This window comes from Variovorax sp. VRV01, assembly GCF_014852545.1.
GTDB classification, from domain to species: Bacteria; Pseudomonadota; Gammaproteobacteria; order Burkholderiales; family Burkholderiaceae_C; genus Variovorax; species Variovorax beijingensis_A.
Map to the genome: position 1 here is coordinate 1 of NZ_JACVBS010000030.1, position 56,767 is coordinate 56,767.

General features: G+C 67.3%; 53 protein-coding genes. 26 read left to right on the forward strand and 27 right to left on the reverse strand.

The genetic code is table 11. From position 1 onward, the window contains the following. A partial coding sequence (locus IB278_RS31460) for an acyl-CoA dehydrogenase C-terminal domain-containing protein (RefSeq protein WP_192328031.1) occupies positions 1-276 on the forward strand: 276 nt, incomplete at its 5' end. Between the two features lie 119 nt (positions 277-395). On the opposite strand, the gene IB278_RS31465 is transcribed toward IB278_RS31460, so the two are convergent. After that, entirely contained in the window at positions 396-1,088 is a 693-nt protein-coding gene (locus tag IB278_RS31465) for a GntR family transcriptional regulator (RefSeq protein WP_192328033.1), read from the reverse strand. A gap of 83 nt (positions 1,089-1,171) precedes the next feature. Between IB278_RS31465 and araD the strand changes: the two genes are divergently transcribed. The 3 genes from araD to IB278_RS31480 are packed head-to-tail and all read left to right on the forward strand — an operon-like array spanning position 1,172 to position 4,669. Next, the gene (gene araD / locus IB278_RS31470; protein WP_192328036.1) at positions 1,172-2,899 is read left to right on the forward strand and encodes an L-arabinonate dehydratase; all 1,728 of its coding nucleotides are present in this window, start codon (positions 1,172-1,174) and stop codon (positions 2,897-2,899) included. 20 nt (positions 2,900-2,919) lie between these two features. Next, the gene (locus IB278_RS31475) at positions 2,920-3,630 is read left to right on the forward strand and encodes a ribonuclease activity regulator RraA (protein WP_145743894.1); all 711 of its coding nucleotides are present in this window, start codon (positions 2,920-2,922) and stop codon (positions 3,628-3,630) included. Positions 3,631-3,673: 43 nt separating this feature from the next. Continuing rightward, entirely contained in the window at positions 3,674-4,669 is a 996-nt protein-coding gene (locus IB278_RS31480; protein WP_145743896.1) for a Bug family tripartite tricarboxylate transporter substrate binding protein, read from the forward strand. 30 nt (positions 4,670-4,699) lie between these two features. Here the strand turns inward: IB278_RS31480 and IB278_RS31485 are convergent, their stop codons facing one another. Next, a complete protein-coding gene (locus IB278_RS31485; protein ID WP_192328039.1) occupies positions 4,700-5,608 on the reverse strand; it encodes a LysR family transcriptional regulator in 909 nt (302 codons plus the stop codon). Positions 5,609-5,777: 169 nt separating this feature from the next. Here IB278_RS31485 and IB278_RS31490 point away from each other — a divergent pair, with 169 nt between their 5' ends. From IB278_RS31490 to IB278_RS31515, 6 genes are read left to right on the forward strand one after another with little or no spacing between them, the layout of a single operon-like run. Then, positions 5,778-6,431 (forward strand): hydrolase, encoded by a 654-nt coding sequence (locus IB278_RS31490; protein ID WP_145743900.1) that lies wholly within the window; start codon positions 5,778-5,780, stop codon positions 6,429-6,431. A 29-nt stretch (positions 6,432-6,460) separates the two neighbouring features. Continuing rightward, positions 6,461-6,748, forward strand: a complete 288-nt coding sequence (locus tag IB278_RS31495; protein WP_145743902.1) for a DUF1427 family protein — start codon at positions 6,461-6,463, stop codon at positions 6,746-6,748. Then, the gene (locus tag IB278_RS31500; RefSeq protein ID WP_192328042.1) at positions 6,741-8,642 is read left to right on the forward strand and encodes an amidohydrolase; all 1,902 of its coding nucleotides are present in this window, start codon (positions 6,741-6,743) and stop codon (positions 8,640-8,642) included. The genes IB278_RS31495 and IB278_RS31500 overlap by 8 nt, the downstream gene beginning before the upstream one ends. 8 nt (positions 8,643-8,650) lie before the next feature. After that, the gene (locus IB278_RS31505; protein ID WP_145744543.1) at positions 8,651-9,046 is read left to right on the forward strand and encodes a DoxX family protein; all 396 of its coding nucleotides are present in this window, start codon (positions 8,651-8,653) and stop codon (positions 9,044-9,046) included. Next, the gene (locus IB278_RS31510; protein WP_192328045.1) at positions 9,039-10,640 is read left to right on the forward strand and encodes an MFS transporter; all 1,602 of its coding nucleotides are present in this window, start codon (positions 9,039-9,041) and stop codon (positions 10,638-10,640) included. Before IB278_RS31505 ends, IB278_RS31510 begins: the two co-directional genes overlap by 8 nt. A gap of 37 nt (positions 10,641-10,677) precedes the next feature. Beyond that, positions 10,678-11,499: an alpha/beta fold hydrolase gene (locus IB278_RS31515; RefSeq protein WP_192328048.1), complete on the forward strand. Its 822-nt coding sequence runs from the start codon at positions 10,678-10,680 to the stop codon at positions 11,497-11,499. A 13-nt stretch (positions 11,500-11,512) separates the two neighbouring features. On the opposite strand, the gene IB278_RS31520 is transcribed toward IB278_RS31515, so the two are convergent. The 3 genes from IB278_RS31520 to IB278_RS31530 all read right to left on the reverse strand — a co-directional run bounded on the left by IB278_RS31520 (position 11,513) and on the right by IB278_RS31530 (position 15,266). Further along, entirely contained in the window at positions 11,513-13,018 is a 1,506-nt protein-coding gene (locus tag IB278_RS31520; protein WP_192328049.1) for a PPC domain-containing protein, read from the reverse strand. 345 nt (positions 13,019-13,363) lie between these two features. Next, the gene (locus tag IB278_RS31525) at positions 13,364-14,464 is read right to left on the reverse strand and encodes an ABC transporter ATP-binding protein (RefSeq protein ID WP_192328052.1); all 1,101 of its coding nucleotides are present in this window, start codon (positions 14,462-14,464) and stop codon (positions 13,364-13,366) included. Positions 14,465-14,501: 37 nt separating this feature from the next. Beyond that, entirely contained in the window at positions 14,502-15,266 is a 765-nt protein-coding gene (locus IB278_RS31530; RefSeq protein WP_145743912.1) for a FadR/GntR family transcriptional regulator, read from the reverse strand. Positions 15,267-15,430: 164 nt separating this feature from the next. Here IB278_RS31530 and IB278_RS31535 point away from each other — a divergent pair, with 164 nt between their 5' ends. The 8 genes from IB278_RS31535 to IB278_RS31570 all read left to right on the forward strand — a co-directional run bounded on the left by IB278_RS31535 (position 15,431) and on the right by IB278_RS31570 (position 23,894). After that, positions 15,431-16,798 carry an ABC transporter substrate-binding protein gene (locus tag IB278_RS31535; protein ID WP_192328055.1) on the forward strand — a complete coding sequence of 456 codons (1,368 nt, stop codon included), beginning with the start codon at positions 15,431-15,433 and terminating at the stop codon, positions 16,796-16,798. Positions 16,799-16,826: 28 nt separating this feature from the next. Then, positions 16,827-17,729 (forward strand): carbohydrate ABC transporter permease, encoded by a 903-nt coding sequence (locus IB278_RS31540; RefSeq protein WP_192328058.1) that lies wholly within the window; start codon positions 16,827-16,829, stop codon positions 17,727-17,729. Further along, entirely contained in the window at positions 17,726-18,562 is an 837-nt protein-coding gene (locus tag IB278_RS31545) for a carbohydrate ABC transporter permease (protein WP_192328060.1), read from the forward strand. Before IB278_RS31540 ends, IB278_RS31545 begins: the two co-directional genes overlap by 4 nt. 4 nt (positions 18,563-18,566) lie before the next feature. After that, a complete protein-coding gene (locus IB278_RS31550) occupies positions 18,567-19,370 on the forward strand; it encodes a shikimate dehydrogenase family protein (protein WP_192328062.1) in 804 nt (267 codons plus the stop codon). A 24-nt stretch (positions 19,371-19,394) separates the two neighbouring features. Further along, positions 19,395-20,378 (forward strand): Bug family tripartite tricarboxylate transporter substrate binding protein, encoded by a 984-nt coding sequence (locus IB278_RS31555; RefSeq protein WP_192328064.1) that lies wholly within the window; start codon positions 19,395-19,397, stop codon positions 20,376-20,378. Between the two features lie 20 nt (positions 20,379-20,398). Then, a complete protein-coding gene (locus IB278_RS31560) occupies positions 20,399-21,211 on the forward strand; it encodes an aldolase/citrate lyase family protein (RefSeq protein WP_192328066.1) in 813 nt (270 codons plus the stop codon). 26 nt (positions 21,212-21,237) lie between these two features. Continuing rightward, positions 21,238-23,001 carry an IlvD/Edd family dehydratase gene (locus IB278_RS31565; protein ID WP_192328068.1) on the forward strand — a complete coding sequence of 588 codons (1,764 nt, stop codon included), beginning with the start codon at positions 21,238-21,240 and terminating at the stop codon, positions 22,999-23,001. A 113-nt stretch (positions 23,002-23,114) separates the two neighbouring features. Then, positions 23,115-23,894, forward strand: coding sequence for a TSUP family transporter (locus tag IB278_RS31570; RefSeq protein ID WP_192328070.1), 780 nt, complete (start codon positions 23,115-23,117; stop codon positions 23,892-23,894). Positions 23,895-23,903: 9 nt separating this feature from the next. Here IB278_RS31570 and IB278_RS31575 read toward each other — a convergent pair whose 3' ends face one another. The 8 genes from IB278_RS31575 to IB278_RS31610 are packed head-to-tail and all read right to left on the reverse strand — an operon-like array spanning position 23,904 to position 31,715. Beyond that, complete coding sequence (locus IB278_RS31575) at positions 23,904-24,953, reverse strand: tagatose 1,6-diphosphate aldolase (protein ID WP_192328072.1); 1,050 nt, start codon at positions 24,951-24,953, stop codon at positions 23,904-23,906. An 8-nt stretch (positions 24,954-24,961) separates the two neighbouring features. Then, the gene (locus tag IB278_RS31580; RefSeq protein ID WP_307697818.1) at positions 24,962-25,879 is read right to left on the reverse strand and encodes a PfkB family carbohydrate kinase; all 918 of its coding nucleotides are present in this window, start codon (positions 25,877-25,879) and stop codon (positions 24,962-24,964) included. A gap of 10 nt (positions 25,880-25,889) precedes the next feature. Further along, positions 25,890-26,954, reverse strand: a complete 1,065-nt coding sequence (locus IB278_RS31585) for an ABC transporter ATP-binding protein (RefSeq protein WP_192328076.1) — start codon at positions 26,952-26,954, stop codon at positions 25,890-25,892. 12 nt (positions 26,955-26,966) lie between these two features. Continuing rightward, positions 26,967-27,941 carry an alcohol dehydrogenase catalytic domain-containing protein gene (locus IB278_RS31590; protein ID WP_145743934.1) on the reverse strand — a complete coding sequence of 325 codons (975 nt, stop codon included), beginning with the start codon at positions 27,939-27,941 and terminating at the stop codon, positions 26,967-26,969. Positions 27,942-27,951: 10 nt separating this feature from the next. Then, the gene (locus IB278_RS31595) at positions 27,952-28,764 is read right to left on the reverse strand and encodes a carbohydrate ABC transporter permease (protein ID WP_145743935.1); all 813 of its coding nucleotides are present in this window, start codon (positions 28,762-28,764) and stop codon (positions 27,952-27,954) included. Between the two features lie 13 nt (positions 28,765-28,777). Further along, the gene (locus IB278_RS31600) at positions 28,778-29,647 is read right to left on the reverse strand and encodes a carbohydrate ABC transporter permease (protein WP_192328079.1); all 870 of its coding nucleotides are present in this window, start codon (positions 29,645-29,647) and stop codon (positions 28,778-28,780) included. A gap of 4 nt (positions 29,648-29,651) precedes the next feature. Next, positions 29,652-30,383, reverse strand: coding sequence for an SDR family NAD(P)-dependent oxidoreductase (locus tag IB278_RS31605; RefSeq protein ID WP_145743939.1), 732 nt, complete (start codon positions 30,381-30,383; stop codon positions 29,652-29,654). A 3-nt stretch (positions 30,384-30,386) separates the two neighbouring features. Further along, complete coding sequence (locus IB278_RS31610) at positions 30,387-31,715, reverse strand: ABC transporter substrate-binding protein (RefSeq protein WP_145743941.1); 1,329 nt, start codon at positions 31,713-31,715, stop codon at positions 30,387-30,389. 194 nt (positions 31,716-31,909) lie between these two features. Here IB278_RS31610 and IB278_RS31615 point away from each other — a divergent pair, with 194 nt between their 5' ends. Beyond that, positions 31,910-32,953 carry a LacI family DNA-binding transcriptional regulator gene (locus IB278_RS31615; RefSeq protein ID WP_192328082.1) on the forward strand — a complete coding sequence of 348 codons (1,044 nt, stop codon included), beginning with the start codon at positions 31,910-31,912 and terminating at the stop codon, positions 32,951-32,953. Positions 32,954-32,988: 35 nt separating this feature from the next. On the opposite strand, the gene IB278_RS31620 is transcribed toward IB278_RS31615, so the two are convergent. From IB278_RS31620 to IB278_RS31645, 6 genes are all read right to left on the reverse strand, one after another. Further along, the gene (locus IB278_RS31620) at positions 32,989-33,456 is read right to left on the reverse strand and encodes a MarR family winged helix-turn-helix transcriptional regulator (RefSeq protein ID WP_145743946.1); all 468 of its coding nucleotides are present in this window, start codon (positions 33,454-33,456) and stop codon (positions 32,989-32,991) included. 79 nt (positions 33,457-33,535) lie between these two features. Beyond that, positions 33,536-34,501 (reverse strand): PDR/VanB family oxidoreductase, encoded by a 966-nt coding sequence (locus IB278_RS31625; RefSeq protein ID WP_192328085.1) that lies wholly within the window; start codon positions 34,499-34,501, stop codon positions 33,536-33,538. Then, entirely contained in the window at positions 34,498-35,553 is a 1,056-nt protein-coding gene (locus tag IB278_RS31630) for an aromatic ring-hydroxylating oxygenase subunit alpha (RefSeq protein ID WP_145743950.1), read from the reverse strand. The genes IB278_RS31625 and IB278_RS31630 overlap by 4 nt, the downstream gene beginning before the upstream one ends. A 37-nt stretch (positions 35,554-35,590) precedes the next feature. Next, the gene (locus tag IB278_RS31635; RefSeq protein ID WP_192328088.1) at positions 35,591-36,928 is read right to left on the reverse strand and encodes an MFS transporter; all 1,338 of its coding nucleotides are present in this window, start codon (positions 36,926-36,928) and stop codon (positions 35,591-35,593) included. Positions 36,929-37,078: 150 nt separating this feature from the next. Continuing rightward, the gene (locus IB278_RS31640; RefSeq protein ID WP_225613297.1) at positions 37,079-38,584 is read right to left on the reverse strand and encodes a sensor domain-containing diguanylate cyclase; all 1,506 of its coding nucleotides are present in this window, start codon (positions 38,582-38,584) and stop codon (positions 37,079-37,081) included. A gap of 164 nt (positions 38,585-38,748) precedes the next feature. Further along, a complete protein-coding gene (locus IB278_RS31645; RefSeq protein WP_192328091.1) occupies positions 38,749-40,710 on the reverse strand; it encodes a sigma-54-dependent Fis family transcriptional regulator in 1,962 nt (653 codons plus the stop codon). 280 nt (positions 40,711-40,990) lie between these two features. Between IB278_RS31645 and adh the strand changes: the two genes are divergently transcribed. The 7 genes from adh (at position 40,991) to IB278_RS31680 (ending at position 47,306) form a co-directional block, all read left to right on the forward strand. Further along, entirely contained in the window at positions 40,991-42,511 is a 1,521-nt protein-coding gene (adh, locus tag IB278_RS31650) for an aldehyde dehydrogenase (RefSeq protein WP_192328094.1), read from the forward strand. 133 nt (positions 42,512-42,644) lie between these two features. Continuing rightward, positions 42,645-43,085, forward strand: coding sequence for a hypothetical protein (locus IB278_RS31655; RefSeq protein ID WP_192328098.1), 441 nt, complete (start codon positions 42,645-42,647; stop codon positions 43,083-43,085). A 129-nt stretch (positions 43,086-43,214) separates the two neighbouring features. Beyond that, entirely contained in the window at positions 43,215-43,550 is a 336-nt protein-coding gene (locus tag IB278_RS31660; protein ID WP_192328101.1) for a hypothetical protein, read from the forward strand. Beyond that, a complete protein-coding gene (locus tag IB278_RS31665) occupies positions 43,547-44,971 on the forward strand; it encodes a TolC family protein (RefSeq protein ID WP_192328104.1) in 1,425 nt (474 codons plus the stop codon). The genes IB278_RS31660 and IB278_RS31665 overlap by 4 nt, the downstream gene beginning before the upstream one ends. A 36-nt stretch (positions 44,972-45,007) precedes the next feature. Then, positions 45,008-46,423: a multicopper oxidase family protein gene (locus tag IB278_RS31670; RefSeq protein ID WP_192328107.1), complete on the forward strand. Its 1,416-nt coding sequence runs from the start codon at positions 45,008-45,010 to the stop codon at positions 46,421-46,423. Positions 46,424-46,481: 58 nt separating this feature from the next. After that, the gene (locus IB278_RS31675; RefSeq protein WP_192328110.1) at positions 46,482-46,988 is read left to right on the forward strand and encodes a plastocyanin/azurin family copper-binding protein; all 507 of its coding nucleotides are present in this window, start codon (positions 46,482-46,484) and stop codon (positions 46,986-46,988) included. 30 nt (positions 46,989-47,018) lie between these two features. Next, entirely contained in the window at positions 47,019-47,306 is a 288-nt protein-coding gene (locus tag IB278_RS31680) for a copper-binding protein (RefSeq protein WP_192328113.1), read from the forward strand. Between the two features lie 303 nt (positions 47,307-47,609). Here IB278_RS31680 and IB278_RS31685 read toward each other — a convergent pair whose 3' ends face one another. The 8 genes from IB278_RS31685 to IB278_RS31720 all read right to left on the reverse strand — a co-directional run. Next, on the reverse strand, positions 47,610-47,984 hold the full coding sequence (locus tag IB278_RS31685) for a hypothetical protein (RefSeq protein ID WP_192328116.1): 375 nt from the start codon (positions 47,982-47,984) through the stop codon (positions 47,610-47,612). A 32-nt stretch (positions 47,985-48,016) separates the two neighbouring features. After that, on the reverse strand, positions 48,017-48,286 hold the full coding sequence (locus tag IB278_RS31690) for a hypothetical protein (RefSeq protein ID WP_192328119.1): 270 nt from the start codon (positions 48,284-48,286) through the stop codon (positions 48,017-48,019). 54 nt (positions 48,287-48,340) lie between these two features. Next, complete coding sequence (locus IB278_RS31695; protein ID WP_192328135.1) at positions 48,341-48,847, reverse strand: hypothetical protein; 507 nt, start codon at positions 48,845-48,847, stop codon at positions 48,341-48,343. After that, complete coding sequence (locus IB278_RS31700) at positions 48,844-49,812, reverse strand: RHS repeat-associated core domain-containing protein (protein ID WP_318646726.1); 969 nt, start codon at positions 49,810-49,812, stop codon at positions 48,844-48,846. Before IB278_RS31700 ends, IB278_RS31695 begins: the two co-directional genes overlap by 4 nt. A gap of 143 nt (positions 49,813-49,955) precedes the next feature. Then, a complete protein-coding gene (locus IB278_RS31705; RefSeq protein WP_192328122.1) occupies positions 49,956-50,366 on the reverse strand; it encodes a hypothetical protein in 411 nt (136 codons plus the stop codon). 67 nt (positions 50,367-50,433) lie between these two features. After that, positions 50,434-50,880 carry a hypothetical protein gene (locus IB278_RS31710; RefSeq protein WP_192328124.1) on the reverse strand — a complete coding sequence of 149 codons (447 nt, stop codon included), beginning with the start codon at positions 50,878-50,880 and terminating at the stop codon, positions 50,434-50,436. Then, positions 50,852-55,714, reverse strand: a complete 4,863-nt coding sequence (locus IB278_RS31715) for an RHS repeat-associated core domain-containing protein (RefSeq protein ID WP_192328127.1) — start codon at positions 55,712-55,714, stop codon at positions 50,852-50,854. Before IB278_RS31715 ends, IB278_RS31710 begins: the two co-directional genes overlap by 29 nt. 49 nt (positions 55,715-55,763) lie before the next feature. Then, positions 55,764-56,767 (reverse strand): DUF2345 domain-containing protein (locus tag IB278_RS31720; RefSeq protein ID WP_192328129.1); only part of this gene is annotated, 1,004 nt, incomplete at its 5' end.

The following is a 56,767-nucleotide window of genomic DNA, read 5'->3' on the forward strand; positions in this document are numbered from 1 at the left end:
GCGGGCCAGACCAAGGCCTCGCCCAACGCGGTGTTCGCGGGCAGCGTGCCCTACCTGATGCTCGCGGGCAACCTCGTGGCCGGCTGGCAGCTGGCGCGCTCGCTGATCATTGCGCAGGACCTTGCGTCGCACAACGTCGACGTGGACTTCATGCAGGCCAAGATCGCGACCGCGCGCTTCTATGCCGAGCACATCCTCGCCAAGGCGCCCGGGCTGCGCGACAGCATCGTCGATGGCGCGGAAAGCGTGACGGCGCTGGCAGCCGATATGTACTGACGGGAACGATCCGCAGGCGAAGCTCCTGACGCCAAGTATCAGTTCCTCGTTTCTGGTGGATTCCGAATTCAGCCGCACGAGATCGACCGCCGGTGAATCGGAGAGGCTGGCTGGCCGCGCTATTTCCCTGCAATGAAATCCGGATGACGCGCACAGATCTCCGGCAGCGAGCTCAGCGTGCCGGAGAGATGCTCGCGCAGTGCTTTCTGCGCCGCGGCGCCGTCGTGCCTGGCAATGGCGCGCACGATGGCGCGGTGGTCGCGCAGGATCGCCTCGGTCTTGCCGGCCGTGGGCAGGTGCAGGCGGCGCAGTCGGTCCACATGGCCCGAGACGCGGCACACCATGTCCCACAGGCTCGGCACGCCCGCGGCTTCATACATCAGCTGGTGGAACTTTCGGTCGGCGCCGACGAAGTCGCCGTACTGCCGCGCGGCCGCCAGCGTGGCCTGCAGCCCGACCTGGGCCTGCAGCTGGGCCGCCAGTTCGGGCGGCGCCTCTTCGGCCAGCTGATGCACGATCTCGAGTTCGATCGAGCGGCGCAGGAAGTGCGCCTGCCTCGCGGCATCGACGTCGATGCGGCTCACCAGCGTGGCGTGCTGCGGGAACACGTCCACCAGGCCTTCCTCGGCCAGGCGCAGCAGCGCCTCGCGCACCGGCGTCTGGCTCACGCCGAAGCGGTCGGCCAGCTCCTGGCGGACCAGCACCGTGCCGGGCACGAGTTCGAGAGAAAGGATGGCATCGCGCAGCTTTTCGAGCACCTGGGGCGCTGCAAGGCGTGTGCGGTCGAGTCGGATCCGGGGGAGGGCTGTCATTCGTTCGAATTTTCGCTTTGACCAAGTAATATATTAGTGTTTTAATGTAGCGGATCCCACAAAGAATGCCGGTTCCGCCTCCGATGCCACGTTCCTACGACACCCTGCGCAGCGCCCGCTGGTTCGCGCCCGACGACTTCCGCTCCTTCGGCCATCGCTCGCGGGTGATGCAGATGGGCTATGCGCCCGCCGACTGGGTGGGCAAGCCGATCATCGCCATCGTCAACACCTGGAGCGATGCCAACCAGTGCCATTCGCACTTCAAGCAGCGCGTGGACGACGTCAAGCGCGGCATCTTCCAGGCGGGCGGCTTCCCGCTCGAGCTGCCGGCCATCTCGCTGAGCGAAAGCATGGTCAAGCCGACCACCATGCTCTACCGCAACTTCCTTGCGATGGAGACGGAAGAGTTGCTGCGCAGCCATCCGGTGGACGGCGCCGTGCTGATGGGCGGCTGCGACAAGACCACGCCGGGCCTCACGATGGGCGCGCTGAGCATGGGCCTGCCCTTCATCTACCTGCCGGCCGGCCCCATGCTGCGCGGCAACTGGCGCGGGCAGGTGCTGGGCTCGGGCTCGGACGCCTTCAAGTACTGGGACCAGCGCCGCGCCGGCCAGCTGAGCGACCAGGCCTGGCAGGAGATGGAAGCGGGCATCGCGCGCAGCCACGGCACCTGCATGACGATGGGCACCGCGGCCACCATGATGGGCATCGCCGAGGCCGTGGGGTTCACGCTGCCGGGTGCCTCCAGCATTCCCGCGGCCGATGCCAACCATGTGCGCATGAGCGCCGAGTGCGGCCGCCGCATCGTCGAGATGGTGTGGGACGACCTGACGCCCGCGAAGATGCTCACGCGTGCCAACTTCGAGAACGGCATCGCCTGCGCCATGGCCATGGGATGCAGCACCAACGCCATCGTCCACCTGATCGCCATGTCGCGCCGCGCGGGCCATCCGGTCACGCTGGACGACTTCGACGCCGCGAGCCGCCGGGTGCCGGTGGTCGCCAACATCCGGCCGAGCGGCGACACCTACCTGATGGAAGACTTCTTCTATGCGGGCGGCCTGCCCGCGATGCTCGCGCGCATCCGCGGCCACCTGAAGACCGAGGCGCGCACGGTCAACGGCCGCACCCTCGGCCAGAACATCGAGGGCGCCGAGGTGTTCAACGACGACGTGATCCGGCCGCTCGCCAACCCCATCTATGCCGAAGGCGCGCTGGCCGTGCTGCGCGGCAACCTCGCGCCCGATGGCGTGGTGATCAAGCCCAGCGCCTGCGCGGCGCACCTGCTGCAGCACACCGGCCGTGCGCTGGTGTTCGACGACTATCCGTCGCTCAAGAAGGCGGTGGACGATCCCGCGCTCGACGTGACCGGCGACGACATCCTGGTGCTGCGCAACGCCGGCCCGCGCGGCGCCGGCATGCCCGAGTGGGGCATGCTGCCGATCCCGACCAAGCTGCTGAAGCAGGGCGTGAAGGACATGCTGCGCCTGTCGGATGCGCGCATGAGCGGCACCAGCTACGGCGGCTGCCTGCTGCACTGCTCGCCCGAGGCGGCCGTGGGCGGGCCGCTGGCACTGGTACGCACGGGCGACCGCATCACGGTGGACGTGCCCGCACGCACGATCCATCTCGAAGTGAGCGACGAGGAACTGGCCCGCCGCAAGGCGGCCTGGACACCGCCGCCCGCGCGCTATGAACGCGGCTACGGCTGGATGTTCGGCCGCCACATCCTGCAGGCCAACGAGGGCTGCGACTTCGACTTCCTCGAAACCGCGTTCGGCCGCCCCGTGCCCGAGCCGGACATCTTCTGAAGACCTCAACGGAGACCCACTTGAATCCCCAAACCCGCGAGAAGCTGATGAAGGTCAGCACCGCCACCCTGTGCACGGCGCTGTTCAAGCGCGGACTGCGCAACCAGTTCATCCAGGACGTGCATCCGCTCGATGCGAGCCTGCCCAACATGGTCGGCGAGGCCTTCACGCTGCGCTACATGCCGGCGCGCGAAGACCTGAATCCCATCACCGTGTTCAACGACCGCAACCACCCGCAGCGCCAGGCCGTGGAGCAGTGCCCGGTGGGCGCGGTGCTGCTGATGGACAGCCGCAAGGACGCGCGCGCCGCCTCGGCCGGCGGCATCCTGGTGAGCCGGCTCATGAAGCGCGGCGTGGCCGGCGTGGTCACCGACGGCGGCTTCCGCGACAGCCCCGACATCGCCAGGCTCGGCTTTCCGGCCTACCACCAGCGCCCGAGCGCGCCCACCAACCTGACCTTGCACCAAGCCATCGACATCAACGTGCCGATCGGCTGCGGCGACGTGGCCGTGTGGCCTGGCGACGTGGTGGTGGGCGATGCCGAAGGCGTCATCGTGATTCCGGCCGGCATTGCCGACGAGATCGCGGCCGAGGCCACCGAGATGACCGTCTTCGAGGACTTCGTGCAGGAGAAAGTGCTCGAAGGCCGTTCCATCCTCGGCCTTTATCCGCCGACCGAGGAGCAAAGCCGCACCGAGTTCGCCGCCTGGCGCCAGGCCTGCGGGCGCTGACGCCGGTTTTTTCCTCCCCGACAACGACAAGAGAGACAACACCATGCCCTTCATCCAACGCGCCGCGGGCCTTTGGTCCGCCGCGCTCGCATCCGCACTCGCCTTGGCCCCGGCCGCGGTCCTCGCGCAGGCCGAGTGGCCCACGGCCAAGCCCATCACCTACGTCGTGCCCTTCACGGCCGGCGGCTCCACCGACATCGTGGGCCGCATCCTGTCGAACAAGCTGCAGGAGAGCCTTCACCAGTCGGTGGTGGTGGACAACAAGCCGGGGCAGGCCGGCGGCATCGGCGCGGCCTACGTGGCCAAGGCCGCGCCCGATGGCTACACGCTGTTCGGCGGCACCATCAGCACGCACGCCATCAACGCCAGCCTCTACAAGAAGCTGCCCTATGACCCGATGAAGGACTTCGAGCCCGTGTCGCTGGTCGGCCGGCTGCCCAACGTGCTGATCGTCAACAGCCAGCTCGGCGTGAACTCGGTGGCCGAGCTGATCGCGCTGCTCAAGAAGGACGAGTCCAAGCGCACCTTCGCCTCGTCCGGCGCCGGCACCTCGACGCACCTGGCGGGCGAGATGTTCGCCGACATGATCGGCGTCAAGCTCACGCACGTGCCGTACAAGGGTACGCCGCCCGCCATGACCGATGTCGCGTCGGGCCTGGTGCCCTTCATGTTCGACCAGGTGACGGCCGCGCTGCCGCTCGTCAAGAGCGGCCGGCTCAAGCTGCTGGCCGTGACCACCGGCAAGCGCATCGCGCTGGTGCCGGAACTGCCGACCATGATCGAGTCGGGCGTGCCGGGCTTCGAGATGTCGTCATGGCAGGCGGTCTATGCGCCCAAGGGCACCCCCAGGCCCATCGTGCAGCGCCTGAATGCCGAGATCGTCAAGGCGCTGAAGCAGCCCGACGTGCAGGCCAAGCTCTCGGGCCAGCTGGCCATGGAGATTGTCGGCAGCACGCCGGAGGAACTGCGCGACCACATGGCGCGCGAGATCCCGCGCTGGGCCGAGCTGGTGAAGAAGTCGGGCGCGACCGCGGACTGAGTCTCGCAGCGGGCTTGCCGGTGCGGCCGCTCAGGGCGAGCGCGGCAGCAGCGCCGGCACCAGCGTGCGGTTCATCCGCTCCCGCCACCAGCGCAGCGCCTGGCCCTGCGCATTGGTCTTCCATGCGAGCCAGAAGGCCTCGGGCGGGCGCGGCTCTTCGGTCGGCAGTTCCACCAGCGTGCCCCGCCTGAGCTCGTTCACGATGCAGGCGCGCGGCAGGAAGCCATGGCCCAGCCCGGCCACCTGGCAGGCGATCTTCGCGGCCATCGACGGCACGGTGATGCGCGGCTGGCCCGCGAGCAGGCCCACCGTGCGCTCCGACAGCGTGCGCGCGCTGTCGCCCACCACGATGGCGTTGCACTCCAGCAGGTCGCCGCGCTGCACCGGCCGGCCCAGCCGCGTGAGCGGGTGCGTGGGCGCGACGCAGAACGCGAACTCCAGGCTGCCCACGGCGACGGCCTGGTAGCCGCCGCCGGCCGGGCCTTCGCCCGCGGCAATCACGATGTCGGCGCGGCCCTCGCGCAGCGCCTCCCAGCTGCCGGTGAGCGCCTCGCAGCCCACGCGCAGCCGCGTGCCGCAGCGCAGGTCCTCGAAGGCGCGGATGTCGCCGATCAGCGCCTCGGTGGGAATGAGCGAGTCGTGCACCAGCCGCAGCTCCGACTCGTAGCCGGTGGCGATCTGCCGCATGCGCGATTCGAGGTCGCTCGCGGCGCTGAGCAGCCAGCGGCCTTCCTTGAGCATTTCCTCGCCCGCGCCGGTGAGGGTCACACGCGGGCCGTTGCGCTCGAACAGCAGCATGCCCAGCTGCTCCTCCAGCTTGCCCACCGCGTACGAGATGGTGGAGGGCACCTTGTTCAGGCGCGCGGCGGCGGCGGCGAAGGAGCCGTGGCGCGCAATGGCGTCGACGACCTCGATGGCTTCCAGGCTGAGTTTGAGCACGCGGCAATCCTCGAAAAGGCAATGATCGAAAACTTCGATCATTGATGGTGAAAAGTTTCGTCGATGACGGATGAAATGGCCCCGATGATTGAGCCCATGCCAAGGAGATTTCCTCCGAAAGCAATTGTGAATCGAATCGAACATCCACTCAACCCCAAAGGAGCTTCCCATGTCCATCAAAGCCACCCCCACCGCCGGCGCCAAGCTGCTCACCCCCACCGACCACACGCTGGTGATGATCGACTTCCAGTCGCAGATGGCCTTTGCCACGCACTCGATCGATGCCGTGAACCTGCGCAACAACGCCGCGCTGGTGGCGCAGGCCGCGGCCGGCTTCAAGGTCTCGACCATCCTGACCACGGTGGCCGAGAAGAGCTTCTCGGGCCCGATGTTCAGCGAGATCACCGACGCCTTCCCGGGCCAGAAGATGCTCGACCGCACCTCGATGAACACCTGGGAAGACGCGGCCGTGATCGAGCGCGTCAACGAGATCGGCAAGCCGCGCATCGTGCTCGCGGGCCTGTGGACCAGCGTGTGCATCGTCGGCCCGGCGCTGTCGGCGCTCGACCAGGGCTTCGAGGTGTACGTGATCGCCGACGCCTGCGGCGATGTCTCGGCCGAGGCCCACAACCGCGCGATGGAGCGCATGGTGCAGGCCGGCGCGCAGCCGATGACCTCGCTGCAGTACCTGCTCGAACTGCAGCGCGACTGGGCGCGCGGCGACACCTACGAGCTGACCACCGGCATCGCGAAGAAGGTGGGCGGCGCCTACGGCCTGGGCGTGACCTACGCCAAGACCATGTTCGGCGCGCACGAAGGTTGAGCGGGATAGAAGAGAAGGAAGGCCCGGCCATGAAGCCCTATGTCGTTTCCCTTGCGCTCGGCCTTCTGGTCGGCGTGATCTATGCGCTCTTCCAGGTGCGCTCGCCGGCGCCGCCGGTCATCGCGCTGGTGGGATTGCTCGGTATCCTGCTGGGCGAGCAGATTCCGCCGCTGGTGAAGAGCCTGGTCGGGCCGCAGGCCGTGGCCGCGTCCTGGCTGCACCACCAGGTCAAGCCGCATGTGTTCGGCGAGCTGCCGAAATGCCTGCCCACCGCTGCAACCGACGCCGCATCTTCGAAGGAGCCCCGCAATGGCTGACACCGAGACCCCCGACCTGATCCTGCACCGCGGGCTGTTCACCACCCTCGACCGCGCCAATCCCACGGCCGATGCGGTGGCCATCAAGGACGGCCGCTTCACGCACGTGGGCCGGGCCGAGGACATCCTGCCCCTCGCCCGCAGCCACACCCGCGTGATCGACCTGCAGGGCAAGCGCGTGCTGCCGGGCCTGATTGACAACCACCTGCACATCATCCGCGGCGGGCTCAACTTCAACATGGAGCTGCGCTGGGACGGCGTGAGGAGTCTGGCCGACGCCATGGGCATGCTCAAGCGCCAGGTGGCCGTCACGCCGGCGCCGCAATGGGTGCGCGTGGTCGGTGGCTTCACAGAGCACCAGTTCGCCGAGAAGCGCCTGCCGACCATTGCGGAACTCAATGTGGTGGCGCCCGACACGCCGGTGTTCATCCTGCACCTGTACGACCGCGCGCTGCTCAACGGCGCCGCGCTGCGCGCCGTCGGCTACACCAAGGACACGCCCGCGCCGCCCGGCGGCGAGATCGTGCGCGACAGCGCCGGCAATCCCACCGGCCTGCTGCTGGCCAAGCCCAATGCCGCCATCCTCTACGCCACGCTGGCCAAGGGCCCGAAGCTGCCCTTCGACTACCAGCTCAATTCCACGCGCCACTTCATGCGCGAGCTCAACCGCCTGGGCGTGACCGGCGCCATCGACGCGGGCGGCGGCAACCAGAACTATCCCGACGACTACGCCGTGATCCAGAAGCTGGCCGACGACGGCCAGCTCACCATTCGCCTGGCCTACAACCTGTTCACGCAGAAGCCCAAGGCCGAGAAGGAAGACTTCCTCAACTGGACCGCCAACTCGACGTACAAGCAGGGCGACGACTACTTCCGCCACAACGGCGCGGGCGAGATGCTGGTGTTCTCGGCCGCCGACTTCGAGGACTTCCGCCAGCCGCGGCCCGACATGGCGCCCGAGATGGAAGGCGAGCTCGAGGACGTGGTGCGCATCCTCGCGCAGAACCGCTGGCCGTGGCGCATGCACGCCACCTACGACGAAACCATCAGCCGCGCGCTCGACGTGTTCGAGCGCGTCAACCAGGACACGCCGCTCGCGGGCCTGAACTGGTTCTTCGACCATGCCGAGACCATTTCGGAGCAGTCGATGGACCGCATCGCTGCATTGGGCGGCGGCGTGGCGGTGCAGCACCGCATGGCCTACCAGGGCGAGTATTTCGTCGAGCGCTACGGCCACGGCGCGGCCGAGGCCACGCCGCCGGTCAAGCGCATGCTCGAGCGCGGCCTGAAGGTGTCGGCCGGCACCGACGCCACGCGCGTCGCCTCGTACAACCCGTGGGTGTCGCTGTCGTGGCTGGTCACCGGCAAGACGGTGGGCGGCATGCAGCTCTATCCGCAGCGCAACTGCCTCGACCGCGAAGGCGCACTGCGCATGTGGACCGAGAACGTGACCTGGTTCTCCAACGAGGTCGGCAAGAAGGGCCGCATCGAGGCCGGCATGCTCGCTGACCTCGTGGTGCCCGACCGCGACTACTTCGCCTGTGCCGAATCGGAGATCGCCGACACCACCGCGCTGCTCACCATGGTCGGCGGCAAGGTGGTCTACGGCGCCGGCCCCTTCGCCGCGCACGACGAAGGCGCGCCGCCGCCGGCCATGCCGGACTGGTCGCCCGCGCGCACCTTCGGCGGCTATGCCGGCTGGGCCGATGCCGCGGGCAGCGCCGAAGGCGCCCCGATGCAGAAGGTGCTGCGCAACGCCGCCGCGGCCTGCGCCTGCGCCAACAACTGCAACGTGCACGGCCACCGGCATGCGACGGCCTGGAGCAGCAAGCTGCCGATCGCCGACCTCAAGAGCTTCTGGGGCGCGCTGGGCTGCGCCTGCTGGGCGGTGTGATGGCGACGATGCGCTGGACCACCTCAGCCGCGGTGCGCTGGGTCGCCTTGCTGCTGCTGTGCGCGGCCTACCTGCAGGGCGGGCTCAACAAGGCGATGGACTTCCACGCGGCCATCGCCGAGATGAACCATTTCGGCCTCTCGCCCGCGGGGCCGCTGGCCGCGGCGGTGATCGTGCTGGAGCTCGGCGCGGCGGCGCTCATCCTCACGGGCTTTCATCGCTGGCTTGGCGCACTGGCGCTGGCGGGCTTCACCTTGATGGCGACCTTCGTTGCGCTGCGCTTCTGGGAGATGCCGCAGCCGGAGCGCTTCATGGCGGCCAATTCCTTCTTCGAACACCTGGGCCTGGTCGGCGGCTTTCTGCTCGTCGCCTGGCTCGACCTGAAAGAGCATGCCCATGTCTGATTCACCCCAAGGCGCCGCTGTCGCTCCCGCACCGCCCGGCGCCTTCGCGCCCTTGCGCCAGCCGGTCTTTGCCGTGTTGTGGGCGGCCACCGTGCTCGGCAATATCGGCAGCTTCATGCGCGACGTGGCGAGTTCCTGGCTGGTGACCGACCTGTCGGCCAGCCCGACCGCGGTGGCGCTGATCCAGACCGCGGCCACGCTGCCGATTTTCCTGCTTGCGATCCCGGCCGGGGTGCTCTCCGACATCCTCGACCGGCGGCGCTTCCTGATCTTCGTGCAGCTGGTGCTGGCGGCCGTGAGCGGCACGCTGCTGGTGCTCTCGCACACCGGCGCGCTCACGGTCGAGTATCTGGTCGCGCTGACGTTCGTGGGCGGCATCGGCGCCGCGCTCATGGGGCCGACCTGGCAGTCGATCGTGCCCGAGCTGGTGCCGCGCGCCGAGCTCAAGGGCGCGGTGGCGCTGAACTCGCTGGGCATCAACATCGCACGCTCCATCGGGCCGGCCGCGGGCGGCCTGATCCTCGCGAGCTTCGGTGCCGCCGTCACCTACGGCATCGACGTGCTCAGCTACGCATTCGTGATCGCGGCGCTGCTGTGGTGGAAACGTCCGGCGGCCGTCGACAGCGGCCTGTCCGAGAACTTCCTCGGTGCCTTCCGCGCCGGCCTGCGCTACACGCGCGCCAGCCGCGAGCTGCACCGCGTGCTGCTGCGCGCGGCGGTGTTCTTCCTCTTTGCCAGCTCGGTGTGGGCGCTGCTGCCGCTGGTGGCGCGCCAGATGCTCGGCGGCAGCGCGGGCTTCTACGGCATCCTGCTCGGCGCCGTGGGTGCGGGTGCCATCGGCGGCGCGCTCGTGATGCCGCGGCTGCGCGCACGGCTCGACGCCGACGGCATGCTGCTGCTGGCTTCGCTGCTCACCGCCGGCGTGATGGGCAGCCTGGTCTTCGCGCCGCCGCAGTGGCTTGCGGTGCTGTTGCTGCTGGTGCTGGGCCTGGGCTGGATCATCGCGCTCACCACGCTCAATGGCGTGGCGCAATCGATCCTGCCGAACTGGGTGCGCGGACGCGGCCTGGCCGTCTACCTCACGGTGTTCAACGGCGCGATGGCGGCCGGCAGCCTGGGCTGGGGCCTGGTCGCGCAGCAGGTCGGCGTGCCGGCCACGCTGGTGGCGGGTGCAGTGGGCCTGGCCGTGGCCGGGCTGATCTTTCATCGGGTGCGCCTGCCGGCCGGCGAAGCCGACCTGCAGCCCTCGAACCACTGGCCCGAACCGCTGCTCGCCCAGCCCGTGGCGAACGACCGCGGCCCGGTGATGGTGCAGGTGGAATACCGCATCCGCCAGGAGGACCGTCCCGCGTTCCTCGCCGTGATGAAGCGGCTGTCGCTGGAGCGCCGCCGCGACGGCGCCTATGCCTGGGGCCTCACCGAACACACGGGCGACCCCGAGCGCGTGATGGAGTGGTTCCTCGTCGAATCCTGGGCCGAGCACCTGCGCCAGCACCACCGCGTGTCGCATGCCGACGCCGACCTGCAGGGCGAGGCCATGCGCTTTCACATCGGGCCCGGCCGGCCCGAGGTGCATCACTTCCTGTCGCTCTGATTTCCTTCTTCTCTCTTTTCATCCAACTGGAAAAACCATGACCACACTCACATTGCGCGACGGCACCGAGCTCTACTACAAGGACTGGGGCTCGGGCCAGCCCATCCTGTTCAGCCACGGCTGGCCTCTGAGCGCCGACATGTGGGACGCCCAGATGCTGTTCTTCGCCGAACGAGGCTACCGCGCGATCGCCTTCGACCGCCGCGGCTTCGGCCGCTCGAGCCAGCCGTGGACCGGCTACGACTACGACACCTTCGCCGACGACATCGCCGAGCTGGTCGAGACGCTCGACCTGAAGGACGTGATCCTCGTGGGCTTCTCGATGGGCGGCGGCGACGTGACGCGCTACATCGCGCGCAAGGGCAGCGCACGCGTGGCCAGGCTCGCGCTCATCAGCGCCGTGACGCCGCTGTTCATGAAGACGCCCGACCATCCCGTCGGCCCCGAGGCCTCGCTGTTCGCCGGCATCCGTGCCGGCCTGGCCGCCGATCGCCCGCAGTTCCTCGACGACTTCAGCACACTTTTCTATGGCACCAACCGCCCCGGTGCGAAGGTGTCGCAGGGCATCTTCAAGCAGACGCTGCAGATCGCGCTGCAGGCCTCGATCAAGGCCACCATCGACTGCGTGACCGCCTTCTCCGAAACCGACTTCCGTCCCGACATGGCGAAGATCGACGTGCCCACGCTCGTGATCCACGGCGACGACGACCAGGTGGTGCCCCTCGAGGCCACCGGCAAGCTCGCGGCCGAGATGATCAAGGGCAGCCAGCTCAAGGTCTACGCCGGCGCGCCGCATGCCACCTGCACCACGCATAAAGATCAGGTGAACGCGGATCTGCTGGCATTCATCCAGGCCTAGGAGCAGGCGAGCCTCAGTCGTAGCTCGCGGTCAGGCCGACCGACGAGTACGCGCTGCGCCCGTGGATCGCGATGTAGAAGTCACCAGGCAGGGGATTGCTGATCGCGATGGCTTCGTTGCTGCCGTTGACGTAGGGGCGATAGTCCCAGGCCGTCAGCGACGGGAGTGCGCCGAGGCGGATGTACATGTCGCCGTCACCACCGCCGACGGGGCCGGCCATGCTGATGTTCAGTTGTGCGACGCCGGGGGGGACCGTGATCCGGTAGTAGCTCCAGCTGTCGGTGCCGCCGGCCAGGCCTTGGGCGGGCTGGTTGTTCAGGAGTTGCACAAGGGGCGGCCGGGTGTCCATCTTGAAGGAGCGCACCATGACGTCCCATCCGGTCTCGGCAGAGGTGCTGAGCCATGTCACTGCAAAATTTCCCACCGGGTCCATTGCCAGCAGCGGGCTGGCTCCAAATTGCGGTTGCGGCGGGTCGACTCGAAATTCATCGCCAATCGGAGTTCCATCGCTGCGAAATTGCCTGGCCGCCAACGTGGAGCTTTGGGGGCCACCGACCACGCCACTCGATGCAATCCATGAAACGACAAAATCGCCATTCTCTGCAATCCCCGGATTCGGCCCGGGTTCGCCTTCGTGGATGCGTTGGTTGACTCGCACCGATCCGCCGGGGTTGCCATTCGCGTCATAGGGGCGGGCGTAGATGTTCCAGGTGTAGTTGTCATCCTGGGAAGCGCTCCAGGTGATGATGGATTTCCCGCCGGGTTCCATGGCAATACGGCCGCCCGAGCTGTATATCGATCGGATGGCGCTGACGACAAGTGCCGGAGCCAGCGCCACACCTGCGCGGCTGAAGCGCTGGATCATGATGTTGGATTGGTTTGCCGTCGGACCGGGCCTGGTCGCAAATGACAATGCGATGTTCCCTGCATCGTCGGTGGCAATTGAACTGGGGCCGGCGAGTTTGTCCGGGGCATCCGATGCAACGATGATTTCAGGACCGATGGGAATCCCGCCGGTATTGAATCGCCTGATCGCAATCGTCCGAGGCGCCCCTTCCGAGGCCGAGCGCGAGTAGGCTGCAGTGATATTGCCATCCGTATCCATGCTCGCGACCGTGCTCGATGAATCCGGAGTCGTTTGGAAACTGGAAAGCAGATTGCCGTTCCTGTCATAAGCCGTGACTCGTCCTGGGTCGCTTCCGAAGACGAAGTTGCCGGCGCGGTCGACCGAGAAGTTTGCATACGCCGGAGGCGTCTGGATCTGGTGTCTTGTCAGAAAAGGCGTGCCTGACGACCTTATTCTTTGAGCGTATGTGGCATTTGCTGCGGCGTCGAACCAGATCAGAAGTTTTTCTCCGTTTGAACCTGCGGAGAAGTAGATCGGACGCTGATTGCCCGCAGTGGCGGTATTCACCATGACGGGATCCCCGAGCGGCGCGGCCTGTGCCTGAGGAGCAGCGACAAATCCCGACAGACAGCCCAATGACATCAAAAGTCGTCGCAGCAAGGCATGAGGCATGGATTCCTTCTTTCTCCGTTGGCATCAGGGTGCTCCCCTCGATCCGCAGGACCATGATGTCGGGGTCGATGAAGTTGTCAACGTAGAGTTAAGTTGCCATCGGCGCTCCGCGTGTGTCCTTTCGGTAGCGACGGTCGAACGCTGCCGCGACCCGCGCCGTCATCGGGTCGGTGGTCCTCGGTCCGAAGGCAAAGCCGAGCCACTCGAAGCGCTGGCGTGCTGTAGAGCCAGTGGCCTCGCTCGCAGGCGCTGTCGGGCCGCGCCCTCGTTCCGGCCCTTTCCTGCAAGCGGACGCGGAGAACGGAGGACAAGCCGCTTGCCGCGCACCGCGTTCGCCGGAGAACTTCAGGCCGCGAGCAGGCGCTCTTCGGTGCCCACGGCCACGCCGCCGGCATCGAAGAAGTGAAGCGCGCCGGGCGCGATGGCCAGCCGCAGGGTGCCCGAAAGATTCGCGTCCGCCTCCGGTGCCATGAGCACCAGCTCGCCGAGCGACGACCTCAGGTAGCAGTACGCGCGGTCGCCCAGCTGTTCGACCGCCAGCGTCTCGCAGCCCTGCAGTTCGAGCAGCACTTCGCCGGGCGCAGGTTCGCCGATGCGGGCCTGCTCGGCGCGAAAGCCCAGCGTGGCCGGCTGGCCCGGCATGGGGCGCGGTATCTGCACGCGCGTATCGCCGAGCCGCAGCAGCGTGCCGTTCGCATCAGCCTGCGCGCTGTCGATCTTGAAGAAGTTCATGCGCGGCGTGCCGATGAAGCCCGCCACGAACAGGTTGGCGGGCGAGCGGTACAGCGCGAGCGGCGAGCCCACCTGCTCGATGCGGCCCTTGCGCAGCACCACGATCTGGTCGGCCAGCGTCATGGCCTCGGTCTGGTCGTGCGTCACGTAGACGGCGGTGGCCTTCAGCGTGCGCTGCATGCGCGCGATCTCCAAGCGCAGCTTCACGCGCAGCTCGAGGTCGAGGTTCGACAGCGGCTCGTCGTAGAGAAACACCTCGGGCTTGCGGATCATCGCGCGGCCCATCGCCACGCGCTGGCGCTGGCCGCCCGAGAGCTGGCGCGGATAGCGCTCCAGCAGCGGCGTGAGTTCGAGCTTGTGCGCGATCTCGTCCACGCTGCGCTCCTGCTCGGCGGCCGTGGCCTTGGCCATGCGCAAGGGAAAGGCGAGGTTCTGCCGCACCGTCTTGTGCGGATAGAGCGCGTAGTTCTGGAACACCAGCGCGCAGCCGCGCTCGGCGGGCGGAACGTCGTTCACCACGCGGCCGCCGACCCGCACCTGGCCGCCGCTCGGCGTCTCCAGTCCCGCGATCATGCGCAGCAAGGTGGACTTGCCGCAGCCCGAAGGCCCGAGCAGCACCGTGACCTGGCCGTCGGGCATGGTGAGATCGATGCCGGGGATCACCTCGACGTCGCCGAAGCGCTTGCTGATGGATTGGAGCTGGATCTCTGCCATGGTGGTGCTTGCTGGTGAGGGAAGGGTGGGGAGGTCTTCAGGCCGGCGGCGTGGCGCCCGACCTGGCGACTCCGCGCTGGATGTTCGATTCGGTGAGGCCGAGCAGCTCTTCCATGGCCTTGCGCGCCGCGGCCGGCTTGCGGGCCCAGATCTGGTCGAGCACCGCGCGGTGCATCGGCAGGCTCTTGCGCGGCGCGCCCGGCTGGCGCGTCGACAGCTCGAAGGACATGCGCAGCGCCGCCTCGATGGTGGCGCCGAAGGCCACCAGGAACGGATTGCCGGTGGCGCTGAGAATGGCCTGGTGAAAGCTCAGGTCCGGCCCGGCATAGGCCACCGGATCCATGCCGGCGGCGTCCATCAGGCGGTAGGCGCGCTCGATCGCGGCAATGGCGGCGTCGGGCGCCGAAGCGGCCGCGATCTCGCAGGCGGCGGGTTCGACGATGCGCCGCAGCTGCATCAGGTGCTGCGCCATCTGCGCGCGGTCGTGGCCCGACCAGGTCCAGCGCAGCACGTCCTCGTCGAGCATGTTCCATTGCATGCGCGGCAGCACCCGCGTGCCGGCCTTCTGGCGCGACGCGAGCAGGCCCTTGGCCTTCAGCCGGGTCAGCGCCTCGCGCACGGAGGTGCGCGCCACCCCCAGCTGCTCGGCCAGCTCGACCTCGGTCGGCAGCGTCGATTCGTCATCCCATTCGCCGCCGATCACACGCCGCGCGAGCGCCTCCGTCACGGCCAGCGGACCGCGCCGGGCGGGCGTGTCCGTGGCGGCGGGCTTCTTCGACGTTTTGGTTTTATGGTCTGACATATTTATTGGCGGGATGAGCTTATATCTGGGGAAGTCGCAGGGAATCTCGGGTTTTCCATGAGATGTGGAGTCTTATTTGTCTGTCATATTCGCTTTCACAAGCAAGTGGAACATGCCGGCCACCCTCGTTGCGCCGCGTGATTCTGATCGAAAGAGAGACAAGCATGAGCCTCCTGCACTCCCTCGCTGTCGACACGCAGCGCCGCCGGTTGATCAAGGCCGCGGCTGCCACGGCAGTGGCCGGCGCCGGCACTGCGCTGGCGTTTCCCGCCATCGCGCAAGCCAAGCCCTTTGCCGGCCTCAAGCTGCGCGGCGCCGCATACCAGCACGGCTTCTTCAACATCCTGCGCAAGTACATCCCGGAGTTCGAGCAGCAGACGGGCATGACGGTCGACCTGCAGCTGTCGGCCTTCCCGGTCTACAACCAGCAGGCCGACCTGGAGCTGTCTTCGGGCGGCAGCGCCTGGGATTTCTGCAACGTCACCTTCATCCTTGCCGCGCGCTGGGTCGCGGCCGGCCTGCTCGCCAACCTGAGCGATTTCGCGGCCGACCGCAGGCTCACGCCGGCCAGCTGGAACCCGGACGACTTCGTCAAGGGCGCGCAGCTGCCGTACCTCGACAAGGCCGGCAAGGCCTATGGCTTTGCGTGGGAGGGCGGCGCGATGCTCATGGGCATGAGCCGCACCGACCTGATGAAGAAGCGCGGGGTCGAGGCGCCGCAGACCTTCGACGAATTGATGAAGGTCTGCGAGGCGGTGCACGGGCAGGACGGCGTCACGGGCTTCGTGAGCTCCAACCTGCACCACTGGTTCCTGCCGCCGTACATCCACGGCTTCGGCGGCGACCTGTTCGCGAATCCGCCGGCGGACATCAAGCCCACGCTCGACTCGGCCGCCGCGGTGCAGGCCACGGCCTTCTATTCGACGTTATTGTCCAAATACAGCCCGCAGGGCGTGCTCGGCTACACCGAGGACCAGGCGCGCGCCGCGCTGATCGGCGGCCGTTCGAACATCTTCATCCATTCGAGCTCCTGGGTCACCGCGATGCTGAGCTCGCCCGAGAGCAAGGTGAAGGACACCGCGCGCGTCGTGCGCATGCCGGCCGGCCCGAAGGGCGACTTTCCCGCCGCCAACAGCCAGGGCCTCGGCATCCCGAAGAACGCGAAGAACAAGGAAGCGGCCTGGGAGTTCATCAAGTGGGCACTGAGCCCCGAGCTCACCGCGCGCATCGTGAAGGACACCGGGCATCCGTCGATCTGCCGGCGCTCGGTGATCGAAAGCGCCGAGTACAAGCGCATCAACACCATCAACGGCCAGGACATCGGCAAGCTCTATCTCGAAGTGCTCGAGCAGCCCGGCAAGACGCGCAACTACATGGCCTATCGCACGGTCAAGGAATTCCCGCTGGTGGGCGACGTATTGAACAAGGCCGTGGAGCGCGTGGTCTCGGGCCAGGCGCCGGCCGCCGATGCCATGAAGACGGCGCAGGAGGCCGCGCTCGGCAGCCTGCGGCGCGCCGGAGCCAAGGTATGAGCGCAGCGGCAGCGCCAAGGGTGCACCAGTGAGCGCGAGAGGAGCGTCCTACGAGGCGCAGCGCCGCCGCTTCGTGCGCTTGGCGATGGCGCCGAGCCTGCTGTTCCTGCTGCTGGTGGCGGGGCTGCCCACCGTCTTCCTGCTGGTCACGAGCCTCACGCCCGGCGCGCTGGTGAACCCGGGCTCGCTGGGCGACTTCTCGGAGCCGCTGCGCAACTACAGGCTACTGGGCAGCGACGAGCGCTTCGTCGGCTCGCTGGGCGTGCAGGCGCGGCTCTCGGTCTACACGGTCGTGCTGCAGGTGCTGCTGGGCACGGGGCTGGCGCTGCTCGTGCATTCGGGGCAGGAGCGCTGGCAATCGCTGCGCCACCTGTTCGTGATTCCGATGGTGCTGCCGCCGATCGTCGTCGCGGTGATCTGGAAGCTGATCTACACGCCCGACATCAGCCCGATCTACCAGGCCGCGCGCATGCTGGGCGTGACGCTGCCGGCGCTCACCACGCACGTCGACTTCGCGCTGTGGTCCATCGTCATCGCCGACACCTGGGAATGGGCGCCGTTCACCTTCCTGATGGTGCTGGCCGCCTTGCAGACGCTGCCGGCCGAATACGTCGAGGCCGCGCGCATGGACGGCGCCGACGCCTGGCGCGTGTTCGGCCACATCGTGCTGCCCTACATCGCGCCGGTGCTGCTGGTGTGCACGCTGTTCCGCCTGATCGACAGCATCAAGGCCTTTCCGCTGATTTTCCTCCTGACCGGCGGCGGACCAGGCTCGGTGACGGAGGTGACCAACTACTACGCCTATCTCGTGGCCTTCAACTTCGGCGAACTCGGCTATTCGAGCGCCATCACCGTCGTGCTGCTCGCGGCCACCGTGCTGATCAGCTGGGGCGCGATGCGCGTGAGCCGCCATGCGGGAGGTGCCGAATGAGCTCGAATCGAATGAGGTCGCTGCGCCGGCGCTGGCCGCTCGCGCGCTGGGCCGTGCCGCTCGTGCTGTTCGCGATGCTGCTGCCGTTCCTGTGGCTGCTGCAGATGTCGTTCAAGCCGACGCCGCTGATCCTCGAGTTTCCGCCGCGGGTCTTCTTCATGCCCACGCTGGAGCACTACGCGGGCCTCTGGCAGGCCGGCTTTCCGGAGTCCTTCCTCAACAGCCTGGTCACGAGCATCGTGTCGACGCTGCTCGCGCTGGTGTTCGGCATTCCGGCGGCCTACGCGCTGTCGCGCTGGACCGGGCGCGGACGCTTCGGCCTGGGCCTGGGCATCTTGCTGACGCGCATGGCGCCGCCGATCGCCTTCACGATCCCGTTCTTCCTGGCGTACCGCTACCTCGGCCTGCTCGACACCCGCACCGGCCTGATCCTCATCTACATGACCTTCAACCTGCCGCTGGTGATCTGGATGATGCAGCCCTTCTTCGACGCGGTGCCGGCTTCGCTGGAAGAGGCGGCGCTGATGGACGGCGCGGGCTACGCCACCGTGTTCATGGAGATCGTGATGCCGATGGCGGCGGCCGGCATCGCGGCCACCGCGATCCTGTGCTTCCTCTATGCCTGGAACGACTTCTTCTTCGCGCTCATCCTCACGCGCACCGATGCACGCACCGCGCCTGTGGCAGTCGTGAACTTCATGAACTACGAAGGCTGGGAGTGGGGCAAGATCGCCGCCGGCGGCTCGCTGGTGATGGCGCCCGTGCTGGTGTTCTCGATGCTGGTGCGGCGCTACCTGGTGAGCGGCCTCACGGCCGGCGCGGTGAAGGGCTGAGGCGATGGTCCCCGCAAACCTCAGCGGCGCGACGCGCCTCGTGCCGATCCTCGCGCATCCGGTCGACCACGTGCGCGCGCCGCGCATCTACAACCCGGCCTTCGCAGCCGCCGGCCTCGACTGGTGCCTGGTGCCGATGGGCGTGCACCCCGGCGACTTCGCGGCCACCGTGGCGCAGCTCGCGCGCGTGGGCAACCTGCAGGGCCTGAACCTCACGATCCCGCACAAGGCCGCGGCGCATGCGCTGTGCGCGCGACTCGGGCCCGAGGCGCAGCGCACGGGCGTGGTCAACACCATGCGCATCGACGCCGATGGCCAATGGTCGGGCGAGAGCTTCGACGGCGTGGGTTTTGTCGACGCCGCGCGTGCGCACGGCGTGCTGCGCACCGACCGGCCGGTGGTGCTGGTGGGCGCGGGCGGTGCGGGCACGGCCATCGCCTTCGCGCTGGCCGCGGCCGGCGTGCGCGAGCTGCATATCGTCAACCGCGAAGCCGAGCGCGCGCAGCAGCTGTGCGCCGAACTGCGCAAGGCGTATCTGGACATCGATATCGACACGCGCGCCGGCAGCCTGGGGCGTGCCGGCCTCGCCATCAACGCCACTTCGCTCGGCCTGCATGCGGGCGACCCGATGCCTTTCGACCCGGCGCTGCTGCCGGCCGATGCGGCGCTGTTCGACATCATCGCCGCGCGCGACACCGAGCTCATGGCTGCATGCACCGCGCGCGGGCTGCGGGTGGTCGGCGGCAAACCCATGATCGACCACCAGGTCGCTGCGCAGATCGCGTTCTGGCGCGGCGCTGCCGCATGAACAACACGTGATCCAGGAGACCCCATGATGAGATTCGCAAGGGCCGCGATGGCCCTGTCGGCGATGGCGCTGGCCGCCGCACCCGCGCTGGCGCAGCCCAGGGCCGACTATCCGCACAAGCCCATCGTGCTGGTCGTGCCGCAGCCCGCGGGCGGTGCGGCCGACCAGTTCGCGCGGCCCTTCGGCCAGGCGCTGTCGCAGCGGCTGGGCCAGCCGGTGGTCATCGACAACCGGCCCGGCGCCAACGGCAACATCGCGGCCGCCTACGTGGCGCGCAACCAGCCGGCCGACGGCTACACCATCTTCTTCGGCTCGGTCAGCACGCTGGCCGTGAACCCGCACCTCTACAAGGCCACGGGCTTCGACGTGCTGAAGGACTTCCAGCCGGTCACGCTCACCAACCAGACGCCCAACGTGCTGGTGGTGGGTGCGGGCACGCCCTACAAGAGCGTGGCCGACGTGGTGGCAGCTGCGAAGAAGGAGCCCGCCACGCTGAGCTTCGGCTCGGCCGGCAACGGCAAGACCATGCACCTTACCGGGCTGCAGTTCGAGGCGAAGACGGGCACCCGGCTGATCCACGTGCCCTACAAGGGCGGGCCCGCCGCGCTCAACGACGTGATGGGCGGGCAGATCCCGATGATGTTCCACAACCTCTCGGCCGTGCTGGGCCAGGAGAAGGGCGGCCGCGTGCGCGTGCTGGCCGTGGCCGACACCCAGCGCTCCAGGCTGCTGCCCAACGTGCCGACCATGGCCGAGGCCGGCGCGCCGGGCGTGGTGCAGCTCGCATGGAGCGGCATGCTGGTGCGCAGCGGCACGCCCGCGCCGGTGGTCGAGCGGCTGCACAGGGAGATGGTTGCGATCCTCAAGGAGCCCGCGTTCCGCAAGCCGCTGGAAGCGCAGGGCTTCGATGTACTCTCATCGACGCCAGAGGCGTTCGCCGAGCGCCTGAAGGCCGACCACGCCGCGATGGGCGAGGTCATCAAGGCCGGCAACGTGAAGATCGATTGACCCAGCAAAGGACCGAATCCATGCCCTCGCGCAACACCTTCAAGCACGCCCTTGCGGCGAAGATCCCGCAGATCGGCCTCTGGTCGACGCTGCCCGACCCCTATGTCTCCGAGCTGCTCGCGGGCGCCGGTTTCGACTGGATGCTGCTGGACGCCGAGCACACGCCCGGTGATCCGACCACCATGCTGCGCCAGCTGCAGGCGGTGCAGGCCGAGCGCGAGCGGCCCACCTCGGCCGTGGTGCGTCCGCCCTGGAACGACCCGGTGCTGATCAAGCAGTACCTGGACATCGGCGCGCAGACGCTGCTGCTGCCCTTCGTGCAGAACCGCGCCGAGGCCGAGGCCGCCGTGGCCGCCACGCGCTATCCGCCGAACGGCATCCGCGGCATGGGCGGCACGGTGCGCGCCACGCGCTTCGGGCGCGACACCAAATACGTGGCCGAGGCCTCCGGCGAGATCTGCGTGCTGGTGCAGGTGGAGACGGTCGAAGCGCTCGAACACCTGGAGGACATCGCGAACGTCGACGGTGTCGACGGCGTCTTCATCGGCCCCGGCGACCTGTCGGCCAGCATGGGCGTGGCCGGCCAGGTCAACCACCCCACGGTGCGCGCCGCCATCGACCGTGCCATCGCGCGCATCCTCGCCTGCGGCAAGGCGCCCGGCATCCTCATGAACGACGAGCCGCGCGCGCGGGAGCTGCTCGACCTTGGCGCGCTCTTCGTGGCGGTGGCCAACGACCAGCTGCTGCTGCGCAGGAGCGCCGACGACATCGCGGCGCGCTTCAAGCAGCGCGGCGCACCAGCCGCGCCCGCTTCGGCCCCCGCCACCTATTGAACCCAGAGATCCAGAGAACGCACCGCATGTCCACCGAAGCCGCCCGCCCCAAGACCCTGCAGGAACTGCGCAGCCAGCGCTGGTTCGCGAGCGACGACATCCGCGGCTTCGCGCACCGCCAGCGCATGCAGCAGCAGGGGCTCGCGCGCGAGGAGTTCATGGGCCGGCCGGTCATCGGCATCGTCAACACCTGGAGCGAGCTCTCGCCGTGCCATGCGCACCTGCGCGAGCGTGCCGAGTCCGTCAAGCGCGGCGTACTGCAGGCCGGCGGTTATCCGCTCGAGCTGCCCGCGCTGAGTCTGGGCGAAGTGATGGTCAAGCCCACGACCATGATCTACCGCAACCTGCTCGCCATCGAATGCGAGGAGCTGCTGCGCAGCCTGCCGATCGACGGCGTGGTGCTGATGGGCGGCTGCGACAAGACCACGCCCGGCCTGGTCATGGGCGCGCTCTCGATGGACATCCCCGCCATCTTCCTGCCCGCCGGTCCGATGATGAACGACCGCTACAAGGGCCAGGCCGTGGGCGCGGGCACGCACACCAAGAAGTTCTGGGCCGAACGCACCCTCGGCAATATCGACGAGGCCGAATGGATCCGCCTCGAGGCGCGCATGACGCGCACGCCCGGCACCTGCAACACCATGGGCACGGCCAGCACCATGACCGCCATCGCCGAGGCCATGGGCCTGTCGCTGCCCGGCGCCATGAGCATCCCGGCCGTCGACTCCGAGCACAGCCGCATGGCCTGGCGCTGCGGCGAGCGCATCGTCTCGATGGTGTGGGAAGACCTGAAGCCCTCGCGCATCGTCACCAAGGCATCGTTCCTCAACGCCGTGGCCGCCTACATGGCGCTCGGGGGCTCGACCAATGCGGCGGTGCACCTGCCCGCGATGGCGGGGCGCGCAGGCATCGAGCTGAACATCGACGAGCTCGACGCGGCCGCGCGGCGCGTGCCCGTCATCGCCAACCTCTATCCGTCGGGCGAGAAGCTGATGGAAGACTTCCACGATGCCGGCGGCCTGCCCGCCGTGCTCAACAGGATCGCCGCGCACCTGGACCTGTCGGCGCGCACCGTCACGGGCCGCACGCTCGGCGAGGACATCGCGGGCTGGCCCGCGGAGGATGACGGCACCATCCTCGACCCCGCGGCGCCGCTCAAGCAGGGCACGCCCGAGTGCCCCGAGGCCGGCATTGCGCTGGCCGTGCTGCGCGGCAACCTGTGCCCCGACGGCGCGGTCATCAAGCCTTCGGCCGCCACGCCCGAGCTGCTGCGCCACATCGGCCGCGCGCTGGTGTTCGACTCGAACGCCGAGATGCTCGCGGCCATGGCCGACGAAGCGCTCGACTGCGATGCCTCGACCGTGCTGGTGCTGCGCAACGGCGGCCCGGTCGGCGGGCCCGGCATGCCCGAGTGGGGCAACCTGCCGATCCCGAAGAAGCTGCTGCGGCAGGGCGTGCGCGACATGCTGCGCATTTCCGATTCGCGCATGAGCGGCACGCATTACGGCACCTGCGTGCTGCACGTCTCGCCGGAGTCGGCCGTGGGCGGGCCGCTGGCGCTGCTCAGGACCGGCGACACGATCCGCCTCGACATCGGCGAGCGGCGCCTCGACATGCTCGTGCCCGACGAGGAACTGGCCGAGCGCCGCAAACAGTGGACGCCACCCGCACCGGCCTACGCGCGCGGCTACACGAGGATCTTCCAGCACGAGGTGACGCAGGCGCACCTGGGCTGCGACTTCGCGAGCCTGGCGGGCAATGCGCCCACGCCCGAGCCGCCGATCTACTGAAAAAAAGCCCCCGCGCCTTGTGCGCGGCGCATCGGAATCGGCACACCCGTTCGAGGACAATACGGCCTGCGACATTCGGGCCCGACGCGGCCTCTCGACGATTTTCATTTCCGGTGCAAGCGATTCTTTCCGAAGCCGGCCCCGTGCTGGTCTTCATGGCCTGCGTGGCGCTGGCCACTTACGCGCAGAACCTCACGGGGTTCGCATTCAGCCTCATCCTGCTCGGCCTGGTGTCGGTGTTCCACATCGCCACCGTCGGCGACACGGCCAACGCCGCCACGGTGCTGAGCCTGATCAATGCATGGACCTATTTCCGCGCGCGGCCCGGCGTGGTGCCGTGGCGGCTGATGAAGCCCGCGCTCAACGGCAGCACGGTGGGCGTGATCGCGGGGCTCATGCTGCTCACATGGCTCAGTGGCGGGGCGGTGAACTGGCTGCGCGGCCTGCTGGGCGTGTCGATCCTGGGCTGCGCGCTGCTGCTGGTGCTGCAGGGCCGGCCGCAGGCCGCGGTGTCGGGCCGCACGAGCTTTGCCGTCATCGGCGGGCTGTCGGGCGTGCTGGGCGGGCTGTTCTCGAGCTCGGGACCGCCCATCGTCTTCCACATGTACCGCCAGCCGCTGGAGCGCGAACTGGTGCGCCGCGCGCTGCTGCTGATGTTCGCGTTCAATTCGCTGGTGCGGCTGGTGATCGTGCTGCCCACGGGCCACTTCTCGTGGCGCGCCGCGCTGCTCGCCGCCTGCGCGATGCCGGTGGTCTACGGCGTGACGCGGCTGCACCACCGGCTGCCCAACAAGCTGCAGCCGCGCACCCTCAAATGGCTGGTGGGCGGGCTGCTGGCCGCGGCGGGCTCGACGCTGGTCGCGAGCGCGTGGCTGGCGATCGCGCAGGCCTGATGCCTGGGCTCAGGCGTAGGCCGCGCAGAGTTCGCCCTCGGCCGTCATGGCATCGAAGGCGCTGTAGTCGGCCTGCCAGGCGTTGCCCGCGCGCAGCGTGAGCGCTTCGAGCTGTGCGAGCGTGGCGCTGCCTTCGCGGCGCAGCTGCTCGGCGCAGCGCTCGAGGTCGGGAAAGTGCTGCAGCGCCTGCCACCACACGGCGCGGCCCGCCAGGAAGCCGTGGGCGCCGGCGGCGTAGGCGTATTCCATCACGCGCAGGAACTGCGGCGGCGTCACGCCCGCCGACAGCATCACCCAGGGAATGTTCGCCCCCTTGCAGATCGCGCCCATCTGGTCGAACCAGGCCTGCGCGGCCTGTGGCGCGGCACTGCCGTCGCGCGCGGGCAGCGTGGCGCCGGGCAGCGGGCTCTCGAGCTTGAAGAGATCGACGCCATACTTCGGCTTGGCGAACTCGCGCACGCTCTCGATCACCAGCTCGGGCATCTTCTCGGGCGACTCGATGTAGTCGACGGTGTGGCGTTCGCTCCTGGGAAAGGGATAGACCAGCAGCTCGAGCACCAGCGGAATGTCCCACTGGCGGCATTCCTCGCCGATCTTCTGCACATAGGCTTGCTGGTGCGCGAGCACCTCGGGTTCGGCATCGGGGCGGTACCAGGCCAGCACCTTCACGCCGTCGCCGCCGGCGCGCTTGATCTTTTCCACGCTCCAGTCGTCGATCGAATGCGAGAGTCGGCCGCCCGGGGTGTCGCGGAAGCGGTGGTCCTCGAGCGTGACCACCAGGCCGGTGTGCGCGGGCAGCTTCTGCAGCGCCGCGGGGAAGGCGTAGTTCGGGTCGAACAGCATGGCGCTGGCGTGCGCACCGAGGGTGTCGACCAGCGTGCGCTTGACAGCCACCATGTCGGCAAAGCTCACGTCGGCGGGTGCGATGCCGCGCTTGGTGCCGATCAGCTGCGCGATCGGCGGGCGCTGGTCGAGCGCGACCATGGTGAAGTGGCCCTGGGGCGTGGCCATGCGGCGCAGGCCCCATTTTTTGCCGAGGTGGAGGGGGGGCGTTGTCATGAGGGGGATCACTCCTTGATGGAATCGACGAGGGACATCGCGGTGGCGAAGTCGGGCACCCCGGCGCGTCCGCCGGGTCGTGTGCACTTGATGGCCGCCACCGCGGCGGAGAACTGGAAGGCGCGGGGCACGGGCCAGCCGGCGCCGAGCGCGAAGGCCAACGCACCGTGGAAGACGTCGCCGGCGCCGGTGGTGTCGACGGGTTCCACCGCGAAGGCGGGCAGGGCGTGCAGCCCTTGGGCATCGGCCCAGCGCAGGCCGCGCTCGCCGAGCGTGACGGCCGCGAGGCGGCAGCCGCGCGAGAGCGCGAAATTCAACTGCTCGTCGACCGTGCGTGCGCCGGTGGCATAGCCGGCAAGGCCGGGCTCGGAGAACACGGCGTGGTCGGTGTGCGGCAGCAGCATGTCGAAGACGGCGGCATCGGCCACGTCGCCGTCGAGCACGGTGGGCAGGCCGCGCGTGCGCGCTGCGCCGAAGAGCGCGAGCGCGCCTTCGGGCCAGCGTGGATCGGCCAGCACGGCGTCGGTCGCGGCCAGTGCGTCGAGCGGCAGCCAGGCCGGATCGGCCGGCAGGCCGGCGCCGCGAAAATTCACGATCATGCGTTCGCCGCGCGCATCGACCACGATGCCGGAGAGCGACGAGCGTGCGCCCTCGAACAGCCTGAAGCGCGACACGTCCACGCCCAGCGCGGCGAGCTGCGCCTTCATCTCGTGGCCCGCACTGTCCAAGCCGGCGCGGCCCCAGAACTGTACCGATGCGCCGAGCTTCGCGGCCGCCGCGGCGGCATTCGCCGCCATGCCGCCGCCGCCCTCGCGCACATCGTTTGCGCGGGTCTTGCCGCCGCCCTGCGGCAGGGTGTCGACCTGCCAGGTGATGTCGAGCGCGGACAGGCCGAGGCAGATCACGCGCGGGGCGGGGCGTTCCACGGGACTCACCTCAGCACCTCAGCACAGCACCGTCGTTCTTGTCGAACAGGTGGCACTTGTCCATGTCGAAATCCAGCGTGATGGTGTCGCGCGGGCGCACCTCCAGCTCGGGCGCCACGCGCGCCACGTGGCGCTGGCCGGCGCGGTCGAAGTACACCAGCGTGTCGGAGCCCAGCGGCTCGACCACGCTGACCTGTACGCGCAGGCCCGGTGCGTTGCCGGGCAGCACCCGCATGTGCTCGGGCCGCACGCCCAGCACGGCAGGGCCGGTCACGCCGCCGCAGCGCGGCGGCATCGGGAACAGCACGCCCTCGTCCATGCGCACGTTGGTGCCTTCGGCGTTCACGTCGAAGAAATTCATCGTCGGCGAGCCGATGAAGCCGGCCACGAACTGGTTCGCGGGCGACTTGTAGACTTCTTCGGGCGTGCCGAACTGCTGCACCACGCCGGCCTTCAGCACCACGATGCGATCGGCCATGGTCATGGCCTCGACCTGGTCGTGGGTGACGAAGACCATGGTGGTCTTGAGCTGCTGCGACAGCGCCTTGATCTCGGTGCGCACCTCGCCGCGCAGCTTGGCGTCGAGGTTCGACAGCGGCTCGTCGAACAGGAACACCTTCGGGTTGCGCACCATCGCGCGGCCCATGGCCACGCGCTGGCGCTGGCCGCCCGACAGCGCCTTGGGCTTGCGGTCGAGGTACGGCTCGATGCGCAGCATGCCGGCCGCGCGGTCGACGCGGCGCGCGATCTCGTCCTTGGGCGTGTTGCGCATCTCCAGGCCGAAGCCCATGTTGTCGCGCACCGTCATGTGCGGGTAGAGCGCGTAGTCCTGGAACACCATGGCGATGTCGCGCTGGGCCGGCGCCACGTCGTTCACGCGCCTGTCGCCGATGTAGAGGTCACCACTGTCGATCGGCTCGAGCCCGGCAATGATGCGCAGCAAGGTCGACTTGCCGCAGCCCGAGGGGCCGACGAAGACGACGAATTCCTCGTCGCGGATCTCCAGGTCGAGCGAGGGAATCACGGCCACGTCGCCGAAGCGCTTGACCAGGCCGTTCATGCGGATGGCTGCCATGCCGGTGCGTCCTCAGGCAAACGCCAGCAGCGGCTTGACGAGCTCGCCCGCCACGAAGCGGCCGAACATCTCCGGCAGCCGGTCGAGGCCGAACTGCGCATCCACCAGCTTGCGGTAGCGCGCCTTCTCGCCGCGCAGCAGTTCCACGTTGAGCGCGAAGTCGCTTTTTGGAAAGTAGAAGGTGCGCACCATGTAGAAGTCCTTGCGGCGGATGGCCTTGTTCTCCTGCACCGGCCAGGGCTTGTCGCTCTCGCCGATGAGGATGAGCACGCCGCGCGGCAGCACGATCTCCATGCCCAGACTGCGCGCGGCATGCGCGCCGCTGCACTCCACGATGAGCTTGAAGCGCTTGCTCGCGTCGCCCACCGGATGCCGCCGGGCGCCGAACGATTCGGCCAGCTGCAGCCGCTCTTCCTTCAGGTCGGACACGTACACGTCGGTGTAGCCCATGTTCTGCAGGGCGATCAGCGCGCCGATGCCCACCGGGCCCGCGCCCGTCACGAGCACCGCTCCCGTGGTTTCGGGCGGCACCAGCGGCTTCACGAAGCGGATGCCGTGCGCGGCGGTGCCGATGGTGTCCAGCAGCAGCGGCGCGAGCTCGTCCTCGATGTCGTCGGGCACGGGCAGCAGGCACTGCTCGGGCACCGCGAGGTACTCGGCATAGCCGCCCGGCCGGTTCCAGCCGACCAGCACCGATTCGTTCAGGCACATCTGCGTGTCGCCCGCGCGGCACGCGTCGCAATGGCCGCAGTGCACGGGGATGTAGACCAGGCAGCGCCTGCCGTCGAGCGCATGGCCCGGCTGCTGCACCACGCCGAAGATCTCGTGGCCCGGCGTGAAGCTGGCGCCGCTGAACCACAGCTTGGTGTCTGAGCCGCACAGCGCGGTGCGCCGCACGCGCAGCAGCACTTCGCCCGCCGACGGCACCGGCATGGGCGCCTCGCCGATGGTGATGCGGCGGTCGCCATGAAAAATCGCAGCTTGCATGAAGAGTCTCCTAACCTTTGACGGCGCCCATCGCCAGGCCCGACACGAGCCTGCGCTGGACGATGAATGCGAGGACGAGCGGCGGCAGCGCGATCAGGGAAGCCGCGGCCATCAGTGCGCCCCAGTTGGATGCGCCCTCGCCGATGAAGTTGAACGACGCCGCAATCAGCGTCTTGGTGTCGCCGTTCGACAGCACGAGCGCGAACAGGAAGTAGTTCCACGAGAACACGAAGGACAGGATCGACGCCACCACCACGCCCGGCATCACCAGCGGCAGCGCGATGCGCCGCAGGATGCGCGGCACGCTGCAGCCGTCGACCTGCGCGCTTTCGAGCACGCTGCGCGGAATGTTGTCGAAGAAGGGCAGCAGCACCCAGATCACGATCGGCATCGTGATGGCCGCATGGGTGAGGATCAGCGCCCAGTAGCTGCCGATCATTCCGGCTTCGCGGAACATCACGTACCAGGGCAGCAGGAACAGCGTGCCCGGTGCCATGCGCGCCAGCAGCGTGACGGTGGCGGGCCAGGTGATGCGCGTCCACGAGACCGCGAAGGCGGCCGGGATGCCCAGCAGCAGCCCGATGGCGGTCGAGCCCACGGTGATCACCGTGCTGTTCCAGGTGTAGTGCAGGAACGGCGTGGTGCCGAAGAGCGTGCGGTAGTTCTCCAGCGTGGGCGAGAACAGCAGCTTGGGCGGGTAGGCCGTCACCTCGGCCGAGGGCTTGAAGGACGAGAGCACCATCCACGCGATGGGCAGCAGGATCAAGAGCGCCACGAAGGCGATCTGCAGCAGGTTCAGGCGTTGCACCAGCTTGTCGTTCATGGCGTGGCCTCCTTCACCAGGCCACGCGCCTGCGCGCCTGGGTCAGCACCATCACCGCGCCCAGCACGATGGCCGACAGCGTGATCATCAGGGCGCTCGAATAGCCGATCTCGAACAGCTCGAAGCCCTTGCGGAAACCGTAGATGTTGAGCGTGTTCGAGGCGTTGCCCGGCCCGCCCTGCGTGGTGATGTAGATGATGTCGAAGAAGCGCAGCAGGTCCACGCTGCGCAGGATCGCGGCCGTGACCAGCGTGGGCGCGAGCAGCGGCAGCGTGATGCGCCAGAAGGTCTTCCAGCGCGAGGCGCCGTCGATCTGCGCGGCCTCGTACACGTTCGGCGGCAGCGACTGCAGGCCGCCCAGCACGATCAGCGCCACGTAGGGCGTCCACTGCCAGGTGTCGATCATCGCCACGGTGGGGATCACCCACACGGGCGAGGCCAGCCAGTCGGAGCGCGGCAGGCCCGCGGCCGTCAGCAGGTAGTTGGCGGCGCCGATGGAAGGGTCGAGCACCACCAGCCACATCATGCCGACCACCACCGGCGGCAGCACGAAGGGCGAGATCATCAGCGTGCGCACGATGCCCGACAGCTTCTTCGAGCCGTGCAGCAGCAGCGCGATCCAGGTGCCGAGCACGAGCTGCAGCACCAGCGAGAGCAGGTACAGCACGAGCGTGATCTTCAGCCCGTTCCAGAACTCGCCGTCGCCCGCCATCTCGACGTAGTTCATGCCGAAGTTGAGCTTGGGCTTGCCGCCGAAGCTGTACTCGTGCAGGCTGAACCACACGGTGTAGGCGAAGGGAAAGGCGATCATCGCGGTCGTGAAGATCACGGCCGGCAGCGAGAGAAACGCGAGCTGTCCGCGCGTGCCGATCGACTGGCTCATGCATTCACCCCGCGAGAAAGCCGCCGTCGACCGCCAGCACGGTCCCGGTCACGTAGTGCGCCGCCGGCGAGGCCAGGTAGACGGCGCTGCCCGCGATGTCGTCCGGCTGCGCCCACTGGCCCAGCGGAATGCGCGCGCGGATGCGCTCGTAGTGCGCCGTGTCCTGGCGGCCGGCCGCGTTGATGGCGGTCTCGACATAGCCCGGCGCGATGGCGTTCACGCGCACGCGCTTGTCGGCCCAGGCGAGCGCGAGTGACTTGGTCAGCATCACGACGCCGCCCTTGCTCGCGCAATAGGCCGGGATGAACGGCAGCGCGACGAAGGCATTCATCGATGCCACGTTGACGATGCTGCCCTTGCTTTCTTCCAGCAGCGGCAGGCAGGCATTGCACAGGCGGAAGGTGCCGGTGAGGTTGACGTCCAGCACGCGCTGGAAGGTCTGGATCTCGAACTCCTTGAAGCGCGCCAGGATGCCCGCGCAGTTGACCAGCGTGCCGAGGCCGTCGAGACCGCCCGCGAAGGCCGCGACCTGGGCGTCGTCGGTCACGTCGAGCGTGCGCAGCGCCAGGCGCGGCTGCGGCGCCAGCGAACTGGCCGCGAGCGCCGCCTCGTCGACGCCCGTGGCGACGACGCTGCAGCCCATCTCGAGGAAGGCGCGCGAGATGGCGGCGCCGATGTCGCCGGCGCCACCGACCACCAGCACGCGGTGGCCTGCGGGGAAGTCGAACACGGCCATCCGTCAGTCCTTGGCGATGAGCGCGTCGAGCTGCTTGTCGGCGTCCGCGCAGGCCTGCGCGGGCGTCTTCTGGCCCAGCAGGAGTTCGGTCGCGGCCTGCCCGATGAACTCGCGCGAAGCCGGATTGGCGACGATGGGATAGCCCACCTCGGACGTGCCGGTGCGGGCCAGTTCGTTGACCGCCGCCACCCATTCGGCGCGCACCGGCTGCTCGTCCGTCCAGGCCTTGTAGCCGGGTGACTTCGCAACGGCCGTGCGCGGCGGCGCCACGCCGTCGAGCGCCAGCTTGGCCTGGACCGCGGGGCTGGTGGCCCACTGCACGAAGTACCAGGCGGCTTCCTTGTTCTTGCTGTGCGCCGACACCGACATGGTCCAGCCGATGACGGTCGGATGCGAACCGCCGGGGCCCGCGGGCAGGACGGCAACGGCGGTGTCCTTCAGGCGCGCGCCGCCGTCCATCACGTTGCGCAGCTCGTTCGACGACTCGAAGGCCATCGCCGCCTTGCCTTCGCGGTAGAGCGAGGAGATTTGATAGAAGCTGTAGTTCACGACGCCCGGCGGGCCGTAGTCCTTCAGCAGCTTGGCGTACAGCGCCAGCGAGGCCTGGCCTTCCTTGCTGCACAGCTGCGACTTGCCGTCCTTCATGTACTGGCCGCCCATGTTGTGCAGGAACACGCTGTAGGTGAAGGGCAGGGCGGGCTTGAGGCCGCGCGACACGAAGGGCGTGACGCCGGGCTCGCAGCTCTTGAGCTTGGCCGCCACGGCCTCGAGCTCGGGCAGGCTCTTAGGTAGCGTCACGCCGCACTTCTGGAACAGGTCCTTGCGGTAGTACAGCACCGGCCCCTCGACGTTCATCGGAATGCCCGTGAGCTGCTTGTCGTAGGTGGCGTCCTTGAGCATGCCGGCGCTCAGGTCCGCGAAGTCGTAGTCCTTGGCGCTGGCGGTCTTCACCAGCTCCGAAAGGTCGGCATACCAGCCGGCCTTGGCGAACTGCATGCCCTCGCGCGAAGGCAGCGACATGAACACGTCGACCTCGTCGCTGCGCGAGTTCATCACCGTGACCAGGCGCTGGCGCATCTGCTGCTCCTGGTAGGAGTCGACCTTCAGCGTCATGCCCGTCTGCTGCTCGAAATCGGCCTTGTACTTGAGCAGCGCGTTGGCCACCGGGTTGTTGTTGGCAAGGAAGGTCAGGGTCTTGCCCTGGTGTTTCTTCCAGTTGAAATCCTGCGCGAAGGCGGCACCGGCGCAGGAAGCCGCAACGAGGAGGGCGACGGCACGCACGGTGGTGCGGGCGCTCGGGCGGGTGCCCGGATGGCGGAAGGCCTGGCTCATTTCCTTGTCTCCTTTGACGTGTCGAAGGCGGTCTTCGAGGCGAGCAATTCGTCATGTAACCGTTTACAAAATTATCGGAACAGGCCTCTTCGATGTCAACGCGAAAAAGACGTCTAAGGAGATGAATTGGTAGGGGATTTCCCTGGAAGTCGGCTGTAAACGGCTACGTATCGTTTCCTGTAAACTGTTTCATCATGAAGCCGAAATCCGTAGGAATCCGCGACGTCGCGAAGCACGTGGGCGTCTCGACGGCCTCGATTTCGCGCACCCTCAACAACCCCGAGTCGGTGAGCCCCGAGCTGCGCATGCGCATCGACGCGGCCATCGCCGAACTGGGCTACATCCCCGATGCGGCGGCGCGCGCGCTGTCGTCGCGCCGCACGCGCACCATCGGCGCGATCATTCCCACGGTGGACAACGCCATGTTCGCGCGCGGCATCGAGGCATTGCAGAGCTACCTGTCGCTGCAGGGCTACCTGCTGCTGCTGTCGACCAGCGGCTACGACCCCGAGACCGAGGCACGGCAGGCGCAGAACATGGTGAGCCGCGGCATCGACGGGCTCATCCTGCGCGGCGACATGCACACCGATGCGCTGCGCCGGCTGCTCGCGTCGCAGCGCATTCCCTTCGTCAACGTGGGCGTGTACCACCCCGACAAGCCGTATGCCTCGGTCGGCGGCAACAACGAGGCCGCCGCCTACCGCGCCTGCCGCTACCTGATCGAACTCGGCCACACGCGCATCGGCATGGTGGCGGCGATCTCGTCCAACAACGACCGGGCCACGGCCCGCGTGTCGGGGGTGCGGCGCGCGCTGGCGGAGAGCGGACTTTCGCTGAAGTCCGAGTGGTACATCGAGGTGCCCTACCACCTGGACGATGCGCGCCAGGGCGCGCGGTCGCTGCTGTCGTCGCCGCGCGAAGGCTGGCCCACGGCGGTGGTCTGCGGCAACGACGTGATCGCCTACGGCGTGCTGCTGGAGGCCGAGCGCCGCGGACTCAACGTGCCCGACGACCTGTCGGTGATGGGCTTCGACGATCTCGAATGGAGCCGCCACCTGCGCCCCAGCCTGACGACCATGCACGTGCCCACCGACGAGGTCTGGACGCGTGCCGGGGAGTACCTGGTCCGGTCGCTGTCGGGCCGCGCGGCCGCGCTGCACCATGAGGTCGATGTGTCGCTGGTGGTGCGCGAATCGACGTCGCGGCCCCGGCCGGACGGGGGCCTGAAGGCCCGCTGAAGCGACCGCGCCGCCGGCGGGCGCCCGATTTCCATTCACGCGCGCATGGGCGCGCGGCTTCTGTCGTTGTTGGCCGTGACGAACTTGGCGAGCAGCTTCATGAAATCGTGGCGCTCCTGCTCGCTCATGGTGCTGAACAGCGCGTCCTGCATCTGGGCCATGGCCGGCACCGTCTGCGCGAGCAGCTCGGTGCCCGCGGCGGTCAGGCGCAGTTCGCGCTGGCCGCGTGCCAGCACCTGGCGCGTGATCCATCCCTTGGTCTCCAGGCGCGCGGCAATGTCGGCAGCGGTGGAGGTGTCGAGCGCCACCTGCTGGGCCAGCGTGACCTGGTCGATGCCGGGCTTCTTCTGCAGGGTGCGCAGGATCGCGTACTGGACCGGCGTGATGTCGCGCCCCAGCTTCTCATGGAACACCGAGACCGCGATCTGGTGGGCCCGGCGAATCAGGTGGCCCGGCTGGTCGTTGATGTCGATCTCGGCGGCGTCGGAAGTGGGGCTGGGCATGGATGTCGAAAGCTGAATCGGGTCTCCGGCGGCAAGGGCGGAGCCCGCGATTCTAGGGGGTCGACCGCCGTGCGGGCCGCTACAGATCGAGCACCAGCATTGCCGAGCGCGAGCGCGAGCAGCACGGGGTGAACTGGTCGTTGGCGGCCTGTTCTTCCGGCGTCAGGTACATGTCCTTGTGGTCCGGCTCGCCTTCCAGCACGCGCGTGAGGCAGGTGCCGCACACGCCCTGTTCGCAGGAGGTCGCCACCTCGACGCCCGCCTCGGCAAGCGCCTGCACCACCGTGCGGTCCTTGGGAACCTTGACGATGCGCCCCGAGCTCGCCAGCTTGACCTCGAACGCCGCGTCGCTGTCCGAGGCGGCGATCTCGGCCGAGAAGAACTCGTAGTGCAGCTGCTCGGCCGGCCAGCCGGCGGTGCGCGCGGCATCCAGCACCCAGTCCATGAAGCCCTTCGGGCCGCAGACGTACAGGTGCACGCCCGGCTGCGGCGTGCCGATGGCCTGGGGCAGCGACAGCTTCTGTGCCGCGTCGCCGTCGTCGAAGTGGAACTGCACCTGCGAGGCGAACGCGGACTGCGCGATGCGCCCGGCAAAGGCGGTGCGCTCGCGCGAGCGCGTGCAGTAGTGCATCTCGAAAGGCGCCGCGCTCAGTGCCAGCCGCTCGGCCATGCACAGGATCGGCGTCACGCCGATGCCGCCCGCGATCAGCACGCTGCGCGCGGCCGCATGGGCCAGCGGGAAATGGTTCTTCGGTGCGCTGATGCGCAGCAGGCTGCCCTCCTGCACCAGCTCGTGCATGGCCTGCGAGCCGCCGCGCGACGAGGGATCGCGCAGCACACCGATCAGGTAGCGGTGGCTCTCCTGCGGATCGTTGCACAGCGAGTATTGGCGCGTGAGGCCGTTCGGCAGATGCACGTCGATGTGCGAGCCGGCCGAGAACGCCGGCAAGGCGTGGCCATCGACGTGCACCAGCTCGAAGGTGCAGATGTCCAGCGCCTCCGCATGCTTGCGGGCGACGCGCACATTGAGTTCGGAGGCGTTCATGCCGCACCTGCCGTAGTCGCCGGGGCCTGGCTTTCCTGCGCGATCAGGCGCTCCAGCACGCGGCGCGATTGCACGCCGCCCGAGTCGATGTTGAGCTTCAGCAGCGCGCGATCCGGATGGGCGAGCAGGTTGCGCTGCTGCGATTCGAGCATCTCCAGGTCTTCGCTGAAGATCTTGCCCTGGCCTTCGCGGATCGACGCGGTCAGCGCCTTGTCGTGCGGCTGGAAGTTGCGCGCCATGCCCCAGAAGTACCAGTGCGAGGTCTCGGTCTCGGGCGTGATGAAGTCCACCACGATGCTCGACACCTTGTGCGCCGGATCGGCGTGGTAGCCGCCCTTGCCGGCGTGGGCGACGCCCACTTCGATCAGCACATGGCTCGGCGGCGTGAAGCGGCAGATCTGCCAGCGGTCGACCGGCACGTCGTCGGCCAGGTGGTTGCCGCGCAGCGCCATGCGCCAGAAGGGCGGCGCCGAGATGTTCTCCATGAAGCGGCTGGTCGTGACCTGGTCGCCTTCGGTCTTGGTGGTGGTGGGCGTCTCGTCGATTTCCTTCTGGCCGATGCTGGTCGAGTGCACGTAGGTCTCGTGCGTCAGGTCCATCAGGTTGTCGATCATCAGGCGGTAGTCGCAGTGGATGTGGAACAGGCCGCCGCCGTAGGCCCAGTCGGGGCTTTCGGCCCATTCGAGGTGATGCAGCTTGGCCGGGTCGGCCAGGGCGGGGTCGCCGGGCCAGATCCAGACGAAGCCGTAGCGCTCGATGACGGGGAAGGAGCGGATCGCGGGGAAGCCGCGCACGCGTTGTCCGGGCATGGCGACCGTCTTGCCGTCGCAGCCCATCTCCAGGCCGTGGTAGCCGCACACCAGCTTGCCCTCGACCACCCGGCCCAGGGACAGGGGCGCGCCGCGGTGCGGGCAGAAGTCCTCCAGCGCCGTGGCCTTGCCTTCGGCGGCGCGGTACAGCACGAGGTTCTCCCCGCAGATCTTGCGGCCCAGGGGCTTGTCGTCGATTTCGTTGCCGGTGCAGGCCACGTACCAGGTGTTTTTCGGGAACATGTAGCTCTCCTTCGGATGGCTGGGTTGGAACGAGGGATCAGTGGGCGGCGGCCACGCGGCCGGCCGGCTGCGCCGCGGCGCTGCGGCGCAGCGCGAGGACGGCAGCCATCGCTGCCACCAGTGGCAGCGCGTAGGCGTAGTAGAGATGCGGCGGCTGCCAGCCGCGGTCGAGCAGCATCCCTGCGATGAGCGGCGCGAGGATGGCGCCGATGCGGCCGATGCCGATCGCCCATCCCATGCCGGTCGTGCGCACGGCGGCCGGATAGATCACCGGTGCGAAGGCATAGAGCCCGGCCATCGAGCCGAAGATGAATCCGCCGATCAGGAAGGCGATCGCGAACGATGCGCCCAGGTGGCCGGTGGCCGCGCCGAACGCGGCCATGGCCAGCGCCGTGATGGCGAGGCTGGCGGCCGTCAGGCGCCCGAGGTCCAGCCGCGCGACCAGCAGTCCGAACAGGCTGCCTCCGACGATGCCGCCGATGTTCAGCAGCACGCCGCCGGTGATGCCTTCCCGCGCCGACAGCCCTGCCGAAACCAGCAGCTTCGGCGTCCAGCTGAGCGCGAAGTAGAAACCGAACATCAACAGGAAGAACGCGGCCCACAGCAGCAGTGTCGAGCGCGCCAGGCCTGCGTTGAACAGGCTCGCCACCGTGGAGGCGGAGCGCTCGCCGGCCGGCGGCAGCGGAGGGAGTTCGGCCAGTGCCGGACGCCCCATCTGGCGCAGCAGCGCGTTGAGCTTGCGCAGCGCGCCGGCGGGACGCCTGGAGACGAGGAAGTCGACCGATTCGGGCAGGCGCCACAGCACCAGCGGAATCATCAGCGCCGTGGCAAGGCCGCCGAAGAGGAAGACCGAACGCCAGCCGTAGCGCTCCAGCAGCACGGCGGCGATGCTGCCGCCGATGGTCGCGCCGATCGGATAGCCGGTCGCCTGCAGGGCCACCGCGGTGCTGCGCCACTTGTTCGATGCGTATTCGGAGGTGATGACGCCCACGCTGGCCAGCATGCCGCCGATGCCCAGGCCGGTGAGCGCGCGCAGCGCGGCCAGCTGCGTGCTGCTCCGGGACAGCGCCGACAGCCCCATGCCGAGCGCGATCACCACCAGGCACAGCAGGATGACGGCTTGGCGTCCGAAGCGATCGGCCAGCGGCGCGAGGAACAGCGAGCCGGCGGCCATGCCGAACAGGCCGGCACTGAACAGCACGCCGAGCTGAGCGCCGCCGAGCTTCCATTCGGCCGACACGCTGGCGGCGGTGAAGGCCATGACCAGCACGTCGAAGCCGTCGAGCATGATCAGCGTGATGCAGATCGTGATGGCGCTCCACTGGAAGCGGCTCATGGGGCCTTCATCGAAGGTCTTGCGTAGATCGTGGGTCAATGTGTCTCCTTGTGCAGGGCAGCCAAGTACATTGCTGGCGCTCCTTGATTCAGTACACTGAATGACAATCAGTGTACTGAATCATCCTGCGTGGAATCAAGAGCTCATCGACTGGGGTTTACCCTTGGCTGAAGCGGCGGGCCCGCGGGGTCACGCAGGCACAGGCTGCACCGTCGGTGCGCACACCCGGTTGCGCCCGCCCGTCTTGGCCGCGTACAGCGCCTTGTCGGCGGCCCGGATCAGCTCCTTGGGCTGGCCCGCCTTCCCGGCCGCGGGGCTCAGCGCATCCACGCCCGCGCTCAGCGTCACGAACCCGTCGGCAGAGCCTGCGTGCTCGATCTTGAGGTCGCGCACGGCGCTGCGGATGCGTTCGGCCAGCATCACGGCGCCCGCCACGTCGGTGTTCGGCAGCAGCACCGCGAGTTCCTCTCCGCCATAGCGTGCCGCAAGATCTCCCGGGCGCCGCGACGCGACGCGGGCGATGGTGCGGCCGATGGTCTGCAGGCACTCGTCGCCTGCCGCGTGGCCGTAGATGTCGTTGTACTGCTTGAAGCAATCCACATCCATCATGATCAGGGCCAGCGTGCTCGCCGTGCGCGCCGCGCGGCTGTATTCGCTGTCCAGCGCCACGTCGAACTGCCTGCGGTTCGCGAGCCCGGTCAGGCCGTCTTCCATGGCCAGGGTGTTGAGGGTCTTGTTGAGCGTTTCCAGCGCATCGCGCGCCTGCCGCAGCTCTGCCTCGGTGCGGGTCTGGAGCTGGAACTGCCGCACCAGCCGCCACCCGATGAAGCCGACGATCAAGGTCAGCAGAAGAACGCCGCCCGAATGCCAAAGCATTTCGCGCCACCAGTTGGCCAGGATCTCGTCCTTGGACAGCGCCGCGGAAACGAACAGCGGATAGTTGGCCAGGCGCCGGAAGCTGTTCAACCGCGTCACGCCGTCCTGCGCCGACTTGATGAAAGCCATTCCGACCGGCCCTTGCGCGGTGTAGGCGCGGAAGAGCTCGGTTTCCTGCATGTTCCGGCCCACCATGTCGGGGCTGTAGGGCCGGCGCGTCATCATGGTTCCGTTTTCGAGCACCAGCGCGACGGCGCCGGCCTGGCCGATGTCCAGGCTGTCGTAGAACCTGGAGAAGAACTCGACGTGGATCGTTGCGAGCGCCACGCCGGCAAAGCTGCCATCCGCATGGTTGATGCGCCGCGAAACCGGAACCAGCAGCCGGCCGCTGGTGCGGCTGTGCACCGGAATGCCGATGTGCGGTCCGCGGTCCACGTGCGTTCGGTGATAGACGAAATACTCCCGGCCTGCGTTGTTGAGGTTTTCCGGCGGCGTGGAACGGGAGTTCGCAACCCAGTTGCCGTCCTTGTCGTAGATGTGCAGGCCGTCGAGCTGCGGCAGTTCAGCGACCCGCATGGACAGCACACGGCGAAGCCGGGCCACGCTGGCCGGATCGGTGCCGTCCTGTTCGACGCGTTCGACCATGCCGACCAGCACCGTATCGGCCTTCTTGATGGCGTCGTCGGCCTGCTGCGCCATGGCGCGCGCGAGGTTCGACGCGGCCACGTTCATCTGCTGGAGCTGGTCGGCGCGGGACTCCCAGCTGTTCCAGAAGTCGATCGCCAGCAGGCTGAGGCAGACGACGGCCACGAAAGCCATGGTCCGGGCGGTGATGGAGGGTCCGCGAAGCACTACGCGCTTTCAGGGCAAAGAAGCATGGCGGCGGAAGGGGGAATGATGGGGTGGCTCGCCGGAGGCGAATGCGGCCCCAATGTATCCGAAGGCGAGGCCCCGCGCATCCGGCCGCCGCTTGGTTGCGCGCGTCAGCCCGGCGGCAACTGGCGCAGCTTGCGATAGAGCGTGTTCCGGCTGATCCCCAGGCGGCGCGCGGCTTCGGAGAGATTTCCGGCGCACGACTGCATCGCCTGCGACACCGCGCGTGCCGAGACGGCCTTCAGGTCCGCTGCGCTGCCGGTGGGCATCGCGGGCGCCGTGGGCTCCTCCGCGGAAATGCCGCGCAGTTCGTCGGCCAGGTCGTCGGGCAGGTGCCACCAGTCGATCTGCGCCTCGTGTTCGCCCAGCAGGGCGCAGGCGGTGTGCAGCGCGCTGTTCAGCTGGCGCAAATTGCCGGGCCAGCGGTAGCGCGACATGGCCAGCGCGAGCTCGGGCGCCAGCCGCAGCTCGCGCCCGGGCTCGATGCCGCGCAGCATCTGCGCGACCAGGTGCGGCAGGTCCTGCCGTTCGTGCAGCGCCGGCAGCTGGAGCGACAGGCCGTTGAGCCGGTAGTACAGGTCTTCGCGGAAGCGCCCGGCCTCGATCTCGCGGCGCAGGTTGCGGTGTGTCGCGCACACCAGGCGGAAGTCCACCGCCACCGGCTTGCCGCCGCCCAGCGGCGTCACCTGCTGGTCCTGCAGCACGCGCAGCAGCCGTGCCTGCAGTGCGAGCGGCATGTCGCCGATCTCGTCGAGCAGCAGCGTGCCGCCGTGCGCCTCGCGAATGCGGCCGGCTGCGCCGTCGCGGCTCGCGCCGGTGAAGGCGCCGGGCCGGTAGCCGAAGAGCTCGGCCTCGATCAGCTGCTCCGGCAGCGCGGCGCAGTTGACCGCAACGAACGGCCCGTCCCGGCGCGTTCCGCTCGCATGCAGCGCCCGCGCGAACACTTCCTTGCCGACGCCGGAGGCGCCCAGCAGCAGCCATGAGATCGGCTTGTCGAGCACCCGCCGGGCGCGCTCGACGGCGGCTTGCATGGCCGGGTCGCCGGTGTCCAGCGCGGCCAGCGCGTCGGCGTGTGTTTTTTCCGCCGCACGCGGCGCCGGGGCCGCGCCGGGCGAGGACGTGAGCACATGGCGGCCAGCCTCCACGCGCAGCCAGAGCGCGCTGCCGTCGTGCCGGCGCACCGTGCGTGGCGCGCCGCCCGGCTGGCGGCACCAGGCCATCAGCGTCGTCATATCCAGCTGCAGCAGCTGCTCGACGGCGGCGGCGCCCACGTCGGCGCGGGACAGGCCCAGCATGGCGAGCGCGGCCGCATTCGCGCCCATCAGCCGGCCGTCGTCCGACAGCGCCAGCAGGCCCTCGGCCACGCTGCCGATGCCCTCGGGCTGCAGATGCAGGCGCAGCCGCAGGTCGGCGGCGTGGCGCGTGTCGAACAGCTTCTGCTCGACCGTGCGCACCGCCAGCCGCACCAGCGCCAGCGCATGGCGGTGGTGGCCGCGGTGGTCGCCCGAGATGTCGAGCACACCCAGCACGCGGCCGTCGGGGCCGGTGATCGGCGCGGCCGTGCAGGTGAGAAAGCCGTTGCGGTCGAGGTAGTGCTCGCCGGCATGCACCACCAGCGGCGCCGCGTCGGCCAGCGCGGTGCCGATGGCATTGGTGCCGCGCCAGCGTTCATGCCAGTTGGCGCCGGGTCGCAGCGCCACGCGCTGTGCGCGGTCCGCGAAATTCGCATCGCCCATGGCCTCCAGCAGCATGCCCTGTGCGTCGGCAAGGATCACCAGGCTGTCGGTGTCGCGCATCTGCTCGAACAGGAACTCCATCACCGGCCGCGCATGGGAGGCCAGTTCGCGCTGCTGCTCGAGCGCGCGTGCCAGCTGCGCCGCGGAGGCATGGGGCGCGCCCGGCGCGCGGCCGGCCGGTGCCAGGCCGAAGCCGCGGCTGCGCTCCCAGCTTCGGCGCAACGCGGCATCGATCAGGCCGTCGGCCACCTCGCCGGTGGTGGTCAGCTGGCGGCGCGCCTCGCGCAGGCGCGAGCCCGGCGTGCGCGCGGCGACGTGGTGTGAAGTCGTCTGCATCTCGGTTGTCTCCAATAGGGCCTCTCCGGGCCCTGGTGTCACGGCATCGAACGTTCGAGCATGAATGCGGCGGTGCACTGTTCCGTTTCGTGACAGCTGCTCAGCGCGGCACGCTCTGCTGCGCAGTCTGGCGTAAGAAACTGACCCGGTTCTTGCGCCAGATCAGAGCATTCGCGCCCAAGAGGGGGTGGCATGGCGTGTGCAATGCAGCACGCGGGACCGCGCGGCATCCGGCTTGCGCGGTCGCCTTCCACCCCTTACCCGACGGAGACAAGAGACCATGCAATACGCCAGCCCCAACACCCCCGGTGCAAAGATCGACTTCAAGCCGGCCTACGACAACTTCATCAACGGCAAGTTCGTGCCGCCGGTGAAGGGCCAGTACTTCGACGTGATCACGCCGATCACCGGCAAGCCCTACACGCGCGCCGCCCGCTCGGGTGCCGAAGACATCGAGCTCGCACTCGACGCGGCCCATGCCGCCGCCAGCCAATGGGGCCGCACCTCGCCGGCCGAGCGTGCCAACGTGCTGCTGAAGATCGCCGACCGCCTGGAGCAGAACCTCGAACTGCTCGCCTATGCGGAAACCGTGGACAACGGCAAGCCCATCCGCGAGACGCTCAACGCCGACATTCCGCTGACCATCGACCACTTCCGCTACTTCGCCGGCTGCCTGCGCGCACAGGAAGGCGCACTGAGCGAGATCGACGAGAACACCATCGCCTACCACTTCCACGAGCCGCTGGGCGTGGTGGGGCTGATCATTCCGTGGAACTTCCCGATCCTGATGGCCGCATGGAAGCTCGCGCCCGCGCTTGCCGCCGGCAACTGCGTCGTGCTCAAGCCCGCCGAATCCACGCCGGTGAGCGTCATGGTGATGGCCGAGCTGCTGGCCGACCTGCTGCCGCCCGGCGTGCTCAACATCGTGAACGGCTACGGCCGCGAAGCCGGCATGGCGCTGGCGGGCAGCAAGCGCATCGCGAAGATCGCCTTCACGGGTTCCACCGCCACCGGCCGCGTCATCGCGCAGGCCGCGGCCGGCAACCTGATTCCGGCCACGCTGGAGCTCGGCGGCAAGAGCCCCAACATCTTCTTCGAGGACATCGCCGACGCGGACGACGACTTCTTCGACAAGGCCATCGAAGGCCTGGTGCTGTTCGCGTTCAACCAGGGCGAGGTCTGCACCTGCCCGTCGCGCGCGCTGATCCAGGAGTCGATCTACGACAAGTTCATGGCGCGCGCGCTCGAGCGCATCAAGGCCATCAAGCAGGGCCATCCGCTCGACACCGACACCATGATGGGCGCCCAGGCCTCGGCCATGCAGATGGACAAGATCATGAGCTACCTCGCGCTCGGCAAGGAAGAGGGCGCGCAGTGCCTGACCGGCGGCGGCCGCGCGCAGCTCGGCGGCGAACTGGCCGGCGGCTACTACATCGAGCCCACGCTGTTCAAGGGCCACAACAAGATGCGCATCTTCCAGGAGGAGATCTTCGGCCCCGTGCTCGCGATCGCCACCTTCAAGACCGAGGCCGAGGCGCTGGAGATCGCCAACGACACGCCCTACGGCCTGGGCGCCGGCGTGTGGACGCGCGACGGCAGCACCGCCTACCGCATGGGCCGCGCCATCCAGGCCGGCCGCGTATGGACCAACTGCTACCACGCCTACCCGGCGCACGCCACCTTCGGCGGCTACAAGGAATCGGGCATCGGCCGCGAAACGCACAAGATGATGCTCGACCACTACCAGCAGACCAAGAACCTGCTCGTGAGCTATTCGCCCAAGAAGCTCGGGTTCTTCTGACGGCACGGCGGCGCCCGACGAAGATGACGGCGCTGTAATCCAGCCGACGGGAAACCGTCGGACTGGATCGCTAGAGTGGCATGCATGCCCGTCGAATACGGACAGGCATTGCCGCTCTATCTACAATCTCCGCATGCACCGGGTTCGCCTCTTTGTCCTCTGGATCGTGATGTTTGCCGTGCCCTTCCAGGCATACGCGGCGGCAGCCATGGTCTTTTGCGGGCCGGGCCACGAGGGTGCGGCCTTGGCGGTTGCGGCAACCGCCGCGCCGGCCGCAGCGCATCGGCACGTGCAGCAGGCGCACGGCGATGGGCATGCAGACCATCACCACCACGAAGCCGCCGCGCAGGACGCTGGGCCATCCGCCGGCGATCACAGCGCCGGCACCACCGCCCATGCGGATCCGGATGGCATGCACAAGTGCGGCACCTGCGGCGCCTGCCATGCCACCGCGCTCACCAGCACGCTGGAACTGATCGTGTTCCAGGGCCTTCCGCGCGCCGACCTGACCGAGCCCGCCAGCACGGTGGCCTCGGTCGCGCCGCGCCTCCTCGACAAACCTCCTCGCGCCTGAAGCGTTCGTGCGCCTGCGTGCGCCCGGTCATCGGGCCGCCGCAGCACAGCAGCGAACGCGCATGCATCGCCTGCGTCATGCCCCTCCGGGTGCCGTGACGCATTCCGTTCATGACCATGCGAGGTTTCCATGTTCCATTCATTGCCGGCCCGTTGGCTGGCTGTCTTTCCAGCCGTGGCGGCCGCGCTCGCCGCCGCGGCCCAGCCGGCGTCCGCCCCATCGGCGGACGAAGGCGCCGCCGGCGCGCCCACCGCCCTGAGCTACCGGTCCGCGTTCGAGGGCTACCGGCCCTTCACCGATGACAAGCCCATTCCGTGGAAGCAGGCCAACGAGACCGTCCGCCAGCGCGGCGGTTGGAAGGCCTATGCCGAGGAGGCCGCGGGTGGCAGCGCCTCCGATGCACCGGCCGCGCACCAGGGGCACACGATGCCGATGCCTCCCTCGAAAAAGGAGCAGAAGCCATGAAGCGCGCCGTGCGCCTCACGGCCCTCGCGGCGGCGGCCGTCTTGCTGGCCGGCTGCGCCTCGGTCGGCATCGACGACGCGCTGCAGGACACCAACACCCAGGCCGGGCAGTTCACCGGCGGCAAGCTCGAGCTCAGCCGCACGCAGGAGCAGCGCGACCGCCGCGTCGCGCTCGCGCAGGAGCTGCTGTCCAGGCCGCTGTCGCAAAGCGACGCGGTGCAGCTCGCGCTCACCAACAGCCCCGCGGTGCAGGCCCTGGTCGCGCAGAGCTGGGGCGACATCGCCGCGGCCAACCAGTCGAGCCGGCTGCCCAACCCGGTCTTCAGCTTCGAGCGCATGCGCCTGAACAGCGAACTCGAGATCGGGCGGCTGCTGTCCTTCGGCCTCGTGGACCTCCTCCTGCTGCCGCAGCGCCTGTCGATCTCGCGCAGCCAATCGAGCCAGGCCAAGGTGCAGCTCACCGGCGCGGTGGTCGACCAGGTCACGCAGGTGCGGCAGGCCTGGGTCCGCGCCGTCGCTGCGCAACAGTTGCTGCAGTACGCCGAGCAGGTCAACCGCTCGGCGCAGGCCAGCGCGGAACTCGCGCGGCGTATGCAGCAGATCGGCAACTTCAGCAAGCTGCAGCGCGCGCGCCAGCAGGTCTTCTATGCCGACGCGACCACGCAGCTGGCATCGGCGCAGCACGCCGCCACCGCCGCGCGCGAGGAGCTCGTGCGCGCCCTGGGTCTCGATGATGTGCAGGCCGCCAGGCTGGCCTTGCCCGACCGGCTGCCCGATCTGCCGAAAGCGCCGCGCGAGGCCAAGGAAGTGGCCGCCACCGCGACCGAGCAGCGCCTGGACGTGCAGCTCGCGCGCGCCCAGCTCGACGTGGCGGGCAAGTCGCAGGGCATCAACCTGCTGTCGACCTTCGTCGACGTGGAGGTCGGCGGCCGGCGCGACACCGTGTTCGACAACGCCGAAGGCACCCGGAGCACGCGGCGCGGCTTCGAGCTCGACATCCGGCTGCCGCTGTTCGACTGGGGCTCGGCGCAGCGCGACGCGTTGAATGCGCAGTCGCTGGCCGCGGCCAACCGCTACGACGCCACCGTGCGTGGCGCTTCGTCGCAGTTGCGCGAAGGCTACTCGGCCTACCGCACCGCCTACGACATCGCGCGGCACTACCGCGACGAGATCGTGCCGCTGCGCCAGGCCATGGCCGACGAGAACGTGCTTCGCTACAACGGCATGCTGATCGGCGTCTTCGAGCTGCTGGCCGAGGCGCGCGACCAGATCGCCAGCGTGAGCAACGCCATCAACGCCCAGCAGCAGTTCTGGCTGGCCGATGCCGCGCTGGCGGCCTCGGTGATCGGCAAGCCCACGGCCGTCGGTACACCGACCGCCAGCGCGGGGGGCGAAGCCGCCTCCGCCGGCGCCGCCCATTGAATGCGCCACCTGCACTCACCAACGAATTCGAACCACATGACAAACAGACGCAATTTCCTCGGCGGCGCCGGTGCCATCACCGGCGCCCTCGCGGCCGCGAGCGTGAGCAAGGTGGCGATGGCCGCGCTGCCCGAGCCCGTGACCCAGACCACGCCCAACACCATGCCGCCGCTCATGCCATCCAGCGGACGGCCCTACAACCCCGTGGTCACGCTCAACGGCTGGACGCTGCCCTGGCGCATGAACAACGGCGTGAAGGAGTTCCACCTGGTGGCCGAGCCCGTGGTGCGCGAGATGGCCCCCGGCTTCAAGGCCAACCTGTGGGGCTACAACGGCCAGTCGCCCGGCCCGACCATCGAGGTGGTCGAAGGCGACCGCGTGCGCATCTTCGTGACCAACAAGCTGCCCGAGCACACCAGCGTGCACTGGCACGGCCAGCGCCTGCCCAACGGCATGGACGGTGTCACCGGCCTCACGCAGCCGCCGATCCGCCCGGGCAAGACCTTCGTCTACGAGTTCGTCGCGCGCCGGCCCGGCACCTTCATGTACCACCCGCATGCCGACGAGATGACGCAGATGGCCATGGGCATGATGGGCTTCTGGGTGACGCACCCCAAGGCCGAGCATCCGCTGATCGAGAAGGTCGACCGCGACTTCGTGTTCCTGCTCAACGCCTACGACGTCGAGCCCGGCAGCGCCACGCCCAAGATCATGACGATGCTGGACTTCAACCTGTGGTCCTGGAACAGCCGGATCTTCCCCGGCATCGACTCGCTCAACGTGCGGCTCAACGACAAGGTGCGCATCCGCATCGGCAACCTGACGATGACCAACCACCCGATGCACCTGCACGGGCACGAGTTCCTCGTCACCGGCACCGATGGCGGGCCGACCCCCAAGAGCACGCGCCAGTACGAGGTGACCACCGACGTGGCCGTCGGTCAGATGCGCCAGATCGAGTTCCTGGCCGACGAGGAGGGCGACTGGGCCTTCCACTGCCACAAGAGCCACCACACCATGAATGCGATGGGCCACGACGTGCCCACCCTCATCGGCCTGGACCACAAGGACGTGGCCAGGCAGATCACGAACCTGGTGCCCGACTACATGGTGATGGGCGAGCGCGGCATGGCCGACATGGGCGAGATGGAGATGCCCATTCCCGACAACACCGCGCGAATGATGACCGGCGAAGGGCCGTTCGGCTCGGTCGAGATGGGCGGCATGTTCAGCGTGGTCAAGGTGCGCAGGAACCAGAAGCCCGGCGACTACAGCAACCCCGGCTGGTTCAAGCATCCCAAGGGCACCGTGGCCTACGAGTTCGACGGCCCGTCACCGGAGACCTCGCGCCGGCGCGATGCCGGTGCGGCCGCGATGCCCGCGCAGAACATGCCCGCGAAGAACATCGAAGTCCAGATCCGCAAGCCAGGCAGCGGCCACACCGGCCACTGATTTTTCATTTCTCCTTTCTCTCTTCTTCCAACCTCCAACCTTCAGAAGGAATCCAACCATGAAGCACAACAACATCCTCCGCAACACCGCCTTCGCCGCGCTCACCGCCCTGGCGGCCGCAGGCGCCTCCGCTGCCGGCAACCACGCCGGGGGCCATGGCCACGGCGACGCCGAAGCGGCCATCGGCCAACCCGGCGTGGCCGCCAAGGCCACGCGAACCATCAACGTCGACATGACCGACGGCATGCGCTTCACGCCCGCCGACATCAATGTGAAGCAGGGCGAGACCGTGCGCTTCGTCGTCAAGAACTCGGGCCAGCTGAAGCATGAGCTCGTGCTCGGCACCGAGAAGGAACTCAAGGAGCACTACGAAGCCATGAAGAAGAACCCCGAGATGGAGCATGCCGATCCGAACATGGTGACCCTGGCCGCGGGGAAGAGCGGCGAGATCGTGTGGCAGTTCACCAAGGCCGGCAAGGTCGACTTCGCATGCCTGCAGCCGGGCCACTACGACGCCGGCATGAAGGGCGCCGTCACCGTGGCCAAGACCGCGGCCGCCAAGTAAGAAACCCCAACCTCCAGGAGAGACATGACCATGTCGAAGATTCGCATTTCACTCATGGCGGCGCTGGCCGCATTGGCCTTCACGGTCTCCGCCGCGGAACTTGCCGACGGCGAGATCCGCAAGGTGGACAAGGACAACAAGAAACTCACGATCAAGCACGGCCCGCTCAAGAGCCTGGACATGCCCGGCATGACCATGGTCTTCGGGGTGAGCGACGAGGCCGTGCTGGACAAGTTCCAGGCGGGGGACAAGGTGCGCTTTGATGCGGGGAAGATGGACGGGAAGATTGTTGTGACGCATATCGAGCCTGCGCGCTGAAGCTGGCGTAACGCAACCGGCCTGATCTGCACCGGCGGCGCGAAGGCGCCGGGCTTTGGAGGTAGTGCGCGCTGTCGCCGCGCCAGGCTTGTGACTCCTGCCGCGCCTCGGTGCTCTGCGTGCTCTCGAAGGCCAGCGTGTCGCCGTCCTACGAGCGCCCGGCGATGCGCCGGCCAGGGCGCCGTGGCTGAAGGGCATCTTGTGGGCGAAGAATCATTTGTCGGCGGTATGGCGCGCATTCGTCCAATAACCGGCACGCGTCCTTTCGTAGGACGGCCGAAGGTGATGTCTCTTAAGTTGGCATCAAGAGCCGATGTATTTGTATTGCAGCTTTAAGCTCGAAGCTTGGCCAAAAAACTCGACATGCAGGATCGGCTCGCTTGGTTTTTCGTTTTTCCATAGGACGCATTCGGCGCCCCATCGACTGTCGTCATTCATCTTGAATAACTCGATGCCTGGTCTTCTGGATCCTTTTGCTGAAAACGCAGTTTCAAAAGGAGCGATTCCGAGTAAAGGGTTTTCGCCGAGATAGTAATCGCGAATCACTCCTTGGATTTCTTCGGCCAATGCTTCGGGAACGTCAAATTGGCTTCTTAATTTTTGTCGATCGTCTTGATTTATTGCTTCAACAAACTCGTCAAGGAGCTTGTAGGCGTGAACCCTGGGTTCATCGTTCATCACCTCCTCTTTTGTTGGGGAATGTGGGGAATTCATTTCGCTGAGCCGTTCTCGTAATGCATGTGCTCTTGAGCAGCAGAGGAGAATTTCTGAATAAATTCTGGTGAACAATCTCGTTCACCCTTCACTTTGAAATTCTCGCTATCGATCGCCCATTGATAAACGGAGATTCCCATCGGATATTTTGTTAAGACGCCGGACAATTTGCAATTTTTAATCCAATCTTCAGCCTCTGATTTGGTTTCAAAAACAGCCGATGGAAATCGACCCCCAGTGCCATTGAATATCCATGCTTCTTTCATTTAATTTCTCGAGCTTATTAATCGCAAAAAGTGCAATCATTTGGAGGGTTTTGATCATTCATTGGAGTAGACAACCAGCTTTCCAAACGGGAGCTTTCCGTCCCAGCCACATGGAAAGCCATCATTGAAGTATGCACTCTGGATATTCTTCCAAATCTCAGGAAAACTGTCGTTTGCATAGCAATTGAGCAGGATTCGTATGTCTCTGTGCATCAACTCGATTAGCAAACATCCATCACCTCTTGTCCACTTCGTGTCGGCACCGTTGAAGTTTTTCCCCCTCAAGCCGAAGTAGTCGTTTTTCCTCAGATTGAAGTCGATCCACCTCTTCCACTCAAAGGCTGGCGGAAAGACGTCCGGAGAATCGCTTACTGTTTGCCACTCGTCGAACATCTCAAAAGAGTCGTTGGTCGCGAAATCTATGGCTACTTCCGGATCAGAGATCACCAAATTCGCAGTTCTGTCACCTGAAAACCCTTGATTGAAATACCCGTCGCGATGAAGATAGTCCACCAGAGGCTGAGCCTTGGAGAGCAATTGTTCCCAGTTTTCCGCCATCATTGCGCCCTTATATTGTCTTTGATGCTGTTCTTCCAATCGGTCGTTACACCAGGAACTCCATTTGGATGTTGATTCCCGTACATGGTGAGTCCACCGTTTGAAAGCTGTGTTCTCAGTGCCGTTTGGACAACCTTCAGCTTGGTGCATCCGCTTCCACCGTTGCCTTTGAATCGAGCCGCACCAGCCATGGCGACTTCTGCAGCGGCGCTGTACCCTGCGTGATATCCGTAATGGGTTGTCTTTCCGAATCCCGCGCCGTTTCCGTTTATTTGAGCAACTGATGAATCCTTCGGCAACGCGATGAGATTGTCTACGTTGTGCACATCAAAATTCGGGCATAGCTTTTTGGCAGCAGCCACGGAAGAGGCACTCTTGGGTATCACGTGGTGGACCTGATAGCCACTTGGCAAGGGACCATACTTCTCCTCCCAGTTGGCCTGCCACTGCGATGCCAAGCCAGTTGGATCGGTCCATTGAACAGGATTGACCGTATATGCATGGAGGCCACCCAGCAGAGCAATCGGGTCGCTTGAGACAAACCTCCCCGTCACCGGGTCGTAATACCGATACCGGTTGTAGTGCAGCCCCGTCTCGTCGTCAAAGTACTGCCCTTGGAACCGGATCGGATTCCTGAACCCGGCCCTGCGTCCCGCCTCGCTGATCGCCTGCTTGGCCTCCCCCCAGGCCTTGTAGCTGGCCGACCAGGCGATGCGTCCCTCGTGGTCCGTCAGCTCCTGCGGCGTGCCCAGGTGGTCGCACTGGTAGAACGCGATCTCTTCCTTCGCGAATGGGTCGGGCGTGTTGAGCTGCTCCCCGTTCCACAGCGGATCCTGCTCGATGTCGTAGCGCCCGCCGTTGGCCGCGATCAGTGCCTTCACGTCGGTGGTCTGGCTCAGCGCAACGGCCTGCGCCTGGCGAATCTGCACCAGCGGCACGAACGAGCCGGGCTCGTGGATGTAGTGCACGCTGTCGCCGCGCCAGGCCTGCAGCTCCTGCTGGCCCTCGGTGCTCTGCGTGCTCTCGAAGGCCAGCGTGTCGCCGTCCCAACGCGTCGTAGCTGAGATGCGCTACGTGGCGATATAGACCTACGCGGTCTTGAACGCTTCGCTCAGCGAAAAACGCAATCCTGCAACGGGATATAGCCCGTGCCCGAGGCAAATGCAACGGTGCACGTGGCCTTGAATGCAGTCCCGGCTGTTAGAGCTCCCATTTGGGCTTCGCTGGTGGCATCGCGTGCAACCATGCGAACCAGTTCGCTTTCCGAACCGGCAACTCCCGCTCTGAGCAAAGCACTTCCATTCGCGCTATCTGGGCCTCTTTTGAAGCCTCTGCTCGGTCCTCCCATCACGACCCCGGAAAATGCAATCCTCCTATTGAATTCTGGCAAGTCCAAGGTCGAATAGCCTGCTTTGACGTAGCGCTGGTGCAATTTTCCTAAATTGATTTCTTTTGGGGTGGTCTCCGCGGCAAAGCTGATGCTGGCAGCGAGGAGGAGCAGTGGTGATATAAGTAGTCGCATTGGAGATTTTGGCTCGAGATAGTGGAGGCGGGGTTAAAGAAGTACTGGTGCGCGGGGTGTCTAAGATCTAAATAGTCTTATTGACTACAAATAGCTTGATATCGTATTCCAATTCCTGTACTTCAAAAACAGCATCCGGGTGCATCTTGAAGATGGTCAAATCTTTTGTCCTTTGATTCTTGTAGAGGCTACGAATGAAGCTCTCCGGTTCTCGAATTTTTATTTTCATAACAAACGGTTGTTCAAATTGAATTAACAATTCGGCGCCGTGTTTTTTTGTGAATTCTTCAAATTTTTTGCATATTATTTCGAGAGAAGTATCTATTGGAAAGAGTAATGTGGGCTTTGATTCGTATGCGCTGTTTTCTTTTGTTGCTGTCGTGTGCCACGATAGATCGTAATTGCTGGATTTAGTCAAGACACCGGCTTCTAATCCTTCAAGCTTCTGCAGTAATTCGTTGCCTCGGCGTTGAGTAATTTTTTCTCTAATTTTGTCCGCAGCCGTAGTCGACATGATGGTCTCCAGTTTTTGGGTCATCGATTTTTTGATATCTTTGATTTCTGAAATCGTAATTCCTCGGATCGCTTCCTTTTGCTTCGCCCGCATGTGCATGCGGGCCTCGCCTCGGGTCACTCGTGTGTTCAACAACTACTTTTCTCGCACCGGTTGCGTCTGCATATTCGTAAAATCGACCAAACTCTGCAGGATTTTCGGAGTAGACGTAGTTTTTGCTGCCGCGCCTTCTTGGATCGTTTCCAACTTGCCATTGACCGGCAGCTTGTTGTGAACGAGGTATTCCTGCCAAATCTTTGGCGCTATTCAGCGCTTGGCGACGATTTCGGCAAGCGGGGGTTGATGGAGACTGGGCATTGTTTTTCTTCGAACTCAGGCCAAGCGGATCAGTCCATTCAGTCGGATTGGAAGCATAGACGTGGGTATTAAATCCGCCTTCTAATTTAATCGGATCTGTGCTAACAAACCGCCCACTCACCGGGTCGTAATACCGATACCGGTTGTAGTGCAGCCCCGTCTCGTCGTCAAAGTACTGCCCCTGGAACCGGATCGGATTCCTGAACCCGGCCCTGCGTCCCGCCTCGCTGATCGCCTGCTTGGCCTCCCCCCAGGCCTTGTAGCTGGCCGACCAGGCAATGCGTCCTTCATGGTCCGTCAGCTCCTGCGGCGTGCCCAGGTGGTCGCACTGGTAGAACGCGATCTCTTCCTTCGCGAACGGGGCGGGCGTGTTGAGCTGCTCCCCGTTCCACAGCGGATCCTGTTCGATGTCGTAGCGCCCGCCATTGGCCGCGATCAGCGCCTTCACGTCGGTGGTCTGGCTCAGCGCAACGGCCTGCGCCTGGCGAATCTGCACCAGCGGCACGAACGAGCCGGGCTCGTGGAGGTAGTGCACGCTGTCGCCGCGCCAGGCTTGCAGCTCTTGCCGAGCCTCGGTGCTTTGCGTGCTCTCGAAGGCCAGCGTGTCGCCGTCCCAGCCGAACAAGGTCGTCGCGTGTGAGCTTCGCTTGGCGATGCGCCGGCCCAGCGCGTCGTAGCTGAAGCTCGTGGTCTCACCGAAGGTCTCGGCACTGCGCATGCGGTTGAAGCCATCCCAGGTGAAGGTGGTCTTTTCTCCATTGCGGCTGCGCTCGACCAGGTTGCCCCGCTCGTCCCACCTGTAGTGGGTCCCCGCATAGTCCTTGAGCAGGTTGTCCATCAGCCGGCCGGCCATGCTGCGGCCATCGCCGTTCAGGCGCACCGCCACGCGCGTGGTGATGCGGCCGGCCGCCTGTGTGTCCGCCCCAGCGGCTGAAGGGTCGCCGATGTTGCCCGCCGGATCGAAGGCGAAGGTCTCGCGGCCCAGGCGGCTGTGGGCTTCCAAGAGGCGCCCCACCGGGTCGTAGCGGTAGCTCAGGTTGCCGCGGCGGCTGTCGCCGATGGCCACCAGCTGGCCGGCCTTGTCGTAGGTATAGCTGCGGCGGATGCCCACGGCCTCGATCGCGCCGGGTTTCGTCTGCGAGATCTGCTGCTCCAGCAGCCGGCCGGCCGGGTCGTACTTCGAGCCCTGGTGCAGGCCGTTGCCCTGGTCGCGGCCGGTCTCGCGGTGCAGGTCGTCGCGCTCGAAGCCCAGGATGTCCTGGCCGTCCACGAGCAGGCCGTGCACGTGGCCCGAGCCGTAGGTGAGCCATTGGGTGATGTGGCCGTCGGGGCGGACACTGGCGACGCGCTGGTGGAGCTCGTCGTAGCCGTGCTGCCAGACCGCCGTGTGGCCATGGTCCAGGTAGTGCTGGTGCTCGCGCACGAGGTTGCCCGCGCGGTCGTAGAACCACTGGAGCCTGGCCTCGGCGTTGGTGGCCTCGACCAGGCGGCCGTTGCGGTCGTAGGCGAAGCGCTCGGCCTGGTCGCCGGCCTGGCGCTCGCTCAGGCGGCCCAGGGGGTCGAATTCGAGCCGGGTGCTGTGGCCGGCCTCGATGACCTCGGCCAGCACGCCGCGGGCTTCGTCGTAGCGGTACTGGGTGGTCTTGCGGTCGAAGCCGGTTTCCTCGAGCAGCCTGCCGACCGGGTCGTAGCGGAAGTCGTAGCGGCTGCCGTTCTCGTTGTGCAGTTCGCGCAGGCGCCCCAGCAGGTCCCAGTGGTACTTGAGGGTGTGGCCGGCCGCGTCGGTGCGCTGGGACACGAGGCCGGCGCGGGTGTAGCTGTAGCTGGTGCGGCGGCCCAGCGCGTCGGTGTGGGCGAGCAGGCGGCCCTCGGCGTCGTGCGCGAAATGCTCGCTGGTGTTGTCGGGGTGGACGATCTCCTCGAGCTGGCCCGGGTGGTTGGCGTGGTCCGCCGGCATCGCGGCCCGCGCGGTTTCGCCGGCTTCGGTGTAGCGGTACCGGGTGGCGTGGCCCAGGGCGTTGGTGATCCTGGCCAGGCGGCCGCGGCCGTCGTAGGCCCACTGGGTGGTCTTGCCCGAGCAGTCGGTGTGGCTGGCCAGCTGGCCGTCGGGGGTGTAGGCGAGGGTCTTGATGCCGCCCTTGGCGTCGGTGATGCGCACGGGGCGCCCGGCGGGGTCGTAGGCGTATTCGGTCTTGTGGCCGAGCGGATCGATCTCTTCGGTGAGGTTGCCGTTCGCGTCGTAGTCGCGCTTCCAGGCGCCGCCCTCGGCATCGAGGATGCCGGTGATGCGGTGGCGCGCGTCGTAGGCGTAATGGACGCTGCTGCCGTCGGCGCGGGTGTGGGTCTTGAGGTTGCCGTTGGCGTCGTAGACGTAGTCGTCGGTGGTGCCGTCGGTGTGGATGTGGCGTGTGATGTTCTTGGCGTCGTCGCGCAGGAACCATTCCTCGCGCTTGTCCGGGTGGATGATCCGGTAGGTGTAGCCCAGCACGTCGTAGTAATACCAGGTCTCGGCGCCGAGGGCGTCGGTCAGGTAGGTGAGCCGGATGTTCTTGTCCCACTCGAGCGTGAGCGCAAAGCTGCCGTCGTCGCTCCACTCGCGCATGGCCTTGGCGTCGGCGCCGGTGCCGTCGTACTGCAGGTTCATGCCGCGGCCGGTGCGGTCGGTGTAGCGCGTGACGAGGTGGTGGCTGTAGCTGTACTGCCAGCCGGCGCCGTTCTCGTCCTGCGCGGTGGCGAGATCGCCTTCGCCATCGTGGGTGTAGGCGGCCAGCTGGCGAACGACGCGGCCGTCCTTCAGCTCCCACAGGGCCTTGATGAGGCCGGTCTGCGCATCGGGTTGGGTGCCGACGTGGGCGATGATGGCCTCGCCCTGCCTGCTGACGATGTCGCTCAGCACCTGCTCGCCGGTGGCGGCAATCACGTGGTCGTAGCGCAGGCCGATGGCAGCGCCGCTGCGCGTGTGCTGCGCCACCAGCCGGAAGTGCTGCTTGCCTTGCGAGCCGGACTTGGCGGCGATGGTGTCGACGAGCTCGTAGGTTTCGCGCCAGTCGGCGGCTTCGCCGGCCGGCATGGGCTTGCCGAAGTCGACCGCCAGCAGGCGCTCGCTCAGGCGCGTGAGGGTGATCTCCTCGATCGGGTTGCGATGGCTCTGTCCCACGGCCAGCAGCGGAAAGGCGTGGCTGCGGCCGTCGGCGCCGTGATAGATCAGGCTCATCTGGCCCTGGCGGCGGCCCTTGGCGGCCTTGGCGACGTCCACGCGCGTGCTGTAGGGCGTGATCCAGCGCGCGCCAAGGCTGCCCTGGTCGAAGGCGGCCAGGTCGCTGCGGTAGGTGCGCGTCCAGGTGATGGGCAGGGGCGCGCCGAGTACGAAGTCGGTGTGGTCGAAGCTCTCGCAGCCGGTGGCCAGGCTGATGGCGCCGCCCGCGGCGGCATTCGTGCAGTTCTTGCAGCTGGGGTCGCCGCTGGCCGGCACCTGGGCAGACGTGGCGCCCTGTTCGCCGCCGGGCTTCTTGCTCTCCACCTGCGTTCCGTTGTTTGCGGAAATGTTGGCGCTGTGCTTTCCCTTGCGCCTGAGCAATGCATCCTTGAGGATCTTGATCATCCACTTGATGCCGTACTGCAGGCTCTCGTCGCCCAGCCGCATGATCTGCCGGCGAGCCGCGCCCTTGAGGTCGGTCAGGCTGGCGACGGTGTCCCGGATCATCGCCTTGGCGCTGTCGGGCAGCGCATAGTGGCTCGTGGTGGCGGCCACGTAGTTGGCGGATTTCTTCGCGGCCTCGGCCGCGGCGGCCATCATGCGGCTCCAGGTGCTCTGGGTCTTGGGGTCGTAGGTGTTCCTCTCGGCAGCGGCGCCGGTTGCGAACACCGGTTTCTCGCCGAGCGCCACCTGCAGCGCGCCGATCAGCGCATCGGCGATGCCGTCGACCTTTTTCGCGCAGGACTGCAGGAAGTCGTCGAGGTAGCCGAGCGCCTCGTCCACGAACTTGTCGAGCGTGCCGGCAATGGTGTCGTTCAGGTGGGTGACGAGCACGGCGATGAACGCCTCGCCGATGTTCGGCACCACGTTCCTGGCCGACTTGGCGATCTCCTGCTTGAGCAGGTGCAGCATGGGCCGCAGGCTCATGCGCGCCGCGCCGGTGGCGGGCGGAAACGGGATCACGCCCAGCAGGTTGATGGCCAGGCTCACCCACTGCAGCACATCGCTGTACGCCTTCTTGGTGACCATCTCGACGAGGTCCCAGACCGCGTCGATGAGCGCCATGATGTTGCCGATGACCGGCAGGCTGCCCGCGAAGGTCGTCAGCACGTTCAGCGTGACGTAGTCGTTGGTGAGCTTGCGCAGCCACTTGTCGATCTTGGCGGCGCCGGCGCCGATGTCTTCCTCGCCGATGGTGTTGAGCGGCGCCACCGCGGTCTGGCGCGCGCGCTCGGTGGCTTGCGCACCTTGCGCATCGTTCTGGGGGGCCTGGTCAGCCATTCGCGAATCTCTCCCTTGTTCTCTTGTGGTCGTCGAGCGGCGCCGGCGATCAGCCCGCGAAGCCCGGCGTCTGGCCGAGCGGCAGCGTCGGCATCGAAGGCAGCGACGCGGGCAGCTTGGGCACCATGGCGCCCACGGTCTGCGCGGCCATGCCGGTGGCCGCCTGGCCGACCTGGCCCAGCAATGCCTTGGCGCCGCCTTGCTGGATGGCCTGCACGGCGCCGACGGCCTGCTGCGCCGTGCTTGCCGCCTCGCTGGCCTGGCTCACGAGGCCGGCCGCCCTGCCCAGTGCTCCACCAGCCTGGCCCAGCAGGCCCGTTGCTGCGCCGCCGAGCAAGCTCGATCCGCCACCTCCCGCATCGATGGCCTTGTCGCTCGCAGGCTGGGCGGGCCAGCGGTTCGGCTGGCCGAAGTAGCTGCCCGTATCCCAGGGATCGCTCGGATCGCCGCCGAACGTGACCTTGGCCTGGCCGAGCGGAAGCCCGGCCACGGAGGCGAAGCCGTTCGCGTCGAGCTTGCCGGTGTGCGTGCCGCCGTCGGAGTCGACCACCGTGTAGTCGCCTTGCTTCACGCCCTGGCGCGTCGCGCCGTCGGCCTTGACGTACTGGTGGTACAGGTCGAGCTGCCCCCTGGGAAGCTGGGCCGGCTGCGGGAGCCGGGGCTGTCCGTCGCTCTTCGGCCCCACCATCGAATGCGAAGCCGCATGCGCACGCCACAGGCCGTTGGTGCCGCTCTCGATGCCGCCGGCGGTCCAGCGCGTGTAGCTGGAGCCGCCGTTGACGAGCACCTCTTCCTTCGCCGTGATGGTGATCCGGTTGGCCTCCATCTTGATGTCCAGCTTGGCCAGCGCGTTGATGCTGTCCCTGAGCGCCGTGAGGTCGATGTCCGCCGCCGCCGCCGCCATGCGGATGCCGTTGTTGAAGGCGACCATGCGCACCGCATCCTTGGCGCTCACCAGGAAGCTGTTGCCCGTGGCCACGCTGGTGTGCGCGCCGCTCGTGATGGCCGTGTGTTCCACGCTCGCGAGGTGGGTGCTCGCGGCCGTGGTGGCCT

Bases quoted from the DNA above. Each gene is read 5' to 3' on its own strand.
- IB278_RS31465 (WP_192328033.1), bottom strand. From the start codon at position 1,088: ATGACAGCCCTCCCCCGGATCCGACTCGACCGCACACGCCTTGCAGCG.
- araD (WP_192328036.1), top strand. From the start codon at position 1,172: ATGCCACGTTCCTACGACACCCTGCGCAGCGCCCGCTGGTTCGCGCCC.
- IB278_RS31480 (WP_145743896.1), top strand. From the start codon at position 3,674: ATGCCCTTCATCCAACGCGCCGCGGGCCTTTGGTCCGCCGCGCTCGCA.
- IB278_RS31490 (WP_145743900.1), top strand. From the start codon at position 5,778: ATGTCCATCAAAGCCACCCCCACCGCCGGCGCCAAGCTGCTCACCCCC.
- IB278_RS31495 (WP_145743902.1), top strand. From the start codon at position 6,461: ATGAAGCCCTATGTCGTTTCCCTTGCGCTCGGCCTTCTGGTCGGCGTG.
- IB278_RS31500 (WP_192328042.1), top strand. From the start codon at position 6,741: ATGGCTGACACCGAGACCCCCGACCTGATCCTGCACCGCGGGCTGTTC.
- IB278_RS31505 (WP_145744543.1), top strand. From the start codon at position 8,651: ATGCGCTGGACCACCTCAGCCGCGGTGCGCTGGGTCGCCTTGCTGCTG.
- IB278_RS31510 (WP_192328045.1), top strand. From the start codon at position 9,039: ATGTCTGATTCACCCCAAGGCGCCGCTGTCGCTCCCGCACCGCCCGGC.
- IB278_RS31515 (WP_192328048.1), top strand. From the start codon at position 10,678: ATGACCACACTCACATTGCGCGACGGCACCGAGCTCTACTACAAGGAC.
- IB278_RS31520 (WP_192328049.1), bottom strand. From the start codon at position 13,018: ATGCCTCATGCCTTGCTGCGACGACTTTTGATGTCATTGGGCTGTCTG.
- IB278_RS31525 (WP_192328052.1), bottom strand. From the start codon at position 14,464: ATGGCAGAGATCCAGCTCCAATCCATCAGCAAGCGCTTCGGCGACGTC.
- IB278_RS31530 (WP_145743912.1), bottom strand. From the start codon at position 15,266: ATGTCAGACCATAAAACCAAAACGTCGAAGAAGCCCGCCGCCACGGAC.
- IB278_RS31535 (WP_192328055.1), top strand. From the start codon at position 15,431: ATGAGCCTCCTGCACTCCCTCGCTGTCGACACGCAGCGCCGCCGGTTG.
- IB278_RS31545 (WP_192328060.1), top strand. From the start codon at position 17,726: ATGAGCTCGAATCGAATGAGGTCGCTGCGCCGGCGCTGGCCGCTCGCG.
- IB278_RS31550 (WP_192328062.1), top strand. From the start codon at position 18,567: ATGGTCCCCGCAAACCTCAGCGGCGCGACGCGCCTCGTGCCGATCCTC.
- IB278_RS31555 (WP_192328064.1), top strand. From the start codon at position 19,395: ATGATGAGATTCGCAAGGGCCGCGATGGCCCTGTCGGCGATGGCGCTG.
- IB278_RS31560 (WP_192328066.1), top strand. From the start codon at position 20,399: ATGCCCTCGCGCAACACCTTCAAGCACGCCCTTGCGGCGAAGATCCCG.
- IB278_RS31565 (WP_192328068.1), top strand. From the start codon at position 21,238: ATGTCCACCGAAGCCGCCCGCCCCAAGACCCTGCAGGAACTGCGCAGC.
- IB278_RS31575 (WP_192328072.1), bottom strand. From the start codon at position 24,953: ATGACAACGCCCCCCCTCCACCTCGGCAAAAAATGGGGCCTGCGCCGC.
- IB278_RS31585 (WP_192328076.1), bottom strand. From the start codon at position 26,954: ATGGCAGCCATCCGCATGAACGGCCTGGTCAAGCGCTTCGGCGACGTG.
- IB278_RS31590 (WP_145743934.1), bottom strand. From the start codon at position 27,941: ATGCAAGCTGCGATTTTTCATGGCGACCGCCGCATCACCATCGGCGAG.
- IB278_RS31595 (WP_145743935.1), bottom strand. From the start codon at position 28,764: ATGAACGACAAGCTGGTGCAACGCCTGAACCTGCTGCAGATCGCCTTC.
- IB278_RS31600 (WP_192328079.1), bottom strand. From the start codon at position 29,647: ATGAGCCAGTCGATCGGCACGCGCGGACAGCTCGCGTTTCTCTCGCTG.
- IB278_RS31605 (WP_145743939.1), bottom strand. From the start codon at position 30,383: ATGGCCGTGTTCGACTTCCCCGCAGGCCACCGCGTGCTGGTGGTCGGT.
- IB278_RS31610 (WP_145743941.1), bottom strand. From the start codon at position 31,715: ATGAGCCAGGCCTTCCGCCATCCGGGCACCCGCCCGAGCGCCCGCACC.
- IB278_RS31615 (WP_192328082.1), top strand. From the start codon at position 31,910: ATGAAGCCGAAATCCGTAGGAATCCGCGACGTCGCGAAGCACGTGGGC.
- IB278_RS31620 (WP_145743946.1), bottom strand. From the start codon at position 33,456: ATGCCCAGCCCCACTTCCGACGCCGCCGAGATCGACATCAACGACCAG.
- IB278_RS31625 (WP_192328085.1), bottom strand. From the start codon at position 34,501: ATGAACGCCTCCGAACTCAATGTGCGCGTCGCCCGCAAGCATGCGGAG.
- IB278_RS31630 (WP_145743950.1), bottom strand. From the start codon at position 35,553: ATGTTCCCGAAAAACACCTGGTACGTGGCCTGCACCGGCAACGAAATC.
- IB278_RS31640 (WP_225613297.1), bottom strand. From the start codon at position 38,584: ATGGCTTTCGTGGCCGTCGTCTGCCTCAGCCTGCTGGCGATCGACTTC.
- IB278_RS31645 (WP_192328091.1), bottom strand. From the start codon at position 40,710: ATGCAGACGACTTCACACCACGTCGCCGCGCGCACGCCGGGCTCGCGC.
- adh (WP_192328094.1), top strand. From the start codon at position 40,991: ATGCAATACGCCAGCCCCAACACCCCCGGTGCAAAGATCGACTTCAAG.
- IB278_RS31655 (WP_192328098.1), top strand. From the start codon at position 42,645: ATGCACCGGGTTCGCCTCTTTGTCCTCTGGATCGTGATGTTTGCCGTG.
- IB278_RS31660 (WP_192328101.1), top strand. From the start codon at position 43,215: ATGTTCCATTCATTGCCGGCCCGTTGGCTGGCTGTCTTTCCAGCCGTG.
- IB278_RS31665 (WP_192328104.1), top strand. From the start codon at position 43,547: ATGAAGCGCGCCGTGCGCCTCACGGCCCTCGCGGCGGCGGCCGTCTTG.
- IB278_RS31670 (WP_192328107.1), top strand. From the start codon at position 45,008: ATGACAAACAGACGCAATTTCCTCGGCGGCGCCGGTGCCATCACCGGC.
- IB278_RS31675 (WP_192328110.1), top strand. From the start codon at position 46,482: ATGAAGCACAACAACATCCTCCGCAACACCGCCTTCGCCGCGCTCACC.
- IB278_RS31680 (WP_192328113.1), top strand. From the start codon at position 47,019: ATGTCGAAGATTCGCATTTCACTCATGGCGGCGCTGGCCGCATTGGCC.
- IB278_RS31685 (WP_192328116.1), bottom strand. From the start codon at position 47,984: ATGAACGATGAACCCAGGGTTCACGCCTACAAGCTCCTTGACGAGTTT.
- IB278_RS31690 (WP_192328119.1), bottom strand. From the start codon at position 48,286: ATGAAAGAAGCATGGATATTCAATGGCACTGGGGGTCGATTTCCATCG.
- IB278_RS31695 (WP_192328135.1), bottom strand. From the start codon at position 48,847: ATGATGGCGGAAAACTGGGAACAATTGCTCTCCAAGGCTCAGCCTCTG.
- IB278_RS31705 (WP_192328122.1), bottom strand. From the start codon at position 50,366: ATGCGACTACTTATATCACCACTGCTCCTCCTCGCTGCCAGCATCAGC.
- IB278_RS31710 (WP_192328124.1), bottom strand. From the start codon at position 50,880: ATGTCGACTACGGCTGCGGACAAAATTAGAGAAAAAATTACTCAACGC.
- IB278_RS31715 (WP_192328127.1), bottom strand. From the start codon at position 55,714: ATGGCTGACCAGGCCCCCCAGAACGATGCGCAAGGTGCGCAAGCCACC.